Origin of the sequence: Stieleria sp. JC731 (assembly GCF_020966635.1) — a bacterium.
GTDB lineage: Bacteria > Planctomycetota > Planctomycetia > Pirellulales > Pirellulaceae > Stieleria.
In genome coordinates, this window is record NZ_JAJKFQ010000005.1 from 1 (window position 1) to 57671 (window position 57671).

General features: G+C 54.1%; 33 protein-coding genes and 1 rRNA gene (1 of these 34 running past the window's edge). 13 read left to right on the forward strand and 21 right to left on the reverse strand.

All coding sequences use genetic code 11. The features are described from left to right. Positions 1-53, forward strand: a 16S ribosomal RNA gene (locus LOC67_RS11325); the annotation flags it as partial. Positions 54-593: 540 nt separating this feature from the next. On the opposite strand, the gene LOC67_RS11330 is transcribed toward LOC67_RS11325, so the two are convergent. Beyond that, positions 594-1352, reverse strand: coding sequence for a four helix bundle suffix domain-containing protein (locus LOC67_RS11330; protein WP_230262714.1), 759 nt, complete (start codon positions 1350-1352; stop codon positions 594-596). Between the two features lie 447 nt (positions 1353-1799). Between LOC67_RS11330 and LOC67_RS11335 the strand changes: the two genes are divergently transcribed. Next, positions 1800-3134 (forward strand): BBP7 family outer membrane beta-barrel protein, encoded by a 1335-nt coding sequence (locus LOC67_RS11335; protein ID WP_230262715.1) that lies wholly within the window; start codon positions 1800-1802, stop codon positions 3132-3134. A gap of 144 nt (positions 3135-3278) precedes the next feature. Here LOC67_RS11335 and LOC67_RS11340 read toward each other — a convergent pair whose 3' ends face one another. Beyond that, positions 3279-8045 (reverse strand): beta strand repeat-containing protein, encoded by a 4767-nt coding sequence (locus tag LOC67_RS11340; protein WP_230262716.1) that lies wholly within the window; start codon positions 8043-8045, stop codon positions 3279-3281. A gap of 333 nt (positions 8046-8378) precedes the next feature. Here LOC67_RS11340 and LOC67_RS11345 point away from each other — a divergent pair, with 333 nt between their 5' ends. Together LOC67_RS11345 and LOC67_RS11350 are read left to right on the forward strand one after the other, a co-directional pair. Continuing rightward, on the forward strand, positions 8379-9596 hold the full coding sequence (locus LOC67_RS11345) for a cohesin domain-containing protein (protein ID WP_230262717.1): 1218 nt from the start codon (positions 8379-8381) through the stop codon (positions 9594-9596). A gap of 266 nt (positions 9597-9862) precedes the next feature. After that, positions 9863-10474: a cohesin domain-containing protein gene (locus tag LOC67_RS11350; protein ID WP_230262718.1), complete on the forward strand. Its 612-nt coding sequence runs from the start codon at positions 9863-9865 to the stop codon at positions 10472-10474. Here LOC67_RS11350 and LOC67_RS11355 read toward each other — a convergent pair. From LOC67_RS11355 to LOC67_RS11370, 4 genes are all read right to left on the reverse strand, one after another. Beyond that, positions 10467-11522: an AraC family transcriptional regulator gene (locus LOC67_RS11355; protein WP_230262719.1), complete on the reverse strand. Its 1056-nt coding sequence runs from the start codon at positions 11520-11522 to the stop codon at positions 10467-10469. The two genes, LOC67_RS11350 and LOC67_RS11355, sit on opposite strands and share 8 nt — an antisense overlap. A 157-nt stretch (positions 11523-11679) precedes the next feature. Beyond that, entirely contained in the window at positions 11680-13038 is a 1359-nt protein-coding gene (locus LOC67_RS11360; protein WP_230262720.1) for a hypothetical protein, read from the reverse strand. 32 nt (positions 13039-13070) lie between these two features. Next, positions 13071-15857, reverse strand: coding sequence for a serine/threonine-protein kinase (locus LOC67_RS11365; protein WP_230262721.1), 2787 nt, complete (start codon positions 15855-15857; stop codon positions 13071-13073). A gap of 45 nt (positions 15858-15902) precedes the next feature. Further along, on the reverse strand, positions 15903-16526 hold the full coding sequence (locus LOC67_RS11370) for a sigma-70 family RNA polymerase sigma factor (protein WP_410001141.1): 624 nt from the start codon (positions 16524-16526) through the stop codon (positions 15903-15905). A gap of 634 nt (positions 16527-17160) precedes the next feature. On the opposite strand from LOC67_RS11370, the gene LOC67_RS11375 reads away from it, so the two are divergent. Both LOC67_RS11375 and LOC67_RS11380 read left to right on the forward strand, forming a co-directional pair. Beyond that, positions 17161-20037 carry a DUF1553 domain-containing protein gene (locus LOC67_RS11375; RefSeq protein ID WP_230262723.1) on the forward strand — a complete coding sequence of 959 codons (2877 nt, stop codon included), beginning with the start codon at positions 17161-17163 and terminating at the stop codon, positions 20035-20037. A 7-nt stretch (positions 20038-20044) separates the two neighbouring features. Beyond that, a complete protein-coding gene (locus LOC67_RS11380) occupies positions 20045-21466 on the forward strand; it encodes a DUF1501 domain-containing protein (protein WP_230262724.1) in 1422 nt (473 codons plus the stop codon). A 294-nt stretch (positions 21467-21760) separates the two neighbouring features. On the opposite strand, the gene LOC67_RS11385 is transcribed toward LOC67_RS11380, so the two are convergent. The 3 genes from LOC67_RS11385 to gnd form a co-directional block, all read right to left on the reverse strand. Beyond that, positions 21761-22108: a hypothetical protein gene (locus LOC67_RS11385; protein ID WP_230262725.1), complete on the reverse strand. Its 348-nt coding sequence runs from the start codon at positions 22106-22108 to the stop codon at positions 21761-21763. A 513-nt stretch (positions 22109-22621) separates the two neighbouring features. Beyond that, positions 22622-23479, reverse strand: coding sequence for a hypothetical protein (locus tag LOC67_RS11390; protein ID WP_230262726.1), 858 nt, complete (start codon positions 23477-23479; stop codon positions 22622-22624). 593 nt (positions 23480-24072) lie between these two features. Beyond that, the gene (gnd, locus tag LOC67_RS11395) at positions 24073-25551 is read right to left on the reverse strand and encodes a decarboxylating NADP(+)-dependent phosphogluconate dehydrogenase (RefSeq protein ID WP_230262727.1); all 1479 of its coding nucleotides are present in this window, start codon (positions 25549-25551) and stop codon (positions 24073-24075) included. 384 nt (positions 25552-25935) lie between these two features. Here gnd and LOC67_RS11400 point away from each other — a divergent pair, with 384 nt between their 5' ends. From LOC67_RS11400 to LOC67_RS11410, 3 genes are all read left to right on the forward strand, one after another. Next, on the forward strand, positions 25936-27330 hold the full coding sequence (locus LOC67_RS11400) for a DUF1598 domain-containing protein (RefSeq protein ID WP_230262728.1): 1395 nt from the start codon (positions 25936-25938) through the stop codon (positions 27328-27330). 67 nt (positions 27331-27397) lie between these two features. Further along, entirely contained in the window at positions 27398-28186 is a 789-nt protein-coding gene (locus tag LOC67_RS11405; RefSeq protein WP_230262729.1) for an arginyltransferase, read from the forward strand. Between the two features lie 148 nt (positions 28187-28334). Then, positions 28335-30056, forward strand: a complete 1722-nt coding sequence (locus LOC67_RS11410; protein ID WP_230262730.1) for a DUF1598 domain-containing protein — start codon at positions 28335-28337, stop codon at positions 30054-30056. Positions 30057-30142: 86 nt separating this feature from the next. Here LOC67_RS11410 and LOC67_RS11415 read toward each other — a convergent pair whose 3' ends face one another. The 9 genes from LOC67_RS11415 to LOC67_RS11455 all read right to left on the reverse strand — a co-directional run bounded on the left by LOC67_RS11415 (position 30143) and on the right by LOC67_RS11455 (position 37833). Next, complete coding sequence (locus tag LOC67_RS11415) at positions 30143-32002, reverse strand: chloride channel protein (RefSeq protein WP_230262731.1); 1860 nt, start codon at positions 32000-32002, stop codon at positions 30143-30145. Between the two features lie 146 nt (positions 32003-32148). Beyond that, complete coding sequence (locus LOC67_RS11420; RefSeq protein ID WP_230262732.1) at positions 32149-33222, reverse strand: acyl-CoA desaturase; 1074 nt, start codon at positions 33220-33222, stop codon at positions 32149-32151. Between the two features lie 262 nt (positions 33223-33484). Beyond that, entirely contained in the window at positions 33485-33700 is a 216-nt protein-coding gene (locus LOC67_RS11425; protein ID WP_230262733.1) for a small basic protein, read from the reverse strand. A 195-nt stretch (positions 33701-33895) separates the two neighbouring features. Further along, positions 33896-34297, reverse strand: a complete 402-nt coding sequence (locus tag LOC67_RS11430) for a hypothetical protein (RefSeq protein ID WP_230262734.1) — start codon at positions 34295-34297, stop codon at positions 33896-33898. A gap of 151 nt (positions 34298-34448) precedes the next feature. Next, on the reverse strand, positions 34449-35735 hold the full coding sequence (locus LOC67_RS11435; protein WP_230262735.1) for a beta-ketoacyl-[acyl-carrier-protein] synthase family protein: 1287 nt from the start codon (positions 35733-35735) through the stop codon (positions 34449-34451). Positions 35736-35972: 237 nt separating this feature from the next. Then, a complete protein-coding gene (locus LOC67_RS11440; RefSeq protein WP_230262736.1) occupies positions 35973-36491 on the reverse strand; it encodes a 3-hydroxyacyl-ACP dehydratase FabZ family protein in 519 nt (172 codons plus the stop codon). After that, positions 36492-36881, reverse strand: coding sequence for an acyl carrier protein (locus tag LOC67_RS11445; protein ID WP_230262737.1), 390 nt, complete (start codon positions 36879-36881; stop codon positions 36492-36494). 113 nt (positions 36882-36994) lie between these two features. Then, positions 36995-37516: a 3-hydroxyacyl-ACP dehydratase FabZ family protein gene (locus tag LOC67_RS11450; RefSeq protein ID WP_230262738.1), complete on the reverse strand. Its 522-nt coding sequence runs from the start codon at positions 37514-37516 to the stop codon at positions 36995-36997. Beyond that, positions 37513-37833 carry a hypothetical protein gene (locus tag LOC67_RS11455; protein WP_230262739.1) on the reverse strand — a complete coding sequence of 107 codons (321 nt, stop codon included), beginning with the start codon at positions 37831-37833 and terminating at the stop codon, positions 37513-37515. The genes LOC67_RS11450 and LOC67_RS11455 overlap by 4 nt, the downstream gene beginning before the upstream one ends. On the opposite strand from LOC67_RS11455, the gene LOC67_RS11460 reads away from it, so the two are divergent. Then, positions 37812-40694, forward strand: a complete 2883-nt coding sequence (locus LOC67_RS11460) for a DUF1553 domain-containing protein (RefSeq protein WP_230262740.1) — start codon at positions 37812-37814, stop codon at positions 40692-40694. The genes LOC67_RS11455 and LOC67_RS11460 overlap by 22 nt on opposite strands. A gap of 204 nt (positions 40695-40898) precedes the next feature. Next, entirely contained in the window at positions 40899-42215 is a 1317-nt protein-coding gene (locus tag LOC67_RS11465; protein WP_410001142.1) for a DUF1501 domain-containing protein, read from the forward strand. 41 nt (positions 42216-42256) lie between these two features. On the opposite strand, the gene LOC67_RS11470 is transcribed toward LOC67_RS11465, so the two are convergent. Both LOC67_RS11470 and LOC67_RS11475 read right to left on the reverse strand, forming a co-directional pair. Then, the gene (locus LOC67_RS11470; RefSeq protein WP_230262742.1) at positions 42257-45193 is read right to left on the reverse strand and encodes a dockerin type I domain-containing protein; all 2937 of its coding nucleotides are present in this window, start codon (positions 45191-45193) and stop codon (positions 42257-42259) included. A gap of 266 nt (positions 45194-45459) precedes the next feature. After that, complete coding sequence (locus LOC67_RS11475; protein ID WP_230262743.1) at positions 45460-48282, reverse strand: serine/threonine protein kinase; 2823 nt, start codon at positions 48280-48282, stop codon at positions 45460-45462. 444 nt (positions 48283-48726) lie between these two features. Here LOC67_RS11475 and thrS point away from each other — a divergent pair, with 444 nt between their 5' ends. Then, positions 48727-50949, forward strand: coding sequence for a threonine--tRNA ligase (gene thrS / locus LOC67_RS11480; RefSeq protein ID WP_230262744.1), 2223 nt, complete (start codon positions 48727-48729; stop codon positions 50947-50949). A 229-nt stretch (positions 50950-51178) separates the two neighbouring features. Here thrS and LOC67_RS11485 read toward each other — a convergent pair whose 3' ends face one another. Further along, positions 51179-52708, reverse strand: a complete 1530-nt coding sequence (locus tag LOC67_RS11485) for a hypothetical protein (protein WP_230262745.1) — start codon at positions 52706-52708, stop codon at positions 51179-51181. Between the two features lie 946 nt (positions 52709-53654). On the opposite strand from LOC67_RS11485, the gene LOC67_RS11490 reads away from it, so the two are divergent. Then, a protein-coding gene (locus tag LOC67_RS11490; protein WP_230262746.1) for a S8 family serine peptidase crosses the window boundary here: on the forward strand, positions 53655-57671 show its beginning. It continues 14898 nt past the right edge of the window; 4017 of the gene's 18915 nt are visible here — the first part of the coding sequence; it begins with the start codon at positions 53655-53657; the stop codon falls past the right edge of the window.

The window sequence follows — 57671 nt, forward strand, 5'->3', positions numbered from 1 at the left end:
CTAAGTCGTAACAAGGTAGCCGTAGGGGAACCTGCGGCTGGATCACCTCCTTTTCTAAGGATTCTTAGAAATAGGTTCCTGCTGGTGACAGCGAGGAATCGAATCCGTGGAAGCGATTCTCAGTTAAGACTCAACAGGAAGCTTCGCTTCAATTTCACCACCAAAACATCACGAAAGCCCGCAGCGGACTGTCGCCAGCCGTTGCGGGTTTTTTCGTGCGCGCATGGTAGCGTAGCAGGTCTGTCTGACGGAGCTGACCGATCGGACGTATTGGACCGATCGGTAATCTGACCGATTGGACGGATCTGACTGATCAGTCTGATTTAGAATCGGTCTGATCTGTCAAATCAGTCTGATCGGTCGGAAATCATCACGACAAATCTGTCGGATCGGTCGGAAATCATTGCGACAAATCTGTCGGATCGGACTGATCGTCTTTTTGGCTTGACAGTCCGACGGAGCTGACTGATCGGACGTATTGGACTGATTGGTGATCTGACTGATTGGACGGATCCGACTGATCAGCCTGATTTGGAATCGGTCCGATCTGTCAAATCTGTCTGATCGGTCGTAAAATCATTGCGACAATTCGGTCAAACCTGCACCGTCCCTTTGCATTCTGGATAGCTGCTGCATCCCCAGAACTGCGATCCCGGATTTTGGCCACCTCGCGCGGTTCTCAACACCATTGGTGCTTCGCACTTTGGGCATTCTGGAATTTTCGCCTTGCTCCCCTGCCCTGGATTCGGTGCTTCGCTGCGGCGCTGTCGTTCGTCCAATCGGGCAATCGCTAGTTGTTCGCTGTAGCCTCCTCCTTTGATATAGCTCTCTTCAAGCTGGGTGATCTGTCGATCGAGCAGAAAGTTCGCTTGGTGGATCAAACAAATCGTTGCGTTGGCTCGAACCTCAGACTCATCGTTGTCGAGCCACTCCGAATACAGGTCCCAGCGTTCTTGGTCGGTTAGCTCAGTGATTTCGCGGTTGGGAGAACTGTTTTGTTCTTTCCAGCGTTTTGGTACTGAGCGGACCAGAAGTGATTGCCGGTCGTCGCGGTTCCAGATTTTCATTCGGCGATGCCGTAGGAAATCTTCGTAATCCAGCAGTAGCTCTTCCAAGCTAGCTCTCGCTACATTCGTCAGCCTTAGTTCTGTTTGTGAACTGACCGCTGAGGCTCGACTGCCTTCGGCAATGTTTTGTCGCCCCGACCGAGCTGCTTGGACCATCTGATCAACAGTCCGTGATCGAGTTTCTACAAACCGTTCGCAAAACCAAACGGTGGAATCATAGATAAGAGTGGCGGTTTGGAAGGATGCCAGTAGACGGTACCCACCGCTCATGCGAATTCTTGACATCGGAGACTGGGATTCGGCGGAAATTGAAATAGTGAAGGCCATGCGATGCCAAGCCATCGGGCCGCGAATCCCGTCGCGTGCGAATCAAGATCTTTCAGGATTCCCGCACCGTCAACCCGGGGGGGCGACGCAGGTCCAGCAATTCCGGCAGGATCCTTTCTAGGAATCTGATGCGCCCGATCCGTCAGCAACTCGGAATCGGCCGCGGGGAACAGTCGATGTCGTGAAACCCGCTTCTTAGATTCGATGTTTGACTTTTCTGTTTGGGCAAGCGTTAACGATTGTGCCGATGTTGTCCGATAAATGGGTTCTAGGAAATAGAACCGCTTCAATCGTTCACGTCGTTATCGACAATCGGATTTGAAAATGTCGCTCGCGCCACCCCGCCTTTGCCGTTGGTCACTACTGCTGTGCATTTGTTTGATCAATGCATGGTGTCTGCGCCCAATGAATGCTGCTGCAGAGCAAAACTCAGCAGAGCAATCCAATCGCGTGACTTGGCGGCCGGTCCGAGCGACCAAAGCGGGCCAAAAGCGAGCCGCGGCGAAAAATGCTGGTAATGCGACGAAGAATGTCCAGCCTGCGGCGTATCACCCCGAAATCACCGAATATTCTGATGTCGTGATCGACGATTCATCATTCGGGAGCTGTGATGGATACGGATGTGATGCTATGGGCTGTGATGCGATGGGAGGTGGAATGCCTCGAAATCGCATTCGAGCACCATTTTCGAATTTGAATTACCGGATTCAGGCAGACTATCTACTTTGGTCCTTGGGTGGTTTTGATCTGCCGGCGTTGGTGACGACCAGCCCCATCGGAACCTCTGCAGCTACAGCGGGTGTGTTGAACCAGAATGGAACCACTGTATTATTTGGTGATGAAGAGGTCGCCGACGATTTGCGTTCCGGAGTGCGGTTGACGTTGCAATGGGATAATCGTTGTGAAAGCGAGGGTTTCGATCTGAGCTTTACTGGGATCTTTGATGACAACGAAACATTTCGCGATAGCCGTTCACTATTGGCTCGACCCGTTTTCGATACAGGGGTCGGTGCGGAGTCCGCGTTGCTGGTGTCGCATCCCGATTTTCTTAGCGGCAGCATCAGTGCCAGCATGGAAAGCAGTCTCTATGCATTCGATGTCATGAGGCGGCAGCGGATTTGCACCGCATTTTGTGACAACCTTGATTTGTCATTCGGTTACCGTCATGGACGCTTGGATGAGTCACTTCGGATGGACCAGCAATCCACCTTCACTCAGGCTCAGGGGCCGATTGTTTCGGGGACTTCACAAAGTCTGTCGGATTTATTCGAAACTGAAAATCGTTTTCATGGTGCACAGTTCGGATTGCGGTATCAATCCCGCTACCGAAACGGTTTGCACCTAACAGCCAACGGAAAGCTGGCTTTTGGTGTCAACCAAGCTGAAGCTCGCATCCGAGGCACGACGACGACCACCGTTCCAGGATCGGGTTCATCCACGACCACAGGTGGTCTATTGGCTCAGGCAACCAATATTGGCGACTATGACCAGTCGGACTTCACTTTGATTCCTGAGTTCGGCATCACTCTTTCGACCTATTTTGATCGAAACCTACAGATCGGAATCGGCTACAACGTGATGGTCTGGACGAATGCGATTCAAGTGGAAGACACCATTGATCGCAACGTGTCACAATTCCCGCCAGAGCTGCCTACGGGGACTCAAGACCCATCATTTGACTTTGATTCGGGAACGTTCGTGGCGCACGGCTTGAATTTCAACGCAGTCTTCGCATTCTAAGTCAACGGGCTTAGAAGAAACCTAAAAAGAAAACCCTGCTCAAAGCTGAGCAGGGTTTTCGATTTGGCTGGGCCGAACACTCAATCTTCCGGTCCCATTGCGCGTCTCGTTCAGCGAAAGCTGAACTGGTTGGTGCGGACCAACTTATACAACGGTGATGGTGAGGACGTCTTCAAACGTCATGCCAAAATGGTCTTCGACTTGAACACGAATGCTGTAGGTTGCCGGTGCTCCCGAAGGCACCTCCGCGGTCGTTTTCAGCTGGTTGTTTTCGATCGTGAACATGGTGTTGTCGGTGTCGCCGGTTCCAGATACCAAGGTGAAGGTATGCACGTCCCAAGTATTGGCATCCGTGGCGGATAGTTCGCCGACAACGGTTCCGGCAGGATCACCGATCGAGACTGATGATGAACTTAGTGCGATGGCTGTCGGTGCCGTGTTTGCTTCGGTGACATCGATCGTGATGACTTCTTCAGTGAATAATCCTGCCGCATCTTGAGCACGAACTCGGATCGAGTACATGGATTGGATCGCGTCATCGACCGCTTCGGTGATTGACAGTGTGCCCCCACTGATCGCGAAGGCATCGTTGTCCGTATCGCCCGTTCCGGAAACTAGCGTGTAGGTGATCGTGTCGCCACTATCCGGATCGTCTGCGGAAAAATCACCAATGTCAGTCGCTGCCAATTCGCCGTCGGCGATCGTACTGAAGCTGATCGCTAGGTTCGATGGAGCTTCGTTGACATCGTCGACCGTGATCGTCAGGGCCTGTTGGAACGTTTCGCCGAAGTTGTCCGTCGCTTGGACTCGAACGGTGTAACTGGTCTTGGTTTCGAAGTCCAAATCGATTGCGGTCACCAATTGATCGCCATCGATCGTGAATGAGGCGTTGTCATCGTCGCCGGTTCCCGCAACGAGTTCGAATACGTGCGAATCGTTCGAATTTGAATCCGTTGCCGAAAGGGTTCCCACAGCCGATCCCGATGCGGAGTCTTCATCGATGTTCGATTGAGACAAAGCGATCGCGGTTGGGGCGGTATTAGCTTCGGTGATATTGATCGTGAATGTTTGGTCGGTGGTTAGACCGCCCGCATCACTGACTTGGACCAAGACGGAGTAGCTCGACTTGGTTGCTTGATCGGCAGTAAACGCTGTCACGAGCTGGTCGCCAGAAATTGTAAATGACGCGTTGTCGTCGTCACCGGTTCCGCTGATCAGCGTGTAGGTAAACGTGTCGCCCGAATCTGGGTCGTCGTTGAAGAACATGCCGACCGTGGTGCCACTGATTTCACCGTCGGCCACATGGTTCGAATCCAAGCTCAGTGTCGAGGCCGCTTCGTTGACGTTCGTCACTGCGATCGTAAACGTTTCTTCGACAGTCAGACCGCCGCTGTCGGTACTGCGAACACGAACGGTATAGGATGACTGGGTTTCGAAGTCTGGCGTGACTGCGAGCTGCAGTTCGTCACCAGAAATCATGAACGAAGCGTTGTTATCGTCGCCCGTTCCAGAGACCAGTGTGTAGGTGAATGTGTCGGATGTATTCGCATCGGTTGTGCTGAGTGTTCCGACTGCTGTACCTGACGCCGTGTTTTCGGCAACGGTCGCAGTGGAAAGGGCGATCGCTGTCGGGGCGACATTCGATTCAGATACCGTGATCGCGATTTCTTCTTCAGTGAATAAACCACCGGAGTCGGTCGCACGGACGCGGACCGAATATGTATTCTTCACAAAAAAGTCGGCCGTAAAGCCGGTCAAAATCTGATTTCCTGAAATCGTAAACGATGCGTTGTCGTCGTCGCCATCGCCGGAAACCAGCGTGTATGTCACCGTATCGCCCGAGTCCGGGTCGGTTACCGAAAGGTTGCCGACTGCGGTTCCGCTTGCCGAACCATTGGCGATGGCTGACGTGTCAATGATAAGGGCCGAAGGGTCTTCGTTTACGTCTGTGACAGTGATCGTAAAGGTGTCTTCGGTGAAAAGGCCAAACGAATCGGTGGTGCGTACCCGGACGCTATACGAGCTTTTCGTTTCGAAGTCCAACGACGTGTTGACGGTCAGCGTGTCGCCATCGATCGCGAAGGATGCATTGTCCGTATCGCCTGTTCCTGAAACCAACGTGTAGGTAAACATGTCGGTGTTGTTTGCGTCCGTTGTCGATAGCGTCCCGACCGTGTCATCAATAGCGGCATCTTCGGCCACAGTGTTGTTTGACAGAGCGACAGCGGTTGGTGCGACGTTCTGCCCGGTGACCGTGATCATAAAGGTCTGTTCGGCGGTCAAGCCACCAGCGTCTTCGACTTGAACACGCACCGAATAGGAAAGCTTCGTCGCTTGGTCGGCGGTGAACCCGGTGACCAACTGACCGTTGGAAATCGTAAACGAGCCGTTGTCATCGTCGCCGGTGCCGGAGACCAACGTATAGGTCAGCGTGTCACCTGTATCGGGGTCATCGCTGGAGAACGTTCCGACCGTCGTGCCAGAGGCTTCGCCATCAGCAACGCTGGCATGATCTAGCGTGATTGTGGTTGCGGCTTCGTTCACGTCCGTGACCGTGATCGTGAAGACCTCTTCGACGAATAGGCTGGTCGAATCGGTGCTGCGAACGCGGATGGTATAAGTGTCTTTCGTTTCGAAGTCGAACGACTCGGTTGTGATCAAAGAGCTACCGGAGATCGTAAACGAAGCGTTGTCGTCATCGCCGGTGCCCGAGACGAGTGTGTAAGTATGTGTGTCACCGGAGTTGGAATCCGTTGACGAAAGAGTCCCGACGGTCGTTGAGGTGTTGCTGTTCTCTGCGACGGTGTCGCTGCTTAATGCGATCGCTGACGGTGCCGAGTCACCTTGCGTGATGGTGAAAACTTGTTCGAAGGTGTTTCCACCTGAATCTGTCGTGCGAACACGAACGCTATAGGTCGTCTGGGATGAAAAATCGATCGTTGCGGCGGTCACCAGTTCGTCGCCGCTGATGGCGAATGATGCGTTGTCAGTATCACCTGTACCGGAAACCAGTGAGTATGTGAATGTTTCACCCGCATCGACATCTGTGGAGGTCAACGTGCCGACGGAGGTTCCCGAAACGGCATTGTCACCGACGGTGGAATTGCTGATCGCGATTGCCGTCGGTGCTTCATTGACGTCCGTAACGGTGATTGTGAAGGTCTGCGTTGTCGACAGGTCTCCGGCATCGGTGCTGCGGACGACGACGCTGTAGCTAGACTTGGTTTCGAAGTCCAACGAAGTTCCGACTTGAAGGTTGCTACCGGAAATTGTAAACGCGGTACTTGATGTATTTCCGTCGACCGAAACGATGCTGTAGGTGTGTGTGTCTCCGCTATCCGCATCGGTGGTGCTAAGGGTTCCGATCGTGGTCCCGGTCGCGCTGTTCTCGGCAATTGTCATGTTGTCAATTGCGATCGCGGTAGGAGCAGTGTTGTCGTGTTGGACAGTGATCGTGAAGGCTTTCTGAATCGATCGTCCGGTCGAATCTGTCGATTGAACGCGGATGGACAAAGTGTCTTGTACCGAGGCATCGAAGGTTGCCGCAGTCACCAGCGAATTTCCGCTAATCGTGAATAACGCGTTATCTGTCGAGCCGCTTCCGCTGACCAAACTGTAGGTGTGCGTGTCGCCCGAATCAGGGTCGACCGTCGATAGCGTCGCAACCGTGGTTCCTACGGTAGTGTTGTCATTGATCGTTGATGCAGAAAGGCTGACCGAAGTTGGTGCCTGAGCGTCAGGGAGGTCAGGGATATTTGGGGTGGACAGACCGACGACTTGGCGAAGAAGGTCGCTAGAATCCAGTGGGCTTAATTCACCATTGCCACTGACATCGCCAATCAGCATCGGATCGACGGTCGGATAAAGTGTTGTCGATGTTGATGTCGACGTTGGGTTTGTAAAGACGAAACCCGAGTCCAAGCCGACACCGACGCGTGAAATCAATCGAGCATCTTCGGCATCGTAGCGTTGGTTGCGGTTCGCATCACCTGGGAAAGCAACCACTTGGATTGCGTCATCGACATCAGCAGTAATCCCGCCGGCGTTGACGTCCAGTGAAGTGATGCGGATGACCTGCATCGCACCGTACGTTGCGTCTTCGGGAACGGTTGCAATGATATCGACAATGTCGGCAGCGCCCGCAGACATTGGACCAACACTAAAGAACGTAATCTTCGCCACACCAGGTGTGGTCAAGTTGGATTGGACTTGGCTACCGGTCGGTGCGTCGTTTCCTAATTGAACATCGGTGATGTCCAACAGATCTGGATCGAACTCGACAGTCAAGGTGACCGACGTGACGCCATCGGCATCACTCAGCTGAATCGGCAGTCCCGGTGGAAGGCTGTTTCCGGTGGTATCGACAGGAACTTGGACCGCTTGGGTTGGTCCGCGGACGATGTCGGGAATTCCGACAGTCAAAGTGTTGCTGCTGCTGACGGTGAACGTATCGACAAAGTTTCCGCCGGCGCTTGCGTTGTTGTCGCCATCAAGCAACTCGCCATCGGCCAAGTCGGTAAACCCATCGCTTGCGCTTCGCAGCGTTGCTGTGTAGGTATCCGCTGGCAATGCACCTCCGGTCGCGACGAATGTTAGCGTCGTGCCATCGATGATAAACGAACCATCGACCGCACCTCCGCTAGCGCCGCTAAGTGTGACATCTGCGTCGCCTGCCAATCCATTTTCCGAGTCATAGAGGTTGATCAGAGACGAATCAATCTCTTCGCTCAGTTCGACAACAAAGCCACTCGGAGTGGGCGTGAACGAAGAGATCGTCGCCGCGAGAACACGCCGCGATTCAAGTGCTTCCAGCCGAGCTTTTCGGCCTTTGCGTGTCGCAATACGTTTCCGATTCTTGGGGGAACGTTGTGACTGAACGAGCGAAAATAGGGCTTTAGTTACTTGACGCATATCGTGTGAGACCTATGCCGGTCACTGCCGGGTTCAACGGGGTGGGGCAGTCCATTGCTTGATCGACCGCCTGGACAATCCATTTGTCGGCGGAAGGCTGGGGAGAAACGGGCATGGGTCAGCCTGTCCTTTTGTGGCGGAATCTTTTCAAACAATGTCACACCACTTCCGATAATTTTTTCTCGCCAACCCGAAAAACAATCAACATTCATGAGAAGGTAAGTCACGGTGTGACATTCGCCGACAAAAATCCTACTAATGAATCGTAGGGCGACCAAAAGCAGGTCCACCCGCTGACCATCCGACCGCTGATCCACGTTTCGAGATAATGCAATGAGAAGACGCCGCCCGATATTTCAGTTGCTGACGGACCGTCGGCTGCTAGCGGCCGTCGACATCCCTGATGATCTGTCGGCGGCTCCAGCAGCGGTGGTGACGGTGCCGGTCAATATCGACGACGCGGCTGGGGTTCGCGGTGCGGAAATCCGTCTATCGTTTGACCCCGATGTCTTGCAGCTAAGCGAAGAAGACGTCGCCGCAGGCAGTGTTTGGGACGGCCAGACCGATACGGAAGTCATCGTCAATATTGATAACTCCGCCGGGACGGTCGTGATCTTTGTGTCGGCATCGGCACAGCTGGGAACCGGATCGGGATCCTTGGTCGACTTGGAATTCGAAGTTGATTCATCCGTTGCTGTTGGCGAAACATCGGATCTCGATCTGACAAGTGTTGTGCTCAATGAAGGTCAAGTCAGCGTCTCACCGACGCCGATTTCCGGTTCCGACCAGAATGATGGACTGTTTACCGTCACCGCGACGGGTGACGATTCCATTTCGGGATTCGTTTTCGCTGATGCGAACGGCAATGGCCAAATTGATTCTGGCGAAGCGATCGGTGGCGTGACAATTACGTTGACGAACAATTCCACCGACGCACAAGTTCAGGTGGAGACTGATAGCGATGGCGCGTATCAGTTCACTGACCTCGCCGCGGGCAGCTACACGTTGACCCAGACTCAGCCAACGGCCTTTGCCGAAGGTGGCGCGAACACCATTTCGCTCACATTGACGACAGGCAGTTCTCTCGAGGATCAAAACTTTATCGAAGGCGGCCTACTGCCACAGTACTTTCGGACCCGATTGCTGAGCACTTCAGTCATGCCGGTGGGGTCGACCGACTGGGCAACGGAAGTGACTCGCATTACGACCGAAGCCCAAAACGGCACAAGTCCTACAGCACCCGTTCACAGCACGACAGTCTCCGCTTCGGCAATGATGAGTGCAGAGGTTGTTGCGGCAACTTCCCAAGCGGTGACAGCGTTCCAAAGCGAAGCCGCTTCCGACACGGTTCCGGTTGTCGGTCTGCGTAGTTTATTGGCTGCCGAAGCCGAGTTTCCAGAGTTGTCACTCGCCGCTGCTGTCCCGATTGATGCCGTGGCCATCCAAGAAGAGGCGATCCACGAAGAGTCCTCGGGCGTGATCGCCAAAGATTCCAACGACGAAGACCGCGATGAAGTGGTCGACCGTGTATTCGCGTCGGGACTTTGGTAGGCGACTGATTTCGTCTGGACGCGATGGAGTTTAGGCGATCGGTCGATCAGCCCCTTCGTCCGTTTTGCAGGGGATCCAGCGGTTACGGAGTTTGCCTGACGACCGCAATTCTTTTTCGATTCACCTGTCGTGTTTGGAAGTTTCGATGCTTGAGCACGTTGACCTTGCCGTCAGCGATCAAAACGCGGTACATGGCATTGACCGGTCGTTTTTCGCCGGTTGTCACATGGTGGCAAGATGCCTCTCTTATCTGAATCGAAACCTGTATGGTCGAACGAAAACGCAACTTGGTGGCGGAGAGTTTAGAGTCGCGGCAGTTGATGGCCGCCGTTTCGCTCGATACCGTCTGGGATCAGCATTCCAAACGTTTGACCGCGCCAATGCATGTGACTGAGGCTGCCGGAGTCCGAGCGGCTGAAATTCGAATCCAATATGACCCTTCGGTATTGACGACCGACGAGGAAAGCATCCGAGCCGGTGCGATCTGGGAGGAGAACGCGGCTTTGGTTGTCAATGTGGATGAAGAACAGGGAACGATCGTCGCATTTCTTTATACGGCCGAATCGGTACCCGCAGATCATGGCGATCTGATCGAAATCGATTTTGAATACGCTTCACCACGATCAAAACGCATGTCGACAAAGATCGATGTTCAAGAAGTGGAATTGAACGAAGGTGCAATAGCGTTAGATCAGCCTCCTGTCATCGGTGACGATGACGCCGACGCATGGGTTTCACGTCAAGTCCATCGACGTCACCACGCCCATTGGCGACCACCTTTTCAGCCGTCTGTTGTCGACACCGTTTTGCGTGACCGATTCGATGACCTCGATGATCGATGCCAATATGGTCCGCAGCTTCCACGCTGGGCTAGCTAGCGTTTAACTTTTCTGGTTTGCTCAGTGAAGCCGGTGCCGCAAAGGGATGCCTTTCCAGCGGTTCCGCTTTGGTATCGCGAACGGTTTTACTTTGTCGACGATACTCCGCTGGTGATTGACCGTTCCAGCGCCGGAACGCGGTACTGAACGATGATGGGGATTCGTAGCCGACCAGCAATGCGATATTCGAAATTTCTATATCGCTCTCGTGCAGCAACCGACTCGCTTTCTGCATTCTCAAATCGGTGACGTATTGCAGCGGCGGCAGTCCTAAGATGTTTCGAAATCGATCCGAAAAGGCAGACTTGCTAACGCGGGCAAGTCGAGCCATCTGTGGAACGGTCCATTGCGATTCCGGCGCGACGAGCACCTGTTTAATTACCGGGCCAATCACCGTGTCGGTCATCGCGCGAACGACACCCGAAGATGCCGGTCCATTGACGTCGCGAGAAGTCCGACGTAGTTCAGCCGTTAGCGTGCGGATCAGAACAAGTTCACCGAGCTTTCGTACAATCGCTTGCCATCCCGGTTCACCGTCTTGGGCGACTTGTTGAATCAGGTCGATGATAGGCAAACAGGATTTCAACTCTGTATCACGGCGATGGTTTAAGTGCACAACCTCGGGAAGCCCGATCGACAATGGGTTGGAATTCAATTGGTCAAGCTCGAATTGAGCATGGATGATTTCACACGTATCTTGGTCACTCGGAATGATTGGCCAAGTCGGTGCTGCCAACCGTTCGGAAACCGGTTCGGCTGAAGCTTGTTGACTGCGGACGAAGCGATGCCCGATCCCTGATGTCGTAATTAAATGGTCGCCGCTGACGATTCGTATCGGATCCATTTCGGGATCATCGAATAGGATCCAACCGCTGCCCTGGGTCATTACATGAAGGCAGACCGTTTTGTCGGGAATTTCGATACCCCAATTTCCACTCAATCGCCAGGTCGCTGCCTGCCAACCGGGGAGGTACAGTCTGGAGATCATCTCGGTGATCGGATCGGATTGCAGTGGCGTCATCGGCCCCAGCACTTCTATTGGAGGCAACGGGATTGATCACGTTCATCCCAAAGCTGGGGAACGCGCGAACGAACGTCCGTTGCTATAAGAGACGGAAACCGGACCGACGGTGTCACACCGCCAAAGAGAAACTTTTTTCGTCCGGCGATTTAGCGTCTTTTAGAGTGTTAGCGATCCAAATCGTTTATTGTTCGACCGCCGCGTCAGCTTGATTCTGAGAGGCGGTGGTTAGCAATAGGCCGCCTGCAACCAAGATTCCGCTCAGGGTGATTCCCGAGCGTTTTGACGCCCGTTTGTCTCGGTCGCTTTCCGAATCATCCGAGCCATCGTCCGACGGGCCATCCCAACGGGCTACTAGGTCGGAACCGGGCTCATTTTCAAGGTCGCTGTCTAAACCGGGCGCATCGGCGAGTTGGAAGTTGCGTATACGCCCGACATTTGGAGCCAATTGGACACGCAGTCCCGTCTTGCCACTGGCGGCGAAAGTGTGGGGAAGCGAGCTTCCGGTGATCTGAATCAAGCCCCCATCGTCATCCACCGAGGCCGATACGGAATCACGTGAAACGCTTGGAGACGTGATCGCCGGTGCGGATGTTGGTGGTGGGCCTGCGGACTTTCCAGTGACCGGTTGGCCAATAGACGATGGATTTGTAGCCGGTTGAATAGTGGCGTTCGCGGTCTGAAGATCGATATGCCAGACATTATTCGTCGTGCGAGCTTCTGGAAGATCGAACAACGCTTCGGCGGAATCGAGTTTGCGAAGTTCGATTAAGCCACCTTCTTCATCTTCAAAGTCAACGACAGGCCGCTTGGGTTTCGGACGTTTGCTGATCGGAAACTCCTGTTGAATACCATCATCAGAGCCAAATTCTGGCGGCAACGATGAAGGCTCTTCGGCAATCGAGTTGATGCTTTGTTCCAGGATATCGACATCAATTTGAGCAGAACCTGTCGCTTGCAGGATTTCACTCGGTGAATCAAACAGCGTTTCAAAATCCGCGTCTTTGGATTCGAATTTAACCAGCACGGGGGAGACTGCGATCTGTCGACGAGGTCCTGGGAAGCGACGCCCAAGTTCTTCCACGGCCCGTTCGAAAGACGCTGCAACGCGTTCTGGAAATACACGATCCACTTCAGGGGGCAGCTGCCCGTCTGGATCCAATGCATCAGACGGAGCGGGCCGGTCGAAGCTTTCCAAAACGGTAGGATCGAAATCACGAAGTACAAAGACATTGATGGGTTTGCCATCAAGAGTGAACGCGATTTCATCACCCGGGCTATGGGCGGGCGTTCTGTCAGAAGCCTTCTGTTGGGGAGTTAGCAGCTGTGAAAAAAATGCCGCTCCCCCGTCGTCACCAGCCTCCAAAAGCACTCGGCGCGGTGGCAATTCAATCGCATCATCGATACCCGAGAAGATTGCAGCGGCCAGCATGGTGCGCATTTCCAAACGTTCGACGTTCAGCGGACGTCGAATCGGCGGATTTTTTCGCTGTGCATTCTTTTGCTGTGCAGCCGCGTTTTGCACCGGTTGTGAATTCTTCATAGGGGATCGGAATGGTTTCAAACGTTAGTTCGTCAGATTCCTTCGAGCGACGAGTTTGGTTTTAGTTCACGGTACTCTGGACGATCGAAAAACTGAGGCGGCGGTTCGAACCCTTTTTGAATCGCCAGTTGTACAGTTTCCTTGGCAAAGTCGATACAAGCCACCTGCGTGATGTTCGTTGGATGTTGATTCTTTTCAAGCAGCCTAATCACGGCAGCAGTCGCAAGGAATTCATCGGCAACGCTCGCTAGACGAGTTCCATCGTTTTCCCACAGTTGCCGTCGTTGCAATGTGAATTCGATCGATTCGTCGGTGTTCCGATCATCGCGAAGCAGACGGGCACAATTGTAAAAGTGTTTGCTGAGGTATTCACGGTAGCGGGGGACTTCGGAGGCAGTCCGGTGGGCAACCATTTGGTGCTTGACAGCCTTGCGATACGATTCCAAAGCTCGCTTGGTTTGATGAAGTTTTTCCTGAACGAAGCCAAGGTTGTTGAGGATGCCGCCGAGCGTGCTCTGGATCTCGGCATCCTCGGTGAATTCATTGACTAGGTTCTGTTGAAACAGCAACGCTTGATCGAATGCTTCGCGTGCGTGTTCAAAATCGCCTTGTGACGCAAGAGCCAACCCAAGGTTGTTTTCAGTCACAGCTAGGTCACGCTGATGGGCAAGCGAAAACGGTTGACGATCGTGTAGCTGTCGTTGGATGTCTGCGGCTTGCCGATAGGACTCGATTGCCCCACCGGGATCACCGTAGGCAGAATGCGCTGCTCCCAGGCTATTGAGCGTCAACGCGACTTGGCTCGCAAGTTTCGAATCACTTTGATTGCGATTTAACGCTTCGATTTGAATCTGCAAAGCTTCTTGAGCGTATTGGATCGATTTGGCTGGCGCCTTGTCCGCAAGCAACCCACTGAGGTTTTGATAAGTGGATGCCAGCTGCCGCTGCAACGTTTCGTTGTCTTCTTGAGTGCTCGCGATTTCCAGGCTGCGCTGCAGTGTTTTTTCGGACTCTTCGATCCGATTAGTTTTTCCAAGTAGCAGCGCATAGTTGCCCATCGAAAGCGACAATGCCGTTTGAAACTCAGGCGAATCGGGCGATTTCGCAATCAACGAATTGCCTAAAGAAATCGCCGAGATGTAATGTTCCTCGGCCGATTGATATTGTCCTGCCCGTTCGAGCGCCAGTGCCAGATTGTTTTCGCTCGTTGCGAGTTGGTTACTCAGTTCAGTATCGGTTGGCGAGTTCGCAACCAATTTCTCTAACAGCGCACGGGACAGTTCGAGAGAGTCGATCGCGATTTCCGAAGATCCAATTTCGTTTTGCAGTGATCCGATTTTGCCGTACGTGATTGCTAGGTCGTGCGTCAGTTTAGGATCGTCGTCGGCTTGTTCGGCGAACTTCTCGTAGTATGTCAACGTCTCTTGAAGCAATTGACGTCGTACCGATTCTGCCTCGGGGATATCGGCAAGCAACTCGGCCATCTTTGCGCCAAGCTGGTCCACTGTGGTTCTGGCAAGTTGTCCACTCCGTTTGGCAAGGAGCGCGTTCCGGTCAGATTCCTGCTTTGCCGATGCGATCAAAGCGGTGCTGATCGCGAGAATGAAAAGTAAGACGATTCCGGAGGCAAGTCCAACCGCAACGGCTTTCTTGCGAGTCATCGCCCACAATGCGAGCCGGTCCAATTGGGTCGGGGCCCGTGCCAGGGTGGGCGTGCCTTCGAGTGCTCTCTGTAAATCCTGTGCGAATTCCAACGCGGTATCGTAGCGATGGTCTCTGCTTTTCGACATCGCTTTGGCGATGACCGTTTCGATCGCCTTGGGGATATCCGATCGTATCGAACTGATCGGAGGCGGCAGACGTTCTTCGATTTGTCGCAGCACCACAGGTGTTTCGCCGCCCTCGAACGCCGGACGTAAACAAAGCATTTCGTACAACGTCACGCCTAGTGAATAGACATCTGTGCGTCCATCCACGATGGCTGATTCGCCCCTGGCTTGTTCAGGGCTCATGTATTTCATGGTGCCCACGATGTCGCCGCTTCGCGTCATCGAGGCTTCCGTTTGACATCGGGCCAAACCGAAGTCGGTGACCCAAACCTTTCCATCGTTACCAAGCAACAAGTTCGAAGGTTTGATGTCGCGATGGACGATCCCGGTTTCATGGGCCGCATGAAGAGCGCCGGCAATCTGGATGGCTTCGGTGACGCAATCCGAATAGTCAGGCTGAATCTGTTTGTCGCGTTGTTCAACGATCCGTTCGCCAAACGATTGCCCGTCGACAAATTGCATCGCGTAGTAATGCACGCCACGGTCCATCCCAACCGTGTAAACGGGAACGATACAAGGATGATTGAGCTGCGCTGCGGCTTGAGCTTCGTGTTTAAACCGTGTGATTTGTCTTGCATCCAGTACGGCTGCAAAGGGCAACAGCTTGATCGCGACAACTCGGTCCAACGAAATTTGTTGAGCGCGATAAACAACACCCATGCCTCCGCGGCCGACTTCTTCGATCAACTTAAAGTCGCCGAGGACAGATTCTCCCGGATCGGTTTGAGCTGCTTCGTCGGTTCTGAAATTGCGAGGCGAAAAGCCAGCGGCAACTTGATGCAAATCTTCGAGTCCATTGACATAGGATTTCAATGGATCAAGAAGTTCCGGATCATCACCGGCCAGCTCGGCGATATCGGGCGGTGTGCCCTGTTCCAAAAGCGACAGATAGCGATCCAGCAATGTGGCCAATCGGTCCTTCTGCGCAGCAGTCAAATGCCGGGTCATTGCCGGTTCGACGCTCAGATCGGTCACCGAAAAATCTTGCATCACTGAAGTCTTGCATCACAGGGTGGTTGCACCCCAGGTTGATCACTAGGCCTGAGGCTCGTCACAGGTTTGTTTGAACTTGTCCATCGCTCGCAACCAAAGCATGCGAACAGTCCCGGGCCGTCTTTCCAGTCGCTCAGCGATTTCATTGAAAGATAGGCCTTGCAGGTTCCGAAGCACGATCACGTCACGATATTCGGGACGTAGCTTTGCCAACTGGTCAGCCAACTCGACCGCGCGTTCTCGTCGCCGAGTCGGTTCGCTTGGCGAGGGCCCACGATCGGTCAGGATGTTGGCGAAGTGACAAACACTTTCATCAAGCTGGGCGCTAATCGCTTCGATCGAAATCTCACGGCGCATGTCACGCTTTTGCGCGTGGAAATGGGTGTCGATCGCGTCACGGAGGCAATTCATCAATATCTGTCGTAGCCAGCACAGCAGTTCGGGTTCGCTGGCGCCGCGAAAGTTATCAAAGTCGCGGTGGGCAGCCAGCATGGTTTCTTGGACAAGATCCGAAGGATTCATTCTGCGTCGCAGCCGCTGGTCAAGCTGAGTGGTCGCCAGGACGGTGAGGTAGTTGCGGTACAGCTGTAGCAAGTCACCTAGAGGCCCAAGATCCGCCTTCGGGTTATCCGATTCGCCACGAGCCAGAGCGAGAAGTTCGGGCATCGAAATCGGATCGTCAAACGTCAAGTTCGGAGGGTTGGACGTTGCTTCGTGATTCGACATGGCTTCGTCGTAAGACATGGCAGTTTGATAAGTCGTTTCCGCCGGAGATTTCAGACCAGGTACCGCTGCTGTTTTATGTATATCGATGTTTTTTAAAGCACCCCGTCAGTCAAGCTGCGCCAAAAACCTCTCTGATGCACTGGGAAAAGTACCGCTTTGACGACAATCACGACGATTCGGTTCCAAGCTAGGCTGCTGGGCCAGTAGCGTGGTGAAATGGCAAAGAAAATTCGGCAATCGGGCAACTTGCAGATCGCCAACGCGAGAATCGTAACGACAAGAAGCTTCGATCATTGCTCGACCGAGCCGTTGTTCAAGTCCGAGGTGGCCTCGATGGCGGGTATCAGCCTCGTTTCCATGCCCATTTGCTAGGGTTTTAACCAGTCAGGTCTTCAGCGTATCCCATTCTGAGTCTATTCAAGTTCTGGAGAAACGCAGATTAGTTTTGTGTGCCATCACGGTCGGGTTTATAGGCGGCTGTTGCAGAGGGGGCCGTGGACACTTTGACATTCATCCGGGCTTTTCAGTTAAACTACTAAACCCCTCCTTCGGTTCCCCGCCAAGTAACCGGCCCATGACTGCTCCTCGCGTAGATTTTGTTCAGCGATTCCTGTTTCCGAAGCTGACGCTGTGCCTCGCATTCAGCGTGCATTGCCTCGGACTGGGCTTCGGACTGGGGCTTTGCGGGCACGTTTATGCTGGCGAAGCGGATGACGCAACGATGTTTTTCGAGTCATCCATTCGGCCTCTGTTGGTGGAACATTGTCTGGATTGTCATTCCAGTGATACCGAGGCTAGCGGCGGTCTTGAACTTGATTCTCGTGTCGGCTGGGAGGAAGGTGGTGATCTTGGAACAGCCGTCGTTCCCGGCGAACCGACGCTCAGCTTGCTGATCACTGCGATCGAATTTGACGACCCCGATCTGCAAATGCCACCCGACGGCAAGTTGGATCAAAAGGCGATCGATGCGTTTCGAAAGTGGGTCGAACTGGGGGCACCGGATCCTCGTGAACCCAGCCAATCCGGCACACCTGCGAATCGCTCCAGCGGTCTGTCCGTTGCCGATGCGCAGGATCATTGGGCCTACCGACCATTATCAACGCAAACAGGTTTTTCGATTGATGGATGGATCGATGCCAGGCTAAACGAAGCTGGGCTTGTACCTGCTGCGCCTGCCGAACGCCGTGTGCTCGCAAGGCGACTGTCGTTCGACCTTTGTGGTTTACCACCGACGCGTGAATTGGTCGATGCTTTCGTGAAGGATGATTCGCCTGATGCCTACGAACACTTGATTGAGAATCTGCTTTCGTCTCCCGCCTATGGCGAGCATTTGGCTCGTCGTTGGATGGATGTCGCTCGCTATGCCGAGTCGATCACACTTCGTGGTTTCATTTTGCCGGAAGCATGGCGATACCGAGACTACCTGATCGAGTCATTCAATTCGGATCGACCCTTCGATCAGATGATCCGCGATCAGTTGGCGGGAGACCTACTACCATCGGCTGATCCCGAAGAGACCCGGCGACGCGCAATAGCAACTGCATTCCTGGCGATGGGGAATTCCAATTTGGAGGACCAGGACAAGACAAAACTTGAATTCGATCATCTCGATGAACAGTTGGAAACGATCGGACGAGCCTTCTTGGCCCAGACCATCGGTTGTGCCCGATGCCACGACCATAAATTTGATCCCATTCCCACACGCGACTACTACGCACTGGCTGGTATCTTTCGCTCAACAACCCCGCTAAAGCATGCGAACCTATCGAAGTGGATCGAACAGCCGTTGCCGCTTGAAGCATCTCAACAGGTCAAATATGAACTGCTCGATGATGTGTTGAAGAAAGCTCGGCCAGCCCTCCGTCAGCTGGACGAACAGATCAAGGAGTTGGGAAAGTCGACAATTGATCATGTCGACATCGAGTCATTGCCAGGTTTCGCGGTCGACGACAACGATGCAACCTTTGTCGGTGAATGGACTGAAAGCTCGTTTATCAAACCGTATGTCGGATCAGGGTATCGACATGACGGGACGACTGGGCAAGGCATGAAAACCGCGACATTTGAACCGGCCAATCTGCCGACCGGAGACTACGAGGTTCGTCTCGCGTACACCGCACATGCGAATCGAGCGACGAATGTGACAGTGACCGTTTTCAGCGCGAATGAATCCAAAACGATTCTGGTCAATCAACGCAAAACTCCCGATATCAATGGCGTTTGGATTTCGTTGGGGACCTATCCGTTCGAAGCAGACGGTCAGGCGTTTGTAATCGTTTCCAACGCGAACGCAGACGGATGCGTGATCGCAGACGCGGTGCAGTTCATCCCTGCTGAAGGCGTCAACGATGGCTCGCCAGTGGATGTTGATGCGGTGGATCAGAAGAAACTGGCCAAACTGCGAAGCCATCGTGCGGAGCTCGCAAAGCAATTGTCGATAGCCGAAGCCGAACTAAACGGTCGTCCGAAGTACTTAACGATCATGGAATCGGAACCGAAGCTCGAAACGAACATTCGTATCCGTGGAAATACGCATCAGCTTGGTGACCCTGTACCGCGTGGCTTTTTGAGCGCGATCGGTCCCGCCAGCGAGTATGCTTCGCTGATCGATCAAACCGGAAGTGGACGAGTTCAACTGGCGGGCTGGATCGCGGACTCACGCAACCCATTAACGGCACGCGTCTATGCCAATCGTGTGTGGTCTTGGCTGATGGGTGAAGGTCTGGTTCCAACTGAAAACAATTTTGGCACCACGGGGCGTTCACCGACTCATCCTGAGTTATTGGACTACTTGGCCGATGAATTGATTCGCCATGACTGGTCGACAAAGCACTTGGTTCGTTTAATCGTTTCAAGTAAAGCTTATCGACGTTCCACCGCCGAAAGCGAAATGTGCCGTAGCATCGATCCAGAAAATCAATTGTGGTCTCGCTTTCGAATGAAACGGTTGCCGGTTGAATCGGTTCGCGATGCCATGTTGTTCTTCAGCGGCGAGCTGCGATCGACGATGTTCGGCGAAACGATTCGAGAAGGCACCAAGTCGGACTATGACTACCAACATGGTTTGCCTAGGCGAAGTGTGTATCAACCTGTCTTTCGGAATTCGCTGCCGCCTCTGTTCGAAGTCTTTGATTTTGCAGACGCCAGCGTTTCGGTTGGGCAACGGTCGCGGAGCACCGTCGTTTCGCAATCGCTAGCGATGATGAATGATCCCTGGGTGATAAAACGGGCGACCAAAGCTGCGGAACGGTACAGGATCGATTTTCAGTCGCCATCGCTGCAACTGATCGATGAAATCTATCAAGACTGCTTCGGGCGATTGCCCAGTGACGACGAACGGCAGCTTTGTTTGACGTTTTTGAACGCGTCAGCGAAAGAATCCTTCCGGCAAAAGCTCGTCGATTTGATTCAATCGCTATTCGCGTCGACCGACTTTCGATATCTGGAGTAACCCAAGTATGACTGGGACGGACAACGTCAGTCTTCGATCAACGCGACGACGAGTTTTGCAGCAATCCGCCTGCGGGTTTGCCGGATTGGCAGCGAGTGCATTCGCAAGTCAGCAAGCGGGTTTCGCACATGCCGAACCTCATTTTCAGCCGCGGGCCAAGCGAGTGATCTTCCTGTTCATGCAGGGCGGCGTTAGCCAAGTTGACTCGTTCGACTACAAGCCTGAACTTGAAAAACGACACGGCGACTCCATCCGCTTCAATGACGCTCGCGAGCTTGCGAAGACTGGGAAACGCGGCGGCGAGCAAAGGTTGATGAAATCGCCTTGGAAGTTCCAGCAACATGGCGAAAGTGGCCGCTATGTTTCAGAACTGTTTCCGGAAACGGCGCGCCATGTCGATGATTTGTGTTTTCTACATGGGATGCATACCGACGGCGTCGCGCATGGGCCTGCAACGCTTTTTCTGCATTGCGGTTCGACCAATTTCGTTCGTCCATCTGTCGGATCGTGGATCTACTATGGGCTAGGAACTGAGAATAGCGATCTGCCGGGATTCGTAACGATCAGTCCTTCGATCGGCAATGGCGGGCCACGCAATTATGGCACTGCGTTCTTGCCGGCTAAGTTCCAAGGCACCGCGATCGGCTCGGCAAGTCACGATGAACTGAAACTGGAAAATCTCAGTCGCACCGGATCCACACCACAGCGGCAGCAGGATCAGTTGCAGTTGATTGAGCGACTGAACCGTCAACAAGTCCTGCGGCGGGGAACGACAAGCAGCGAATTCAATGCGATCGCCGAATCGTATCGCCTGGCTTGGCGACTGCAGCAAGTTGGGCCAGATATCCTGGATTTGACGACTGAATCAAAGCAGACTTTGTCTGAATACGGAATCGACAAAGCAGAGACTCGCGGATACGGCGAGAAATGTTTATTGGCACGGCGATTATGCGAAGCCGGTGTTCGATTCATCCAAGTCAACTACGGCGACAACTCGGCCAACCCGGCTTGGGACCAACATTCGAATTTGCCCAAACATGCACAACATGCGAGGGCTGTTGATCAGCCGATCGCCGCTCTGCTCGCGGATTTGAAACGTCGCGGATTGCTGGAGGACACGATCGTTTGGTGGGGGGGCGAGTTTGGTCGGACGCCTTATTCGCAAAGCAATGGCACCGGACGTGATCACAACCCCGGCGGATTCACGGTTTGGATGGCCGGTGGAGGCTTTCGTCCTGGAATCGCGTATGGTGAGACCGACGAATTCGGATTCGCGAGTGTGCAAGGGAAGGTCCACATGCATGACTTGCACGCAACCTTGTTGCACCAGTTGGGGCTGAACCACGAGCAGTTGACCTATCGACACGCCGGTCGTGATTTTCGATTGACCGACGTGTACGGACGCGTCATTAAGGACGTGTTGGTCTAGGGCGAGGACGCAGTTAACCGCGGCTAACGCCGTTGCGGATCAGGTTGGCTGGAGTTCCTGAGCCGATTCGCGCTAGTGACGGTTGTTGGGATAGGGCGTGAACGCACTTAACCGCGGCTAGCGTCGTTGCGGCTCAGGTTGGTTGGAGATCCTGAGCCGGTTCGCGCTTGCGACGGTTGTTGGGATAGTACGTGTGCGCAGTTAACCGCGGCTAACGCCTTTCGGCTCAGTTTGGTTGGATTTCCTGAGCCGGTTCGCGTTAGCGACGGTTGTTGGGATAGAACATGTTCGTTCTTAGCTGCGTGCCGCTTGAGCTTCAAGCTCCAATGCCAATGCGGCTTCTTCTGCGATTTGCGCTGCCGTACGGCGACGTCGCTTGCGTGGTTTCGCGTTCATCCATTCCTTCGTCAACACTTCGAAAACTTCAGGAGTTTCGTAGCGGACGATGTTCTTACCTTCGGGCATCGGGCCGATCAGACCACGAAAGACCGGCAAGCCGCGCAAGGCCAAGTCGGTGCTGCAATCGTCGATCCCGATTTGTTGATGCGAAGTCATCAACGGATCGATCGATGGGTAGTCTGAAATCATCAGCGAACCGTCACGTGAACGCGTCACGACACGGTAGGTGTCTTTCTTGGCCATGGTGCCTCCAAATAAGGAAGTGGCGCTGGAGAGTCTGAGAGGGTAGCGCTCATTCCCGACGCTCTCGCAAATTTGCGACAAGCAATCGTCAATTTGGGAGGATGACGAAGGGCCGCAAGCAACGGATGTCATCACGTGCCGAGCAACGACGTCTGCCCACTAACCGTGCCAAGGTAAACTTGATCAAGGCCAGCATGAGGATCAGGACGGCAGACGTCGGTGCTCTGAAGCAGCGTGATTCCAACCGACATTGGGAGGGAGAGGCGTCAGTTGAGCATCGATTCGAGGGTTAATCGAACACAGGAGGTATCGACGATCCAAAAACATCCGTGCACGAAAGATCGACGAATGTGTTTGGCTTTGTGGTCGACAGGCGACACACCAGGATTGACGCGACCATTGGGATTGAAAGGCGCAAAGCGGTTTACGCTTGCAAGCGGAACCGCGCCATCGATCGTTGTTTTCGACTCGGTCGGCACAGCCAGTACAATCAGTCATCTTTGGCTGGCAAGACTAATGCTTCGCTTGGCTTTCGATCATCTGCCTTAGCAAAGCGATTCGAGTCGGAAGTTTTGTTTCTTTCCATTGAAGTAGCGGGAGCGTGACCGAGCCGTCCGCTCGCGTCGTCGTGGCTGCGATATGAACGCCGGCTTGCGCTGCGGGTACAAAATGCTCGGCAAATTCTGGCCCCAAATCCCTTCCTCCGATTTGTAGCCGAACCGCAGTCTGGCTGGGGCGATCGGTAGGTTTCGGGGAACCAAGTCGAATGTGTGCCGGAAGGTCGGTGCTGTACCGGTCGAGCGATTGATTCGTGGTCCAACGCAGGACTGCGGACAGATTTTCTTCGTAATTCAGCCGTACCAAGACCGCTCGGCGCATCCGGCGCTCACTAAAAGGTGCGTTTAGTTTTGCGATCAGTTGTGAGAGCAGATCGGAACAGACGACTTCTTCGCCACTGGCAAATGCGTTCTCGGTCACGATGATTCCCAAGTAGTCGTGTCCGAAGAGATCTGCATAGGGGGCCGACAGGTCATTCGCACCAGACGCTGCAGCCAACATGGAGGATAAGATCGACGCTTCGATTTTTTGCGAATGTATGACGGGCGTTTGAGCTCCGTCTAGCTTTTCTTGCAACCGAGGGTAGCAGGTCTCCGGATTGCCCAGGACCCATACGCGATCGGCGTGTCGAAATAGATCGCCCATCGTCGCCGTGATATTTCCATCGCGGCCGATCGTTAGTTTCAAGGCACGCTGGCTGGGATCGCTATCGGCAGTCGAAAGGCGAATTCGAGAATCAACCAGCCATTCGACTAGCCGTTTCGATTCTTCGATCGTCGGGTTCTGAACCGAAACGATTGGAGATGCAGGCAATTCAAGTTGCGAGACGAGATTTTGAATATCTAAGCTTTCGCTATCTCGCAGCGAACGACCAACGGGGGTGCTTCGAATCGCGGATAGCTCGGTTCGAGCGATTGGGCAATCGACCTGAACTGTAGGCTCGCCGTTTGTGTCCTGAAGAAGGTCGTCGCAGCCAAGTGGGCAGAAAGGGCAAACGAAGGAGGACGGCACAGACAGAAGCCTCGGTGAATCGTAGACAGCAGGTGAGATCATCTCACGGCCGCGATTCTAACATGACAGCGGCGAGGTGTCTGGCGCGGTCGCCGCAACATTGGATGGTGGCGAACTGAATCGTTTTGCAGACAAATTCAAACGACGATCGGTTGAGCGTAATTCGAACGTGAATTCGTTTCGCAGTTCGCCATTAGCCATGGATACGCGGTTTACTGTGGATCCGTGTGACGAGGCGGTTGCCCCGTCACACAATAAGATCAAACCCACAAGCGGCTATTAACCGTTGATAGCCAGGTTTGTTTCTCACCAAGTCGCCTTCTGCTCCACAATCCAGCGGGGATGAACGCTGACTACACGGAGAGAAGGGCGACAACAGAAAACCCGAAAGGCGACTAAGCCTTCGGTTCTTTACGAAGGTCCAACCACTCGGTGTGGAAGGTGCCTTCTTTGTCGGTACGTTGATACGTGTGTGCACCGAAGTAATCGCGTTGAGCTTGCAGCAAGTTTGCTGGTAGGCGAGACATGCGGTAACCGTCGTAGTAGCACAATGCGGTGCTGAACGCAGGAACGGGGATGCCCACGACGGAAGCCAACGCGACAACCTTGCGCCATTTTTCTTGACACTTCTCGACAGCTTCTTCGAAGTACTTGTCCAGCATCAAGTTTTCCAGGTCGGCATCTTTGTCGAACGCTTCTTTGATGCGATCGAGGAACTGGGCGCGGATGATACAACCGCCACGCCACAACAGTGCTGCCGCACCGTAGTCGAGACCCCAGCCGTGTTCTGCCGATGCGGCTTGCAACTGCACAAAGCCTTGGGCATACGAAACGATCTTGGAGGCATAGAGTGCTTGGCGGACAGCTTCGATGAATTCAGCTTTGTTTCCTGCGAGCGACTTCGCGACGGCTTGCAGTTCGGGATTAGACGATTCCGAAGGTCCGTTCAGTTTTTCGCTGGCACGAACACGAGCTTCTTTCTGTGCTGACAATCCGCGAGCGAACACAGCTGTGGTGACCAGGGTGCTAGGCACGCCTAGGTCCAAAGCCAGTTGGCTCATCCATTTACCGGTTCCCTTGGCTCCGGCGACGTCCAAGATTTTGTCGACAAGGTAGCCGTCGCCACCTTGGTCATCTTTGACGCTGAAGATGTCGCGGGTGATTTCGATCAGGTAGCTTTGCAGTTCACCCTCATTCCACTGTTCGAAAACGTCGTAGAGCTCTTCGTTGCTGAGGCCACCGAGTTCGCTAAGCAATTGGTACGCTTCGCAAATCAACTGCATATCGCCATATTCGATCCCGTTGTGGACCATCTTGACGTAGTTGCCGGCGCCACCACTGCCGAGCCATTCGCAGCAAGGGATGTCGTTGTTCGGGCCGACTTTTGCCGCGATCGACTGGAACATTTCTTTGATGTGTGGCCACGCGTCGGCGCTGCCGCCGGGCATCAAACTTGGGCCTTTCAGGGCGCCTTCTTCACCGCCACTGACGCCGCAGCCGACGTACAGCAATCCTGCTTCTTCAACCTGTTTGACACGACGTTCGGTGTGTTCGAAGTACTCGTTGCCGCCGTCGATGATGATGTCGCCAGGTTCGCAGTATGGAAGCAGTTGCTCGATGATCGCGTCAACGGCGGGGCCTGCTTTGACCAGCATCATCAGCTTGCGAGGTCGTTTGACCGACTTCACAAATTCTTCGATGGAGTGGGTTCCGACGAAGTTTTTGCCAGCGGCGCGACCGTTGATCAGGTCGTCGACCTTGCTGGTGGTACGGTTGTACACGGCGACCTTGTATCCGCGACTCTCGACATTAAGGGCCAAGTTTTCGCCCATGACAGCCAAGCCAATTAAACCAAAATCGCAATCGCCGCTCATTTTTATGCTCTTCAGGCAGAGAGGAGTGAAGTTAAGTGAAGTTATTCGTAGGTGCCAAATTCTACGGCGTGGTAAAAAAACCGAAAGCCGGGGGCGCGAACACTAGTGAAGAGCTACACTAAATTAGGCTCGGTATGGGGTTTGCAGGTCTCGCACGACGGATATTTCGTTCGATCCAACCCCAGCATCTGTGCCTGTAACTGCCCCCTCATCAGCAAAATCACCAGGTTGACCGAGAATTTGGCCGGCAATTGATGCCAAACCTCGGCTGAATTTGGCTTGTTTCTTGCTCAGGGGCAGGTGACTAATTAATGTCACAGATCTGTATCTTCTCCTTCCTACGCTCCGAATCTTCTGGTCGCGACCTTGAAATTGGTTTTCCCGATGAATCGTCCTTTCCGCGCCATTCCCATCGCTCTGGCCGTTTTGTTGCTTTCGATCCCCTCGGTCGTGTTCGCCCAGAACACCGGCAACAACGGTGGTGGAACAACATTTGATTTTGGTCAGCCAATCGCCGGTGTTGATATCGATGCCAAAGGCGTTTTGAAGGTCCGTACTTTTGATCCACGCGTCGCACGTCAGCGTCTGATGGCTGCCCGTCAGCAACGTGACAACAATCTAATGCGTGCAAGCGACTTGCGAAAAGTTTCCTTGCAGCGATTGGAAAAGGCTGCTCAGGAGCAATTGGAAAGCAAAGGCGAATTGAGTGACGATCTTAAAGCACTCGCCGGCCTGACCAGTGTGCAGTACGTCTTCTACTATCCAGAAACCAAAGACATCGTTTTGGCTGGACCTGCCGAAGGGTTCGTTGCGGACCCCACCGAGCGATTCGTGGGAATCAACTCGGGCAAGCCAACCGTGTTGCTGGAGGACTTGGTCGTCGCTTTGCGAGCTTTCGCGCCAACCGGACAACCGACCGGAGTCATCAGCGTTTCGATCGATCCAACTTCGGAAGGTTTGCAACGCATGCAGCAATTCTTGGCGTCGGTTCGCGGAAAGGTTCGCCCGAGCGATGCCCGTCAATTGGCGATGGGCCTGAAAAACAATCTGGGATTGCAAACCGTTTCGATCAACGGTGTTCCCAACGATACGCACTTCGCTCGCGTTCTTGTCGAAGCTGACTATCGCATGAAACTGATCGGAATCGGGTTGGAGCGACTTCCAGTTCCGATGAAAAGCTACGTTGACCGCGCCAACCCAGCATCGGTCGCGGCAAATGCGATGGAACGTTGGTACTTCCAGCCCAGCTACGACGGAATCTCGGTTAGCGAAGACGGGTTGGCAATGAAGATCAACGAACGTGGCGTTCAACTAGTCGGCGAAAATGAGCGAGTTGCCGGCGGCAACCGAACGATCACAAAACGAGTCAACAAGGCGAGCCAAGCGTTCTGCCAAGACTTCACCGAGAAGTTTCCTTTGATCGCTGACAAAGTCCGCATCTACGCGGAAATGCGTCAGTTGATGGATATTTCGATCGCGGCAGCTTATATCCAAGAGCAAGACTTTTACGGCCAGTCGGAATGGGCCATGCCGGTCTTGGGCAACGAGTCTTCAGTTGCCGTTCAGACGTATACTGCTCCTGAACAGGTTGAAACCGCCGTCAATGCGATTTGGCGAGGCAACACCTTGATGACCCCGCTCGGTGGTGGCGTTCAAATGCAGCCACGCAAAGCTCTGACAACTGACAATCTGGTTGTCGATCGCGAAGGCAAAAACGATGCTGTGAAGCAGTCGGCCGGGCCTGCTGACCTGGAAGATGGTCAGTGGTGGTGGGACTGATTCGCTTTTTAATTGATTCAGCGCTAAACTGGTCAGCGAAGTTCTAACTTTGCTGGCCAGTTTTTTTATGGATCAAGAGACATCTTCGCCGTCGAAGCCCTCCTCAAAACCACAGCGGGTTCGCATCCCGGGGACGCTCCCCACCGGTGCCGACACGCCGATGGTCGTTGTGTACGACCAGACGCAAGATTGCCCCTATCTTGAAGATCTGACCGCCAGGATGCCTCTGGAGCATCCGATTGCTCGTTTGAAGCCATCGGGGCTCGATAGCCTGTTGGCTCGTGGGTATCGACGCACGGGACCGTTTTTCTATCACACGCGCTGCGCTAATTGTCAGGCATGCATTCCGGTACGAGTCGACGTTGGTCAGTTTCGTATGACATCGTCGATGAGGCGAATTGCCAACCGTGCGAAACGTGAATTGGATGTTCGCTGGGGAGCCCCAAAAGCGGATGAGGCTCGGTTGAATATCTTTAACAGTCACCGCCTGCAGCGTGACTTGGCTAGGCATGGTCCAAGCACGATGGCGGACTACCACGAGTTTCTGGTCGCAACCAGCGTCGATACCTGCGAAATCACCTTCTATCGCAACGACCAGCTGATCGGTGTCGCGATCACCGATATCGCCGCAGATTCCTTGAACGCGGTCTACACCCACTTCGATCCGAGCCACTCAAAGTATTCGATCGGAACGCTCGCGATTCTTTTGCAAATCGAAAAAGCCATCCAGACGCGGCGACAATACGTCTACCTCGGGTTATATGTCGCTGAAAATCGGCATCTGAACTACAAGCAGCGGTTCTTGCCTCAAGAGCGATTGATTGATGGGGAATGGATGGTGATCGAGGCAAATTGATACACGTGTTGCTGCTGCGTTTTGATACATTTCAGCATTGCCTGTCCGGCTTTCAGAAGAAGTTTTCAATTGGCACAAATTTTTCACCGTCAATCGCCGGGCTGATACACATAGGATTGATCGACCTCGACCAGGGAGTCTCTCGGCGATGAGATGCGTTCGAAACAGACATTGGATAGCGTTAATCTTGGCTGCGGCGATCGGTCCTGTTTCCTCCTTTGCGGAGGAGACAAACGTTGTATCAACAACAGCCGCTCGCGCGATCCAAGCTGGGGAATTTGCGGTGGCCAAATCGGCGGTCGAGCAATCCGGCAACGATCAGTCACTACGGGATCAATGGTTAGGCAAAATTGCCCAGTCTCAGTCGTCGATGGGAGAGTCCGTTGGAGCTTTGCGGACACTGCGTGACATCGATTCGCCATCAATCCGGCAGGGGGTTCTTGAGCATGGCCCTTCGGTTAACGCGAACGGGGCTTCTGGCGGCGGTGCGTTTGCCGACTTCGATAGTCTGATGCAATTGATTCAGACGACCGTGGTACCTGATACGTGGGAAGCCTTGGGTGGCAACAGCACGATGGCTGCCTATCCTCAAGGAATTTTTGTCGATCCACAGGGCACCGTTTCTGTCAGCGCGACTTCGCAATCACCGGACACGCAAGACGAATTGGCCAATCTGCGAAGCGTCTTGACCGAGGCGGTTGGCGAATCAAATGTCGATTGGCGTGCCCCGGCAGCGATGCGCAGCGTTTCGTTTCGAAGACTAAGAGACGCGATCGCACAGCGTCGAATCACCGGCCAAGATTTGGGCGACGTGATCCGCAATCTGGGCGGACTATCAACGATTCAGTATGTCGTGTTCACAGACGACGACATTGTGATCGCGGGACCTGTCGGCGGCATCCTCGAAAGTGACGGTTGGTTCGTCGATGCCCAGTCCGGTATGGCCACGATGCGATTGGATTTTCTTTCACGCAGTTTGAAGTCCTGTTTGTCGGACGCTGCCTTTGGCTGCACCATCGATCCGACCCATGAAGGTATGCAGGCGGCGATGCAAGTCGCCTCCGAAATTCAAATCGGTAAGCGTCCGATCGCCAAGGCGGCTGATGATCTTGGCGAAGCGTTGGGGATGCAAAACGTTCAAGTGTTTGGTGCTCCGGGTGACAATGCGCTCGCACTTCTGATGGTCGAAGCAGATCGTCACATGAAGCAGTTGGCATTGGGCGTTCATCCGATGCCTGAGAATGCGATCAACTATTTGGATGCCGTCGATCAGCTGATCGACCAGGGACCGCCAAGTGATTTGTTGTTGAGGCTATGGTTTACTGCAAATGCGATCGACGTCCGAACCGATCAAGACCAGAAGGTGTTCGAGCTGCAGGGTACACCGATTCGGCTGAGCCGCGAAAACCAACGCGCGCTCGCCAACGGCGGGCGTGGTGCTGTGATTGCGGATCCGCGTAGCGAATTGTTCGTCGCGGATTTCAATCGAAATTGGGATCGGATTCGTGAGCTGTATCCGATTTATTCGTCGCTTGAGTCGCTTTATCGATCGGCCGCGATTGCACAATTGATTGATCAGTACGGCAGTTCCGAAACGCATCACCAGTTGGCGGAAAGTTTGTCCGGTGAAGAAGACCAATCCATTTGGTTGCTCCACGCACCACGCCAGGTTCCATCGATCGCTACCCGCCACACGGTTCGCCGGGGCAAGCAGCGTCATCAAATTGTCTTAGCCAGTGGTGGCGTCTTCATATCGCCTGATGATGTCATTGACGATCAACTGGTGACATACGCATCGCTGAGCGACCGTTCGACGATCGCAAGCGACAAGCCGATCATGATCCAGCAATGGTGGTGGGATCTTCCTTAATTGGAATTGCTTCAAGTTAGTCGGCGATCGCGGAGTACGCTTTGCATCTGATGGATGTTGTGTTCGCCGATTGCCGCTGCTGGTCTCTAGTGTTCTGTCTCGTAGCGTTTCAGATCGACCAGTCGCCTGTTGTAGGCGTCGATGGTTTCTTTTCGCCGAAGCATTCCGAGCAATTTGCGAGGCTGATCGGGATGAATCACTGGCAACTCATCCAGGTTAAGCGACGTAAAACGCTTTAAAGCGGTATTCAGGTTGTCTTCTGGAGAAACCGATATGAAGTTGCTGATCATGACGTCTTCGGCATTAACCAGCTTCCACAGTGTGTCATCGTACAGGTAGGCACGGACGTCTTCGTCACTGAAGATTCCGATCATGTTGTCTTCGGAATCGATGACCGGAAAGTAATGCTGGTTGGTGTAGGCCAAGCCGTGAACAATTTCGTCCAGGCTCATACCTTCGGAGATTCGGACAACGTTTTGGTCATTGCGGTAAATGTCTTCGACACGCAAGCCTTCCAAGACATCGACAATAAAGTCTCCTCGGTGTGCGCGTGAATCCATTCGTGTTGGGACTTGTTTCTCATAGAGCCGAAACCTTCGGCACATAAAGAACGTCAACGTCGAAACCAACATTGTGGGCAGCAGCAGGCCATAGTCCCCGGTGAGGGCACGGACCATGATGATCGTCGAAATTGGTGCTCGCGCAACGCCGGCAAAGAACCCGGCCATTCCCACGACCGCAAACGCTTCGGGTTCGCTGACCAAGCTGGGGACGATCGCTTGAAACGTCAGGCCAATCGATGCACCAATGCAGCCGCCGATCACCATGGATGGGCCGAAGACACCACCGGCACCACCGGAGCTGATTGTTAAAGCGGCGGTCAGTGTTTTTCCAACAGCGATCGCTAACAAAAGGGGAATACCCATTTGGCTGGCCGCGGTCACAGCGACCTGAAGAGACCCGTAGCCGGTGCCCAGCACACCCAGCACTCGCGCATCGCCGCGGAAAAGATAAAGCAAGCCAATTGCCGCTAATCCGGCAAGACCGGCACCGATTGCTGGCCGCAGGTGAGGGACGATCGGCAGTTTTTCAAACAGTTGACGTGTCCCGTGTAGAACCCGCACGTATCCGATCGCAACGATCGTCAAAACGATCGCCAGTATTCCATAGGGCAGCAATTCGAAAGGCGTGCTGAAAAGGTGCTGCAGGTCTTCACCAAACAGCGGGACGAAGCGAGATTCAGCCGGAAGCGACTGGGTGTAGACGCTATACGCGATCACTGCAGCTGCCGAAGACGGCAGTATCACGTCGGCCTCAAGGTCGGCATCGCTATAGAGGATTTCGCCTGCGAAAATCGCTCCGGCCAGGGGCGCGCGGAAGATCGCCCCCACCCCCGCCCCCATACCCGCGGCGAGCAGGATGCGGCGTTCGCGGTTGGATAGTTTTAGTTTGGCGCTGAGCGCCGAGGCGAAGCCCGCGCAGATCTGAGCGATCGGGCCTTCGCGTCCTCCCGACCCTCCCGTTCCCAAGGTGATTGCCGAAGCCAGTGTCTTCACGAAGGGGATGCGAGCTTGTATCCGGCCTTGTCGGTTGTGGAACGCATCGAGAGCCGCATCGGTGCCGGCACCCGCCGCTTCAGGAGCAAACGTATAGACAAGCAGACCGCTCGCCAAACCGCCTGCGGTCATAATCAGGACGATCCACCAAGGTGAAAATGGTGCAGTCGGCCCGCCCAGAATCCGATCGAATCGAGAGAATTCGCCCAACGCTTCCGGTGGGGAATAGCCGGCGACATGGACCAACGTCAAACGGATGATCAGCTGCCCCAGAACGTCGAACGCGATTGCGGCGATCCCAGACGTCAATCCGACCACGGTCGCCAAGATGATCCACTTGGCGGAGGTCTGAAAGCCAAATGCAGAATTGAGACGTCGTAAGGTGCGCACCTGAGGTTTTTGTCGTGGCCGCGTAGGAGATTGTTCCGGTGAATCTACACCGGCCTACAGACCACGCAATGGCAACCGCATTTTTGAGCGTCACTGCAAACGTTTTGGCCGGATGCTTCCCCGCCGGGCACGATACCGTGACTCGATTAACGCATCGATTTTGGACGGACGACATCTTTGGCCAGCCCGACCATTTCCATCATCCGGATGATTCGCCAAGACATGTCAAATTCCCACCAGCGGTGGCCGTGTGCAGCGGCACGTGGTTCGGCATGATGGTTGTTGTGCCAGCCTTCGCCGTGTGAAAACAAAGCGACGAGCCAGTTGTTGCGGCTGGCATCTCGGGTTTCGTAATTGCGATACCCAAACACGTGGGCAATCGAGTTCACTGCCCAAGTTCCGTGAAGGACAAACACGGTGCGGACCGCGACACCCCAGACGTAGTAGCTAGCCGCGTAACGAAGTGCTTCGCTGCTGCCGCCGACAAAGTACCCGACGATCGCGCCGATCAGTGTTAGTGCTGCCGCGTGCGCTAGGAAGACCATGAACCAACCGCCGCGTCGTTCCAGTCGAAGGTAGAACGGATCGCGAAGCAAATCGCGGACGTAGCGTTCGTAATGACTGGTCCTATCAAAGTCACGGTGCCGAATCACGACCCAGCCTACATGGCCCCACAGGAAGCTAACCAGCGGCGAATGGGGATCGTCTTCTTTGTCACTGTGCTGGTGGTGCATTCTGTGGATCGCCACCCAACGAGCCGGCGAATCCTGAAGGTTGCACATTCCCAAAATGGCGAAGAAGTGTTCCAGCCATTTTGGACACGTGAATCCGCGGTGGGTCAACAGTCGGTGATAGCCGATCGTGATACCCAGCATTCCGAAAAAGAAGTGGCCGCCGATAGCGATCACCAGCCCGGACCAAGTAAACAGATAGCTAAAAAACCACGGAACGATCGCGAGGGCAGCAATCATGTGGACGATCGAAAGCACCGCAACGTATTCCCACATCACCCGGGTGGGGCGAGTCTTTTCGGGAGTAGCGAGGCGACCGGGTTTCGAATCCGCAGTGGCTTCGTTCGATACTGATTCAGCATCAGATACCAAAGAAACCGATTCGTCAGTCACCGCCGACTCTGTAACGCTAGCGTCGGTGTCGGTAATTTCGACTGGCGGATTGGTTGCGCGAGTGCGTGACCGCGAGGGTGCATCACTTGATTGCATTTTCTCGGCATCAATTAAAGGGAGAAGGCTTGGTCGTTGGTCGCAAGCGATAGGTCGACTTGTATGCTAACAAGCGATCTGGGTGTGAGGCCAATCTTGTGGGGAGTCCGCGTCAGAGTGCCGCAAAAACGGCCGAAAGAAATCTGGGATCGGCAAGCGTTTTGCTGCCGTGGGGGCTCCATTGGCGGTCCAGATACAAAAAAATCGCCTTCCGCGAACACGAAAGGCGATCGAGAATTTCTGTGGTCTGCGATCGGGAAGACTATTTCTTCTTCTTGTTGTCTTCTTCGGGCTTCTTGACCTTTTTCTTTTTCTTCAACGAGACTTTCAGAACGCGCGTCTTCGGCATTCCGAGAACGTCTTCTGCTTCGTTGAATTTGTCTTGCCGTTGCAACTGGGCGATCCGCTCGGCACGGGTCAGCACGTTTCGCGTCTTAATCGCCCCGGCACGTACCTTCAGGCTGCGATCGAGCGTCATGGGTAGGTTTCCTCTGGGCAGTTGAATTGGAAAAACGTATTTCCGGGACTGGAAATTTCGTCGTGTTCGTCTTTGGAAGGTCGCGAAGGATACGAGGTCGCGACTGAATCCGCAAGGTTATCGAGCCATTTTGCGGTGATAAAACAGCCGTTTTTGCCCCGAAGCGAAAAAACGGTTGGGATCGGGGACGGAGGATTACTTTTTGCGGAGGTATCCGGCACTAGTCTGGAAGTATTTTCGCCTGCGTGTGGCCCCTTTGTCGGCTTCGAGGGCAGCCGACTTTAGGTCTTCCAGGTTGGCCACGCAGAACCTGCATCCCACCGTTTCGATGTGAAAATCGATGTAACCGGCCTGTTCTTCGGAAAGGATGCCGAGCAGGTGTTGTCCGAGGTCTTCCCGCGAAGGGCAGGAAAGGCGTTTCCTTTGCCAAACGGCGGCGAGTGTGTGGAGGCCTGCGGATTCGCGTCCGCTGACGGTGACAAGCCGCTCGCGAAGTTTCGCGTCATCACGCAAATGGTTCTCCAGCAGCGACGAGCGAGCTTCGGACAGAGATTCGTCCAGGAATGCGATCAGTTCGGCGTCGGAGAATTCAGGCATCGGCCAGTGGGTGGCTTCACGTGGATCGGTTTAGCGACGTGTTGATTTGCAGGCTAGGTCTATCGCAGACTTGGCCCCTGTGAAACGCAACCGGCCGAAAAGGACGCTACTTCCACGGAGTGAAAGGCGACAGTCCAAAACCAACAGGCTTCTAGGCGATGTCTCGTGACAAGCACAGGGTGACGTTTTGACCGCCAAAGCCGAAGCTGTTGTTCAAGGCGTATGGGATGTCGGCTTTTCGCGCTTCATTGGGAACGTAGTCCAAATCGCACAACGGATCAGGGTTTTCGTAATTGATCGTTGGCGGCAGGATGCTGTCACGCATCGCGAGCAGGCAAACAATCATTTCGGTAACGCCCGCGGCTGCAATCAGGTGTCCCATCATGCTTTTCGTGCTGCTGACCGGAACATTGGCAGCGTTGTCACCAAAAACTTGTTTACACGCCAAGGTTTCGACTTTGTCATTGACCTGGGTGCTTGTCCCGTGAGCGTTGACGTAGCGAATGTCGTTTGGTTTCAGTCCAGCGTCGGCGATGGACATACGCATCGCGGCGATCCCACCATGCCCGTCCGGTGGGATGTCCGTAATCCGGTAGGCGTCGGCGGTCGTTCCGTAGCCAGCGATTTCACCGTAGATCGTCGCACCGCGTTTTTGCGCGCTTTCAAGTTCTTCCAGGACCACCATGGCGGAACCTTCGCCGAGCACGAATCCGTTTCGCAAACGGTCAAAGGGGCGACTGGCTTTTGTCGGTTCGTCGTTGCTTTCACTTAATGCGGTTAACAAGTTGAATCCCGTGACGCCAAACGGGTGAATCATGCTGTGAGTGCCACCGGCCAGCATGACGTCGGCGTCACCACGGCGGATCATCTCAGTCGCTTCTCCGACGGCTTGGCTGCTAGCGGCGCATGCGGTCAAGCAGTTCAGGTTGGGGCCCTGGGCATTGAACATCGTTGCCAAGTGGGCCGCCGGCATGTTGGGTTCCTGCTCCAGTTCCTTTGCCGGGTCGAGCAATTGCAGGCCTTTGGAGATGAACGTCGAAGCGTCAAAGTCTCCGCCTGCGATTGCAGCGGTCATCATTTGGCTGAAAGTGTTGAAGTCCTGGTTGCCTTCGCCGCTGCCGAGATAAACGCCAAATCGAACCGGATCGCTGATCACTTCTAAGACGCCGCTGTCCTGGATCGCCTGTTTGGCGGCGCCGATAGCAAATTTCGTATGGCGTCCCAATTGATCGGTGCCACCGAGGGGATGATCGGCGTCCGTCAGGTTCCAGTCTTTGACTTCGGCGCTGATCTTTGTGGGGAAGCCGCTGGCATCGAATAGCGTTGTGTATCCGACTCCGCTTTTTCCAGCTTGCAAGCCCTTCCATACGGTCTGCGCATCATGTCCCATCGGGTTGATCATTCCGATGCCAGTGACAACGACTCGACGACGGTCCATAACGTGTGACCTTAGGAAGCTATTGAAGGGGAAAGGGAACAGGCTGGTGGGCGTGCGGTCAGCGCCGACGCATTGTAGGACACGCAGCCTTTCGGTACGGCATTCTTGCCGCAGGGCAATTGTTGCCGGGTCACACGGTGGATGCGTTCAACTGGCGAAACCGACCGAGTGAAACGACAGACCGATTGAATCACGCGGCCCAAGAAATTTGGCTTGGGCCCGGCCGAACCGGTGCGATCAATCGACCGTTTCCAGTTTGGCGTATTTTGGGAATCGATTGCCGTTCTTGTCGATGGCCACGGTGAAGAACTTCATGATCTGAAGCATGCCTTTCAAGTCATCCGGTTCGAAAAGCGGTCCTTCGACGATCGTTCCGTCTTCCAGGAAAGCAAACATCAGCTCGATCTCGGCCTGCAGATTCCCATCACAATGACTGGTGCAAGTCACCGTGCCGCCATTGTCCTGAAGTGCGTCCAATTTGACGTGGTACTGCAGGGTATCGCCGTTAAGTGCCGGTTGGTGGAAGCTCGCTTTGCCAACTTTGGCAAGCACGACTCGTTTATCAAAGTCGAATGCTTCGGCCACCATGATGCCGCCTAGCTGAGCCATCCCTTCGATAATCAGGGTTGGTGGCAGCATCGGGTATCCCGGGCAATACTCATCGACGACTTCCGCATCGAGGCAGACATTTTTGATGCCTGCCGCGTGCGAGCCACTGACGAATTCCGTGAATCGATCGACCCAAAACCAACGCATTTACGCGTTCACCTTGGTGGCGACGTATCGGCAAAGGTCACCGACGGTCAGCAGGTTGCCAAAGTTCTGGACTTTAGGATCGGCCTTGAAGTCGTCCAAGTTCGCCCATGGCATGCGTCGTTCCAGTTCAGCCAAGCCCTCGGGGGTGACGGTACCGTCTTGGACGTATTGGCTGTTGGTCAGGATGTCTTCGGGCGACAGTTCTTCGCGAGGGATCTGAATGTCGAACGCCTTTTCCAGCTTGAAGACGATGTCCAAAAAGTCGATCGACTCTGCACCCAGATCGCCAACCAAGGTCGCGTCTTCGGTTGCTTCGTCTTCGTCGACACCCAAAGCGTCTTGGAGTGCTTCGTTAACCTTGGCGAAAATTTCTTCTTCTGTCAGTGCCATCTTGCTGTTTCCTAGTAAGGGGGTGGTTTGGAATTTCGGTCAGTCCCATAGACATTGACGATTTGACCGCAATCGTGCGGGGGCCTTCGTCACAGCGACGACCGGTTAGTGGATTATGTTGTCGACACGGCGTCGCCAGTCTCGGTTGAGTCATCAGTCTCGTTGGAGAGCACGTCACCAAAAAGCTCGCGAAACTGCTTGGTGACGCGTCTTTTTACATCTTCGTCTGTACCAATCTCGACCGGGTCATTGCTACCCGAACGCTCGAGAATTAGCCGTGCGCTGACGGTTGTGCGGCCTTCTTTCTGGGCAATCGCTTTGACGGTAAAGATCCCGTCGGATTCTTTGATGACTTCGGCGGTGACCTGCAAAGTCTGGTCAGGTGCCAGGAAATCACCAAATTTCACGTTGCGAACTTCGCGTAGGAGCACAATCGGTTGCTCGAAATTCGACTCGGTTCGGATCATCCAGACAGCCGCTTGATGCAAGGCTTCTAGCATCATGACGCCGGGCATCACCGGAAAACGCGGGAAATGGTCCTTGAGGTACTCCTCGTCGCCACGCAGCGTCCGCTCGGCAACGATCTTTTTGCCGGGAACGAGAGTGGTAATTCGATCGAGCTGGCAGTACTTCATGGATTAACGATGCGTGAAACTCGAGGGCCGATCAAGTTGATGTATTTGTGTGGGTTATCGGCAACCGCAATGACAACCGATTCGACAAAGTCTACGTTTTTGGTCGACACAAAATAATGGGGTGTCCCAAGTCGCTCAACCACAGCTTGTTTAAGTCGATTCTTGGGGCAAGACCTGCTAGAATTTGGGGGGGAATGGATGGTGTCGACGCCGCTAAGCGGTTGTTTACGCTGAATCCACGCCCAATCCATCTCGCCAACTGCATCGTTCCCGCCTGCCGAGGTCCCACCTTTCGATGCGATTTTCTGTCCAACCATGCTTTTTTGCACTGGTCGTCGGCTCGATATTGCCTGCGATCGCTTCAGGATTCGAGCCCGGATCGGTCGAATTCTTCGAGCAAAACATTCGCCCAGTCCTCGTTGAGCATTGTTTTGAATGCCATAGCGAGAGCGCCGATCAGGTGGGGGGATCGCTATGGCTCGATTCGGCAGACCAAATGCGTGCCGGTGGGGACAGCGGCCCCGCCGTGGAACCCGGCGATGCCGAAGCGAGCGTATTGATTTCGGCGTTGAAATACGAATCGAGTGAGATGCCGCCGGAAGGTCAGTTGCCAGAAAACGTGATAGAAGACTTCGTTGCTTGGGTTAACGCAGGCGCGATCGATCCACGCAAAGCTAGTGGAACACCCGCACCATCTGCTTCCAAAATCGATCTCGAACTGGGAAGGCAGTTTTGGGCCTTCCGCCCACTGAGCACGTCCGCTCTCGGTGGCAATGCTTCAGGGCACCAAAGCAATCCCAGCGACCATGCTGCGGTATCGGTTGCCGATCAAGTCGACGCGTTCGTTCAAGACCGGCTGCAAGACAGCGCCATCATTGCCAACGCGAAAGCCAATCCCGCTCAGCGATTGCGACGTTTGGCGTTTGACCTGACCGGCCTTCCACCGGACGAGTCACTGCGAAGTCGTTGGTTGGCGTCGCCAGACGAGACAACTTGGCGACAGATCGTCGACGAGCTAATCGATTCACGTTCTTTTGCACAACACTGGGCGCGGCACTGGATGGATGTTGCGAGATACGCCGACAGCAATGGGAGCGATTTCAATGCGACCTACCATGATGCGTGGCGTTATCGCGACTACTTGATCGATTCGTTTGATCAAGATCGACCGCTCGATGAATTGATCCGGCAGCATGTCGCCGGTGATTTGCTTCCGGCGGATAACGATCAACAGCGTTATGACAATCTAGTCGCGACGACGTTCTTGATGCTTGGTCCGAAAATGCTAAGCGAACGTGACAAAGAGAAATTGGTCATGGATGTTGTCGACGACCAAATCGATACGCTAGGTCGAGCCTTCCTGGGGCTGACGCTGGGATGTGCCCGATGCCACGATCACAAATTCGATCCCGTCCCGATGGAAGACTACTATGCACTGGCAGGGATCTTTAAGAGTACGCAGTCGCTTAATGGCGAATCGCAACAATACGTCAGTGACTTTAACCGTGTTCCGCTACCGACGAGCAAAGAGCATCGGCAGCAGATTACTGACTACGAAAACCAGCTCAGTGATCTAGAAAAGCAGTTGAAGTCGGCGAAGCAAAAACAAAAGCAAGCCGAGAACGCACGCACGGCTGGCTTTTTGGTTGATGATGTCGATGCCAAAAAAGTAGGGCCCTGGGTCGAGTCAACGTATACGAAAGGCTTTATCGGAAAGGGATATTCCCACGACAATAACACCGCCAAAGGTGAGTGCACGATCGAGTTTCGGCGGAAGTTACCCGAGACAGGCAACTACATCGTTCGCTTTGCCTACAACACCAGCGGAAATCGTGCTGGCGAAGTTCCTATCAAAGTTGAAACGGCGGACGGCATCAAAGAGTTGCGTCTGTCGCAAAAGGAGTCGCTTGATCCGCCACCATGGAAATCGCTTGGAACGTTTCGTTTCGAGGCCGGACAAGATGCTGTTGTTACGATCAGCAACGAAGGAACGAGCGGTTATGTGATCGCCGATGCGGTGGAGTTTGTATCCGAAAAGGATGCTGACAAAGGACAAAACGATGAAGCTCAACAGCGAATTGCCGCTGCGGTGAAACTCGTCGAATCGATCAATCAGAAAATCAAAACGCTGAAGGGGGCCAAGCCGTTACCGATCCCCGTCGCGATGGCACCCGCCGATCTTCCCGATGGCGAAATCGCAGATTGCAACGTCCATATTCGTGGTGAGGTTTATAATCTCGGTGATGTTGTGCCGCGAGGCTTCCTGCAAGTCTGTTCGCCTGGTGATGCCACCATCGATTCTCCAGAAGGGAGCGGACGAAAAGAACTGGCGTTCTGGCTGACCGATCCAGACAACCCCTTAGTTGCACGGGTGATGGTCAATCGAATTTGGGCCAAGTTGTTCGGCGAGGGCATTGTCCGTACCGTCGACAACTTTGGCAGCCGAGGCGAATTGCCATCGCATCCTGAATTGCTGGATGCTTTGGCGATCGAATTGATGCGAAGCGGTTGGAAGGCAAAACCGCTGATTCGGCAGCTGGTTCTTTCGGAAGCTTATTCGCGGAGCAGCGACTACGACGAGCAAGCTTATCAAGCCGACCCTGAAAACCGACTACTTTGGCGAGCTAATCGTAAGCGGATTCCAGCGGAGTCGATCCGCGATTCGATGATCGTTGCCGCGGGAGAGATGACCGATCAAGAACCGAAAACTCCTGTCGCAGACAAAGGCGTTTTGGTGACGAAGAACAACGCGACGACTCAGGAAGTTGTCTCGGGAATCGATCAGCCCGTTCGCACGATCTACCTGCCTGTCATACGTAGCAACATCGATCCGCTTTTACAGTCACTTGATGTTGCCGATCCGGATTTGCTAGTCGGCAAACGCCCGGTGACGAATGTGCCGGGGCAAGCCTTGGTGCTGCTTAACAGTGAATACGTCAATGCGTGGGCGAACCAAACGGCGGATCGGATTTTTGACGAACGGTCCCAGTGGGACCAACGTGTTGATGCTGTTTACCGCTATTGCTTGTCACGTGAAGTCACAGCCGGCGAACGTGAGGCGATCGAGCACTACCTTGGCATCGATCCGCGAAAGCTGACCGCGGAACAAGAGCAGCAATGTTTGCGAGACTTAGTGGCTTCGGTATTCGCGTCGACAGAATTTCGAATGCTGGACTGAGTCATAGCACATGTGAGCATGCTGCTCTGATTCAGACAGCGATCGGTTTGACCAAAAGCAAACGCGAACAACCAATTTCAACTTGTCGTGTTTCGGACCATACGTTTTCCAATAACACCTGCCTACGAAATGAACGAACAATTCCGAACACGGCTTGATCGTCGATCATTGCTTCAACAGTCCAGTATGGCACTTGGATCCCTGATGTTGACAGCGACAACGTCCGGGCTGGGGCAAGCCGCTGCGATTGCTGGCCGCGAGGACGAGCATCCGGCACCACGAGCCAAACGTGTGATTTTTCTGTTCATGCATGGTGGGCCGAGTCACGTCGACACATTCGACTACAAGCCTGAGCTCGCGAAGCACGACGGCAAAGACCTGCCATTTGATTTGCCACCTAATATCAGTGCCATTCCCAAGCTGATGAATGGTCCCTGGAAATTCGATCGGCACGGCGATTCCGGGTTGTGGGTCAGCGACTTGTTGCCTCACATGGCCGGTGAGGCTGATTCACTGTGTGTCATTCGAAGCATGTACACTCGCGGCCAGTCGCATGGTCAGGCAGTGGGGATGATCAACACGGGTAGTGATAACTTTGTCCGTCCCAGTGTTGGGGCATGGATCAGCTATGCACTCGGCAGCGGGCACCCTGACCTGCCTGCACACATCGCGATCGGGCCGGCAACTGCACACGGAGGCCCACGCAACTACGGGGCGGCGTTTCTGCCGGCTCTTCATCAGGCCACGGCCATCGGCAGCAACGGAAAGCCCGGTAGCGGCAGCATTCCTTACCTATCCGGAAAGCTACAGCCTGAAACCTTAAACCGCCGCTTCGAATTGTTGCAATCGTTGAATGGCCAGCACTTGCACCGGAGCGGTCCCGATCGAGAGATTGAGGGAGCGATCGCGTCGGTCGATCTCGCTCGGCGAATGCGAACCGCAGCACCTGAGGTTTTTGATCTTGATCGGGAAACCGAATCGGTTCGAGGTTCCTACGGGATCGGTCAGAAAGCCACCGACCAATTCGGACGCAGCTGTTTGCTCGCGCGACGTCTTGCCGAAGCCGGAGTTCGGTTTATCAGCGTTTCCAGCGGTCAGGTTTGGGATCAGCACGGGAATCTGAAATCCGGCCACGAAAAGAACGCTTTGGCAACCGACCAACCGGTCGCGGCTTTGATTCGCGACTTGAAACAACGTGGTCTCTGGGATGACACACTGATTGTCTGGGGCGGTGAATTTGGTCGAACACCCGTCGTTCAAGGCAGCAATGGTCGTGACCACAACCCGCAGGGATTCAGCGTGGTCCTTTCCGGCGGTGCGGTGAAAAGCGGGTTCGCCTACGGTGCCACAGATGAGTTCGGCTACTACGCTCGTGAAAATCGAGTCCACATGCACGATCTACACGCCACGATGTTGCACATCATGGGGATCGATCACACCAAGTTGACATATCCCTATGCGGGACGTGATTTCCGGCTAACCGATGTGCATGGACGGATTGTTCACGACATTCTGACCTAGACCCATTGGGGCGAGGCTAGTTGATCGAAATTACTTGTTGGTTAGAAAAGCGATGTCGATTCGCTGAGCGATTCAAAAACGCGGTCTGCCGCTTTGTTTGCGATGGTGTCTGAAAGACGCTTTGCTTCCTCGCCTTCAGCTTGTGACGAAAACGCACGAGCCAGTTCGTTGATCACTTCCAACGCATCTCGTGGACTGATCACGCCGTCGGCGTTCGTGTCCAGTCGCCGCATCGTTTGAATACGGATGGACGATTCGCCTTCGGTGTCATCTGTCGCTAGGTTTGAAAGCTGATCCACGTTGATGTTTCCATAGATCGCTAGAAAGTTGATCACCCGCAGAGCGTCGGTTGGCGTGACAGCCCCGTTTCGATCTGTATCAGTCGGACGGATTCCGTCAATGGTGAACGATAGCGGTTGGAAGTCGACGTTCAGTGACGAGAGTTGTTGGTCAAGGCCGTGCAGCAACAGTTCTGCATTTTGATTCTCGGCGGGATTCATTTTCAGTGTCACATCACCACCAGCAATCGCGCGGACACCCAGCCGAACGATCGATTGAAGGCTATTGCCCGGAGGTGAAACCGATGGGTCAACGGCGACAAAGTCGTCGATCGAATCGAGAATGATGTTGTTTGGAATCGGAATCCATTCACCCAGGAACTCGTTCTGACCGGTGAGCTCAAGTTTTGCTGCGGGAAGCGGCAGATCAAATGCGACGGCAAAGACGCCTTGCCCAAAGGGACGCTCATCACGGGAATTGATTTGGATGAAAAATTCGTCCCCGGGCTGAATGGAGCTGACGGGGGCTCCATGAATGTCGACCAGTTGAATTGACAACGACATCAAGGTCTCGAAGTCTTGGCGATCGAGTACCGCCATTTCACCATCGAAATTTGCTGCAAATCGATAGATGCTGCCGTCAAACCCGATCTCCGTGATAATTCCGTACGATGAACCAAGGGGATTTGGTGTCCCATTTTGCAGTTCGTCTGGCATCCTTGTCTCGGTGTAGTGGATCACGCGACCGACACTGAAAGCTGAGCGGTTTGTCTCAAGTTCGTCTGCGGCGAAGTTCAACAAGGCATCTCGCAGCGAAGCGATTTCGGAATCGGAAAAATGAAGCAGATTCAGTGATACGTTTGCAGTGGTTTCATAGTGAGATTGCTGAACCGTGTAGGAGAACTGGTAGTTGCCTTCCGATTCCAGGAGTGGAGCGGAAAAACGCAGTTGGCCTTGTCCGTTAACCGAGACCCCGTCGGGAGCGTCATTCAGTTTTGTGATTTTTACGGCGGCAAGGTCGGTCGACGTTGCAAACACGTCGTTGTCCAACACATTCGCATACGGCAGTCGATAGTCGATGCTCAACTCGACGACATCATCGATCGCTTCGGGAGCGGACAGAGCTAAACCGAGTGGAACTATGGTTGGAGAAGCGATCGAGTCGAATTGAAATTCTTGCAACTGATCGAGCTGACGAACAACTAAGCGATCGTTGTTGATGTCCAGTTCGTTTGCACCCAAGTACTCGATCTGACCCGTCTGACTAAATTGTCCCAGTGAAGAAACCGCAAGCACTGCAAGTTCGTGTTGCCTGATTTCTGTCGCATAGTCAGTCCACTGAACAAGCGTCGGAGTTGCCTGGCCTTCGAAGAAGATGGCTGCATCGTCCGCTACGGCTTCGAAGTCTGAAACGATCCGGTTTTCGGAAATTGAAAGTAATGAAAGGTTGGCAGCGTTTGTCGGGGCAATCCCTGACGCAGGTATTTCCTGAGATCGTCGTCTAGCAAAAATGAAGACGTCATCGTTTAGTTGGGCAAGACGACTGCTGGCGACCCATTGTTGCGGAATCGCGGTCAATGTTGAAACTCGCCGGATGCGATTACTTGAATCGGTGTCAATTGACGGATCTGCATTAATGATCGCGACCTCATTGTTCCCGGTCACGCTGACCACAGATGTATCGCTAATCAATGTTTGTGATTGATTCGTCGACACCCCGACGTTGAACGATTCAAAAACTGAAAGACCTTCATCACCGATTTCGATCATGGTGACCACCAACGAAGCTGTGGCTGTGTTCCCAGACGATACAGTTCGGGTGACGGCAGTGATCGACTGACCATTGTCGCTGAACGCGATTTGACTGGTCGCATTGGCGGGGATGGTCACTTCGTCTATGGCATTGATCTGATTGTCACCAACCACGTACCGCTTTAGCAGTCGACTTGCCAGCCCGTCGAAGAATGATGCCGTCGGTTCAGTTATTAGAAAACTTTGTCCATCACTTGTGATTGCGGCAACAGGACCGGCCGTTTCTATACTTGCGATCTTGGTCAGCGATTCGGCGGAGGTGTCTAGTACCGTGACCGCATAGGACGGTTGGGGGCTGTCGGCATCGAAGGTCGTCACAAACAGCCGGTCCGAACTGATATCGGTTGCCCAAAACGATCCTTCAATCGAAGTTTGATTGCGAGCTGAAAGCTGAGTCCGATCGGCAGTGGCGATATAAGTTGTGGGGGCGGTTGGGACGCCTGTGGATCGCAGCAGGTTGGATCCAACAATGACCAGTTGGTGTTCCGTCCAGATTACTTGTTCCGGCAGGAAATTAAGTTCGATGGTGCCACTAGCATTTAGCTGATCATTGGCATCTCGTTGAAATAGATAGGCTGTGGCAACGGGGCCATCGACACCCGGGGCGGGCGATCCAGGAGCAGGACGATAGTTCAGTGAAGGATTCAGGCGTATCGCCACCAATTGGCCATCGCTTTCCTCGACCCAATCGCGAGACGAATCCGGATTGGCTCCGGTGTGCAGCGATGCCGCAGTGTTAACGGATTCTCCTTCTGCTGATGTTCCCGCAATCAGACCCGCGGAAAACGATCCGTCTAGCACGGTTATTTCCGTGGGAAGTTCGCAAATGTCGCCTGCGAGCAACTGGCGGGCTTCCAAGTTTTCGCAGCGCGGGGTACGAGATTTCATCAGTCAACCGAGGGGAAATATCAGAATTGGCGGGCGATACTGCCGAGAGACCTTGGAGCGGTGAAAAGCGTGCCGAGTTCCCTTGAAAACCCGTCAGTTTACTCCAATTACGTCAATCGACAGCCAATTCTTTCTGACCCATTTTTCACTTTCGTACCGGCGTGCGGACGCTCAAGTGTGGGATTTCTGGTAGTCCGTCAATCCGCAACATTCGTCGTGCATCGCGGTTGGGAAATCACGCAGCACTTTTCCAGTCGCGGAAGCGTTTATTGCTGTAGTCCGATGACCAGAGTTGGTGGCTTTGATTCCGTGTTTTCCTTTGACGAAAATGTGACCAGCTCATTTCCGCTGCTTCCCGTCAGTACGAAGGTCACGGTGTCATGCTGGCTATCGGCGAGGAACTTCGCGAGTTTGGGATTAGAAAGCACCAGTTCACGCGTCTGCTTGTCGATTTTTGCTTCGCCCAATTTGGGGAGCTTTTCTAATCCGGTCGAGGAAAATGAATTGCTCCACACAATCTTATTTTCGGGCCACAAATCGCTGACGGGATCGTCGATTCCGTACAGCTGTACGGTCGTGTCCTGCTCCGCTGGCTCGGATAATTGAACTCGAATTGCGGCCCGCTTGATGGGGAGCGATTGTTTCTTCTGTTGCCGAGGACGGTTTTGATTCGTCTGGCCCCGAAATTCCGTCATGGGAAATCGCAAATAGATGTGCTGGATCTGACGATCATTTCGGGTCTGGATGATGAGGCTACTTTTTTCGCCCAGCGTATCGCTTTGGGCGCCACCACGCCGTACGGTCGCGTCCGCACCTAGGTCATCGTTTGTCGAGAGCGTGACAATCCGCAGATTGGTATCCTGCTTCTCTGTTGCGTTATCGCTTTCTTGATTCTTCGCCGAGCGATTCGCCTGAGGTGTGGGGGCCGGCTGAGGTGCTGAAGTTGTTGGTCGCGATGCGGGTTGATTTGGGGTGGGCTGGTTTGACGCGATCGTTGCTTCAGCGGTGGGTTGAACCGTCATGATCACGCGGTCGGCAACTGCAATATCGCGAGTCCGATTCAAGTTCGAGATCCCGATCTGGATGAAGGGTTGTTGACCGACAACGTCTGGCAAAGCGGTCACTTCATAGCGAAGCCGTTTCGGCTGGGCGGCCGACCAAGCGTTCCCAAGACTTGGTCGTGCGATCTCATAGGTCGTCGTCTTTCCATTTGAATCTTTGAACCCAATGGCAACTAGAAAATCGGACGGCCCTTTGCCTTCGCCACCGACATGCAGACCGATCCTGAAAACGTCACCGGCTTTGACTCGATAGTTGCTCGGGTCACTCGTCAAAATGACTTCGCTTTTCTTACCTGCGAATGCATGGGTTGGCCCGTCTATCTCGCGGGCTGTCGATGTTTTTAACCAGCCTCCCGAATCACCAACCAGCTGCAGTGACCAGCCAGGAATCTTTTTGTCTGAATTGGGCTTTCCGGATTCGAAGGACCCGTTGCCGTTCTTCTCGTTCAACAAGTAGCGAACTTTGTTTCCACCCAGGTTTTTGGTTTCTGACGAACTGATTTGGCGAAGGGAAAGTGCGGCGAAAGGCGTTGAAGGTTTGGGTTGGCTTGAACGATTGTTGTTTTTTGCAGCCGCATTCGATGGGGCTTTCTTCGCTGTGGAATTGTTCGCGGTGGCGGAACTCGATTTCGGCTTGGTTGTGCCCTTGGCAGGTGTGGATTGCGATTCAGGCTTTGAAATTGATGTGTAATCGCTACTTGAGTTCGGCCCTGCGGGGGTTGCGTTTGAATTTGGATCACCGCCAGTGACGACCGTATTGTTTTGTTGTCGTGCGATTGCACTTGAGGCACTTAAGTAAACCACCAGAGGAATCACGGCCAATAACAAGACGGCAACTACAGCGACTGCGATCAGGACAACTTTCGAAGTGGAGACGGAAGACGCTGTAGGTTTGGGTTTTGTAGCTGCCGCGGTGGCGGTGCCTGGTGGAGATGCAAACGGTGCGGCGGCGCTACCAAATGCGGCTGGTTCGCTCGCACTGGGAGATTGAACGGTGGGGGTCTGCGCTGGGGGAAGGTTTTCCGGAAGTGATTCGAAAGGGTTCGGCGTCGACTCCGCGAATGTATCTTGGCTGGGTTGTTTTTTATTTACAGCGAGGTCCAAGCCTGCTTGCAATTGGCTAATCGCTTGAGCGACTTCTGACTTCGACTCACACTCTTTTTCGACTTCGACCAAACAGGTCTCAAGATCTTTCGCGGTGTCGTAGCGATCACGCGGTTCCTTGGCCATTAGCTTTTCGATCAGATCGGCTAACGGTTGCGGTATCTTGTCATTGCGTTCGCGAACGGGGACCGGCTGGTGAGCAAGGATCGCGATCAATTGTTCGGCGACAGTTTTGCTTTTCAACGGCAGCTTGCCTGTAGCCAGCTCGTAGAGGACTACGCCGGTGGAGTACAAGTCGCTACGGTCATCAAGCGGTTCGCTGCGAGCCTGTTCGGGAGATAGGTAGCCAGGGGTTCCGACGACCGCGCCGCGGCCTGACAGTTGGTCAACTGGTGTTTGCGCGAGCGCCAGACCGAAGTCCAGAATCTTGATCCGGTTGGTCTGTGCATCCAACCAAATGTTTGCGGGTTTGATGTCCCGGTGAACAATTCCACGTTCATGGGCAGCGGCAAGGCCACGTGCCATGTCGCGTGCGAAGCCAATGATCGTGTGGAAGTCGGGCTCGCCATGCTGTTCACGATAGTCTTCTAGGGTCGAACCCTGGAGCAGTTCCATCGCCATGAATGGAGTGCCTTTGTGTTCGCCGACTTCAAAAATCGTTGCCACGTTATCGTGGTGAACGGCTGCCATCGTCCGTGCTTCGCTGATGAACCGCTTGCGGCTTCCTGGCGTCGCCGCGATTTTCTGGTTCATTGTCTTTAACGCGACTTGCCGCTTTAGCTTGCTGTCTTCGGCAAGGAAGACGTAGCCCATACCGCCTTTTCCCAATTCGCGTATCACGCGGTAATGCCCTAGTGTTCCCAGATCGTCGGCTCCGTTTTTGGGCGGATCAAGGAAGTCGTGCTTGGTAGCGGAACCAGACATTTTGAAATGCGGAATTGGCCAGTCGTGTTTGCATTAAACGAGTGAAAACGCGACCGGATGGACTAGATGAAAAGCAGCGTGCGTCCGAAAACGCGATGGTGTCGGATTGTTTTGGAGGTGTCTTTCCGAACCTGCCACCAGTATATCAGCTCTGAAAAGTACTGCGGATTGCCGCCAATGTACGCGGTCCGTCAAGAATGATGCTAGGAATTGCGAAGTTTAGTCGTGAAAACGTCGAAGGCTTCATTGTTAGCTGAGCCGCAGCCGGAGACAGGAAATAGGTCCGGCACTGCGTCTTAGGCGAGCGATTGGTGTGCAGGCCGCTATTCCCGGTGAAACAGGGATTGACGCCCAATCGCCCTGAGCATCATTCTTTCGCTTCCGGCCGACCTCTTTCGTTTGGAGGGGCCGTCACCCATTCCCACTAATGGATTTTAGCTGATCATGAGCCAATCAACCCCTGGCCCTGCATCTTCTGGCGCTAGCGACGCCACCCCACTGCCCTCTGTAACTGTGCGATTGCCTGATGGGGTGACGCAGCAACACCCGGGGCATACCACTTCGATGGATATCGCGTCGGGTATCAGCGAAGGTTTGGCACGAGCGGTCGTCGCCGCCGAAGTCAACGGAAAAGTGATCGACGCAGATCGTCCACTGGGTGAGATCGCACCCGAGGTAACAAGTTCGGACGAAAACGATCTGGCTCTTCGTTTGCTAACCAACCGAGACAGTGAGGCGTTGGATGTCCTACGTCACTCGGCAGCCCACGTGATGGCTCGCGCGGTCATGCGATTGTATGACGGCGTGTCATTGGCGTTCGGTCCGACCACCGAGGGCGGTTTCTATTATGACTTTGATTTGGACATTCCGATTCGCGAGGAAGACTTTCCGAAGATCGAAGCGGAGATGAAAAAGATCATCAAGGACAAAGAACCCTTTGAACGGTTCGTTCTCGATCGATCCGAAGCACGCAAGCTGTGCGATGACCTCGACCAAGACCTGAAGGTCGAGCATATCGATACCGGCCTGGCGGAACATGCGACCGTTAGCTTTTATCGCCAAGGTGAATTCGTTGACCTCTGTCGAGGTCCGCACATTCCCGACGCCGGAAAGATCAAAGCGATCAAGCTGATGAGCGTTGCCGGTTCCCACTGGAAAGGTGACGTTAGCAATCGACCACTTCAGCGACTCTACGGCACCGCGTTCTTCGACAAGAAAGAGCTGAAGCAGTACCTGCATCAATTGGAAGAAGCTAAGCGGCGTGACCACCGCGTTTTGGGCAAGCAACATGGCCTCTTTGCGATCAATCCCGACGAAGTAGGGCAAGGGCTTTGTCTTTGGTTGCCAAAGGGGGCTCGTGTGCGAGTCACCTTGGAAGACTTCTTGCGGAAAGAACTTCTGCAACGAGGTTATGATCCCGTCTACAGTCCACATATCGGACGGGTAGAGCTTTACGAAACCAGCGGTCACTTTCCTTACTATCGCGACAGCCAGTTTTCACCGCTGTTCGGAAGTGAAGTCGGTGGCTTGTTGGATGCCTGGAGCACTCGCCTAGAAGATGGCACGATCGATAAAGATGGCGAAGACAAGTTGATGTCCGCTGTCGAAGTGTTGGGAGTTGAACTGCCAAACTATAAGCTGTCGATGAGTGTTGAAGATAAACGCCGTGTGCTGCACGATTGGCAAATGGCAAACGAACGGTACTTGCTCAAGCCGATGAATTGCCCGCACCACTGCCATATCTTTAAGGCGCAGGCGCGATCTTATCGTCAATTGCCGTTGCGGCTATTTGAATTCGGTACGGTCTATCGACACGAGCAGACCGGTGAGCTGAACGGCATGTTGCGAGTCCGCGGTTTGACCCAAGACGACGCGCACATCTTCTGCACCTCCGATCAGGTGGAAGCGGAGTTCCGAGCGACGATCGAACTGACGAAGTTTGTGCTTCAGTCGGTCGGCTTGGATGATTACCGCGTCCAGTTGTCGCTTCGCGATCCCGACAGCAGCAAGTACGTCGGAAGCGAAGAGCAATGGGATGAAGCCGAAGGTGCGTTGCGTGGCGTGCTCGAGCAAAGCGGCATGAACTTCAACGAAGAACCCGGCGAGGCTGCGTTCTACGGTCCGAAGGCGGACTTCATGGTCCGTGATTGCATCGGTCGATCTTGGCAATTGGGAACTGTGCAGTTGGATTACAACTTGCCCGAGCGTTTTAAGCTCGAATACAACGGCAAGGACAATCAGCCGCACCGCCCAGTGATGATTCACCGTGCACCGTTCGGCTCGTTGGAGCGATTCACCGGGATGTTGATTGAGCACTTTGCGGGTGCGTTCCCGATGTGGCTATCGCCCGAACAGGTGCGAGTGCTGCCGCTAAGCGACAAGTCGTTGGAATACGCAGTTGCGGTTGCCAAACAGTTGGATGAAGCAGGCTTGAAAGTCACTGTCGATTCGTCCGGCGGTAAGGTGCAAGCAAAGATCCGAAATGCTCAATTGGATCTCGTCAACTACATGGCAGTCGTTGGGCCGAAGGAAGCCGAGACCGGTCAAATCGCATTGCGTGACCGTATCGATGGCGACTTGGGATCGATGCCGATTGCCCAAGTGGTTGCAAGACTGACCGACGAAGTCAAGAATCGTACGGTACGTCAGGCGGTGAAGGCCGAGTAGGAAGTCAACATAGCCTACAAGCTGCTGAAGCCATTTGAATTCGGCACAGTTAGGCGGCTGAGATCGTGCCAGCTGGCAGATTTTGACCGATATAAGAAACAACAGACGGCAGCGAGATTGATTCGCTGCCGTCTGTTTTTGTTTTGTTTTGTCAGTATTCCTACAGGCTGTCTAGCTATAGTCCTGAACGCAGAGTTGGCTGATTGATAGGTCTGAACCTATCGCAAGCTTACTGAGCCGATTCAGTCAATTCGCTCTCGCTGTTCGGTCGAATCGCTTCGAAGTAGGTACGCACGGTTTCTCGCACACCCATCGGTAACGGTTCGTTATCGAGTACCGCTTCGGCTTGGCGTCGAAATTCGTCGTACTTTCCTTTGTAGGCACGAGCGGCATTTTGCTCGCCTTCGGGAGCTTGCATCAGTTCAGTTTCGCTGGGGCCTTCACCTTGAACTCCGGTAAGGTGTTCTTCGTTGCGATTGCTGTCCAGTTTGGTCGCGTTGTCGCCGGTCGGTTGTCCGCTGGACGCCATGCCGGCTTTCAAGCTTGGTGAGTTTGATTTGCGGGCGATATTGCTTTGGCAACTGCCTCGGCACTGACCTTTACACTGGGATAGGCGATTGAGCTGGCACGACATGCATTGGCCAAGTTTTTTGCATTGCCCTGCCTTCTTACATTCACCTGCGAGTTTGGAGAGGCATTTTTTGCACTCGGTCAGGTTTTTGTTGTCCAGGCCTTCGGCAAGTTCTTTGATCGAGTCGCTTAGCTGCCCCATTTGTCCCGGGCTCAGTTTGGCAACCATCTTCTTAAGATTGTCTGCGACGGCTCGGCGTTGTTTGTCGCTGATATTGGCTGGGTCTGCCGTTTTCAGTTCTTCGCTCGCCTTTTCGTAATCTTCTGATTCGAGTGCTTTTGCCGCATTTTGAAGTTCGTCAGACGGATCGATGGCCTGTGCCAAAGCACTCATCATTTCGCTGGTCATTTCAACCTTGAGAGCTTCGCGAGCTTCCGCGAGTGCTTGCTCCATTTCCGAAAGCGTTGCCATCAGGTCGCTTTCCTCATAGGTCTGCTCATCCATCTCGTCGACCTTTTCTTTCAGCTCTTCGAGCAGCTTTTCGATCTCCGGATTCTCAGTCTCTTTGGCGAGCTCTTCGAGTTCCGGAATCATCGTTTGTTTGAGGTCGTTGGATTGCTCGCTTGCGAGTGCGAGTACTGGCTTGGCAACCGCAGTAGGGGCAAGGCTGCTGGTGATCAGTAGAACGCAAACGGTTGCACCGGCGAGTCCAAGGGCCCATCGAATGGAGGGGTTCCAGGGACGCAGTTGCACGCAGGAGGCGGCATTGAGCTTTTCGAGGTGCTGGTGAGCTTCTTCGAGCTGCAGTCGTTTGGCGGCGTCTTGTTTGGCCGAACCCTTGCTACGTGAAAATTCGAGACTGGTGACGGAGCGATCTTTCAAGTCGAATTTTTCGTCGATCAATTTCGCGGCCGCTTCATCGGAGCGGCTTTGGATCCCACCAAGGATCATTCCGACCAGCCCAGAAGTGGCGAAAACGAGAAGCGGGATGTTGAAATCTGCTCGTTCCGAAATCCAGGGCTGGGCGATCGCATAGGCGAGTGCGAGTCCCGCACCCACCAACATTCCCAGCGATGCTCCTTCGATCATCGAAGCCATCCATAGCCGGCGTCTGACTTGTCCGGTCAGCCGGTATACCGTGTTGGACTGTCGCTCAGACGAGTCGACTTGGGACGCATCGCTTTTCATGGAATCCTCGAACCCTTGCCCGATTGGGGCGCCCGTGGAAGAAAACTGGATCACTGAAATCCAGACCGTTTGTCTATGTTAAGGCATTTCACGCTCGAGGGTCAAGCTTTTACCTCCGGAGTGGGCGGTGAAAATTAAAACGTTCCGGTCGGGCAAAGAACAGCTTTTCTGCGATCGCCCATGTACAACCGCGACACCTTCCGGGACCGAACCGACCCCCTCCCAAACTGCAATTTCTTGGGGGTTTACGGACACTTGGGGGCATCGGTGTCCTTAATGGTAATGCATGTTCACAAGTGACCGTTCTCCCTCGCCGGACTGAGGGTAGGCGGGCGGAAGCAACGCAAGATCGTGACTTCTGGCGGGATTACAGCGAATTGGGCGACCGATTCTGCGGAACTTCGTGCTCAATTGGACGTCCAAAGTCGACGTCGAACCACGTCGCCGCTCCTGCCAGTAGATGCGGTTCCCCCCGGTGGGACTGTTGGGATCAGTCGTTTCTGACAGCAGGTTCAGCTTCCGTTCGGCGTCACGACCGTCACGATCAGAACAGATTGCTGTCGGCAATAGGCTGGGTAATCCTGCAAAGATTTGCGGGTTAACTTGGCCGAACTATACTCGGCACTCGCTTCTGGGCCCTCTGCGTAGGGCCGAGATACGACTTGTCAAGTTTGCCTTATTCAATTGGCGGAATTCAGCACCGAGTCCCGCCACATTCAAAACGATTGTCCACCCCTACCAGCCGGACGTTCTTTTGCCGCAACGATGCGTGAAAGAGGGTTCGGCCCCCATGAAGGTCTGCTCTATGACTTCGCGTCAGCGAAAGAACTCGTCGTCGTCCAATCGCCCTTCCCAGGACAACACCGAGTTGCAACACGGTATGCCAGCTAGTTCAGCCCGCGGTTCGGAAAAAACACGTTCGCGTCGTGGATCCAAATCACGTGACATGCGCCGTCGTCACCTATTGGAAACTCTTGAGCAACGGCAATTGCTAGCCGGACCTCAATTGATTGGGATCCAGCCGAACGAGGGTGAACTGATTGTTGACGGTACGGTCCGCGATACGTCACCTCGTTCACTGACGTTCCGCTTTGACGAGAATCAGCAAATCGATCCTGATACGCTGGATGCGATTCAGATTCGTCGCGCCGGTCCTGACGAGCAGTTCGACACCGCTGATGACGTTCGCATCCAACCCGGCTCGGTCTCGCTAGGTGCATTAGCAGAGAACGAAGTCGTTGTGCGGTTCGCAGACGCACTTCCAGATGACAAATACCGCATTGATGTCTTCGGTTTTGATGCCCCCAATCGTTCGGACGGTCCGATTGTCGGTTTGCAAAACCTGCAAGGCGAATTCCTAACCGCACGCGACGGTGTTGGCGATTCAGAACATGTGACCTTCGAACTGCGTTTGGGCGCGCGAGTCGAAGCCGTGGTGCCACAGCCAGTGGTTCGACTAAGCGATCGTTCTTTGGAACAGCGTCGCAACGAGATCTTGGTGTATTTCAACGACGATGAGTTGTTCGTCGAAAATGACCCCACGACCGGATTGCCAACCGATCGGTCGGCTGAAAATCCACGCTTCTATCAACTGCTGCTGACGCAAGAAACGGTTCGGACGACCGACGACGTTTTGTTCCAGCCTGATCGCGTGGTCTACGACGCGAATGCGAACGTTGCGCGATTGATTTTTGCTGACGACCTGAATGCATTGCCCGGTGTGCCACTTTCCGGTGGAACATTCCGTTTGCGTGTCGGTACAGCCGTGGATCGGATCGAAGATCTGGTCGTAACGCCAACGGAGCTGAATGTCGTTCCTCGCGTTTCGAGCAACTTGGGAATCGACTCGGACTTGGAAGTCAACTTTGTTTCCAAGGTCTTTGGCGAGTCGGGCGGAAGCCGAAAGGTTCGCTTCGTGAATTCCGGTTCGGGAGGCCCATCGGTCTCGTTGGATTCCAATACCGGTGCCGTTGTTTATGACTTTGGCGGGGCATCCGTCACGGTGTCGCAATTGCGAGACATCGCTCAGAACACTCCCGAAGTCGACGCCGTGATGTCGGTCAACTTTGGTTTGGCCGGTACCGCAGGTGCTGGCGGTGCGATGGTTTTGCCGAGTTCGTTGGTCGGATCATCACTGACGATGGCAGCGGCGGGCGATACGTTGACGACCGCGCTTGATATCGGTGTCTTCGGGCAGAATGGCAACCAACTGTTGTCAAGCATCACGATTTCTGAATCGATTGATCCTCAGCCATACAACGTTCAGCTTGCCGGCGCACTGACCGATCCTGGACGCGCTGATGCGGCGGTGATCGGCGCGATCAATGACATGTTCGGTCCAGATGTCACCGATGGTGTGACCGAGATCGAATACAACTTCCAAAGTGTGTTTGCTGGTGGAACCGGAACTGGTTTCCCCGCGCAGGTGAACAATATCACCGAAGTCCAAAAACGCCGCGTCCGCGAAGCGTTGTCGCTGTGGGCGAACTACCTGGGGCTTCAGTTCCGCGAAACTCCGAATCGTGGTTTGACGATCGCGCTTGGTTCGCTGAATCAATTGACCGCGACTCCAAATTCGACGATCCGTAGCGTTCCTGTTTTGGACGCAGAAATTCGTGTTGATCCGACATTTGACAGCCCCGCGATTGTCTTCAGCAATCAAGTTTCGTTCGAATTGGATTACGGCGAAGAGTTCTTCCGCAAGGCGATGGCCTCGATCGGCTTGATTCTGGGATTGGATCAATCGGCGGACGTCACCGAACAAACGTTGATGGCGCTTGATCCAGAGTTCCTCAATGGAACGATCAACCCTGACACCTTCATTTCGCCAGTCGATCCCTATTCGGACAGTCAGACTGCGATCCAGCAAAAGATCAATCCACTGATCGATGCGAACACGATCGTTCAGCCGTTGCCGAATTCGCTTGAAGGTACCGAGCCAGTTTTCCCTGGCCGATTGGACATCCTTCACGGACAGATGTTGCATCGTCCGGACAGCGTTGATGTCGACTTGTATCGTTTCGAAGTCGCGTTGGATGCGGCTCGTGAATACGGAACACTGACCGTCGAATCCTTTGCCGAGCGTTTGGCTGACAGCAGTCTTCTGGATACGTCGCTAACGTTGTTCCAAGACGTGTCGGCGACCGCGACCAGCAACTTCGGTTTGGGCCCAGACTTGTTGGTGCGATTCGATTCGCAGCTTCCTGGCGAACTTGGCAACCGTTCACGAATTGAATTCATCCAGACGGATCGAGTGATCGGTGACGTCGATGTCCGTGTCGATCGAGTCGTCGCGGCTAACGGTGAATTGGTCGAAAACGCCATTCGTGTCGACCTACCACGCCGCGGTCCGAGTGTCTCATCGTTGACGGTCGGCCAAGTGATGGACGCCATCAACAACGATGCCTTCGCGAGCACCTTGTTCAACGTTTCGGTGGTCAAAGGTAGCGAGAACGCACAGATCCTAGATGTTGCTGCGAGCTCGTATTCACCAATTCGCCTTGCCGATGGCGGAACGGTCGAACTTTCACGTAACGACGATTACTTCAGCAACGACTCGCTACTGACGGCGCGTCTGGAAAACGGCATTTACTACATCGGTGTGGCTGCGAGCGGCAACGACAGTTACGACCCCGCGCTGAGCGGCAGCGGCTACGGCGGTAAAACCCAAGGTGCCTACGAGCTGTTAGTCAAGTTCGAACCACAGGTCAGCCAGACTGATGTAATTCGCGACCGAGATTCCGATCGTGTTGGCGTTCCCGGGACGGCAATCGACGGGGATTTGGATGGCACTCCGACTGGTGTGCATAACTTCTGGTTCCAAACGCGTCCGCTGGACCGGATTCTTGAAGTCGTCTCCGATGGTAGCGGCATCGTTCCAGGGCAAACCATTACCGTTACAGGTGCTGACGGAACCTCGCGTCGGTTTGAATTCGTTCCGATCGGAAGCAATCCGCAAGCCGGCAACGTTGCGGTTCGCTATAGCACGCTGAACACGATTTCAAATATTGCGTCGACGTTGGCGACAGCGATCAACAGCAACGAAGGCGTTCTAGGCGTTAACGCTTCGGTTCAAGTCAATAGCACCGATCCACTGGCACCTGCACAACTGGTTTTGACCGGTGAGCGGTCGCTGAAATTCAGTGCGAACTTCCAAGGGGTGAACGCACTAGGCCGTACGATCTTCGTCGACAAGATTGCGAGTGTCGTTTCGGACGGTAGCCTAGATGAGCCTTTCCGTGACATTTCTGGTGCGGGCGGCACCGGAGCTTTCGATGCCGCATTGCCTGGCGACATTGTTCGAATCGTTGGCAACGGTGGTCAAGACAATGACGTGACCACGCTTGCCGATAACTTCTCCTACCAAATTGGTCTTTCAGAGATCGGTGGAAACACCTTGGAAGACGGTCGTCACATGAACGTTCCCAAGGGCGTGACGACCATGATCGATGCCGGTGCACTGTTTAAGCTGCGTTCGGCAACGATCGGTGTCGGTAGCAATAACTTGCTGACCGATCGAAGCGGTGGTGCACTGCAAGTTCTTGGCACGCCACGTCTGTTGGAAGTCTCGGATCCGGGTGTACCGGGATCGGGTGATTCTGGTTTGTCCGACCTAGGCGTTGTCGGCGATGTTGTCTTTACAAGCACACGTGACCGTGCGGTCGACGCCGCTGCGGCTGGCAACAGCCCACTGCCCGGCGAGGGCAATTGGGGCGGTATCATCTTCCGCAGCGATTTGGATCGCAATGAAGGCCGCAAGAATATCGAAGACGAAGGCATCTTCATGCAGGTCGTCAACCATGCCGATATTCGTTATGGCGGTGGTAGCAATATCCTGATCAATTCGATCCAGCAAACGGTCAATCCGATTCAGATCGTTGACTTGCGTCCGACGGTGACTTTCAACCGTTTGACACGCAACGCTAGCGCGGCGATGAGTGCTTCGCCAGACGCGTTCTTGGAA

Coding starts and splice junctions, on each gene's coding strand:
- LOC67_RS11460 (WP_230262740.1), top strand. CDS start 37,812: ATGCGATTTTCTGTCCAACCATGCTTTTTTGCACTGGTCGTCGGCTCG.
- LOC67_RS11370 (WP_410001141.1), bottom strand. CDS start 16,526: ATGCCCGAACTTCTCGCTCTGGCTCGTGGCGAATCGGATAACCCGAAG.
- LOC67_RS11475 (WP_230262743.1), bottom strand. CDS start 48,282: ATGTCTGGTTCCGCTACCAAGCACGACTTCCTTGATCCGCCCAAAAAC.
- LOC67_RS11485 (WP_230262745.1), bottom strand. CDS start 52,708: ATGAAAAGCGATGCGTCCCAAGTCGACTCGTCTGAGCGACAGTCCAAC.
- LOC67_RS11470 (WP_230262742.1), bottom strand. CDS start 45,193: ATGAAATCTCGTACCCCGCGCTGCGAAAACTTGGAAGCCCGCCAGTTG.
- LOC67_RS11375 (WP_230262723.1), top strand. CDS start 17,161: ATGACTGCTCCTCGCGTAGATTTTGTTCAGCGATTCCTGTTTCCGAAG.
- LOC67_RS11450 (WP_230262738.1), bottom strand. CDS start 37,516: ATGAAGTACTGCCAGCTCGATCGAATTACCACTCTCGTTCCCGGCAAA.
- LOC67_RS11380 (WP_230262724.1), top strand. CDS start 20,045: ATGACTGGGACGGACAACGTCAGTCTTCGATCAACGCGACGACGAGTT.
- LOC67_RS11365 (WP_230262721.1), bottom strand. CDS start 15,857: ATGCAAGATTTTTCGGTGACCGATCTGAGCGTCGAACCGGCAATGACC.
- LOC67_RS11430 (WP_230262734.1), bottom strand. CDS start 34,297: ATGCCTGAATTCTCCGACGCCGAACTGATCGCATTCCTGGACGAATCT.
- LOC67_RS11330 (WP_230262714.1), bottom strand. CDS start 1,352: ATGTCAAGAATTCGCATGAGCGGTGGGTACCGTCTACTGGCATCCTTC.
- LOC67_RS11410 (WP_230262730.1), top strand. CDS start 28,335: ATGAGATGCGTTCGAAACAGACATTGGATAGCGTTAATCTTGGCTGCG.
- LOC67_RS11400 (WP_230262728.1), top strand. CDS start 25,936: ATGAATCGTCCTTTCCGCGCCATTCCCATCGCTCTGGCCGTTTTGTTG.
- LOC67_RS11420 (WP_230262732.1), bottom strand. CDS start 33,222: ATGCAATCAAGTGATGCACCCTCGCGGTCACGCACTCGCGCAACCAAT.
- LOC67_RS11385 (WP_230262725.1), bottom strand. CDS start 22,108: ATGGCCAAGAAAGACACCTACCGTGTCGTGACGCGTTCACGTGACGGT.
- gnd (WP_230262727.1), bottom strand. CDS start 25,551: ATGAGCGGCGATTGCGATTTTGGTTTAATTGGCTTGGCTGTCATGGGC.
- LOC67_RS11440 (WP_230262736.1), bottom strand. CDS start 36,491: ATGCGTTGGTTTTGGGTCGATCGATTCACGGAATTCGTCAGTGGCTCG.
- LOC67_RS11425 (WP_230262733.1), bottom strand. CDS start 33,700: ATGACGCTCGATCGCAGCCTGAAGGTACGTGCCGGGGCGATTAAGACG.
- LOC67_RS11465 (WP_410001142.1), top strand. CDS start 40,899: ATGTTGACAGCGACAACGTCCGGGCTGGGGCAAGCCGCTGCGATTGCT.
- LOC67_RS11405 (WP_230262729.1), top strand. CDS start 27,398: ATGGATCAAGAGACATCTTCGCCGTCGAAGCCCTCCTCAAAACCACAG.
- thrS (WP_230262744.1), top strand. CDS start 48,727: ATGAGCCAATCAACCCCTGGCCCTGCATCTTCTGGCGCTAGCGACGCC.
- LOC67_RS11345 (WP_230262717.1), top strand. CDS start 8,379: ATGAGAAGACGCCGCCCGATATTTCAGTTGCTGACGGACCGTCGGCTG.
- LOC67_RS11445 (WP_230262737.1), bottom strand. CDS start 36,881: ATGGCACTGACAGAAGAAGAAATTTTCGCCAAGGTTAACGAAGCACTC.
- LOC67_RS11340 (WP_230262716.1), bottom strand. CDS start 8,045: ATGCGTCAAGTAACTAAAGCCCTATTTTCGCTCGTTCAGTCACAACGT.
- LOC67_RS11350 (WP_230262718.1), top strand. CDS start 9,863: ATGGTCGAACGAAAACGCAACTTGGTGGCGGAGAGTTTAGAGTCGCGG.
- LOC67_RS11335 (WP_230262715.1), top strand. CDS start 1,800: ATGAATGCTGCTGCAGAGCAAAACTCAGCAGAGCAATCCAATCGCGTG.
- LOC67_RS11455 (WP_230262739.1), bottom strand. CDS start 37,833: ATGGTTGGACAGAAAATCGCATCGAAAGGTGGGACCTCGGCAGGCGGG.
- LOC67_RS11435 (WP_230262735.1), bottom strand. CDS start 35,735: ATGGACCGTCGTCGAGTCGTTGTCACTGGCATCGGAATGATCAACCCG.
- LOC67_RS11360 (WP_230262720.1), bottom strand. CDS start 13,038: ATGAAGAATTCACAACCGGTGCAAAACGCGGCTGCACAGCAAAAGAAT.